At 35.3% G+C, this 57671-nt stretch carries 57 protein-coding genes, 1 tRNA gene and 3 pseudogenes (1 of these 61 running past the window's edge); 36 read left to right on the forward strand and 25 right to left on the reverse strand.

The features are described 5' to 3' along the window. Nucleotides 1-204: 204 nt before the first annotated feature. The 4 genes from pfkA to IPZ78_RS12605 form a co-directional block, all read right to left on the reverse strand. Complete coding sequence (gene pfkA / locus IPZ78_RS12590) at nt 205-1179, reverse strand: 6-phosphofructokinase (RefSeq protein ID WP_225554255.1); 975 nt, start codon at nt 1177-1179, stop codon at nt 205-207. 58 nt (nt 1180-1237) lie between these two features. Next, nucleotides 1238-2968 (reverse strand): protein-disulfide reductase DsbD family protein, encoded by a 1731-nt coding sequence (locus IPZ78_RS12595; RefSeq protein ID WP_225554258.1) that lies wholly within the window; start codon nt 2966-2968, stop codon nt 1238-1240. Nucleotides 2969-3050: 82 nt separating this feature from the next. After that, a complete protein-coding gene (locus tag IPZ78_RS12600) occupies nt 3051-3503 on the reverse strand; it encodes a protein-disulfide reductase DsbD domain-containing protein (protein ID WP_225554260.1) in 453 nt (150 codons plus the stop codon). Nucleotides 3504-3613: 110 nt separating this feature from the next. Then, nucleotides 3614-4384 carry a biotin--[acetyl-CoA-carboxylase] ligase gene (locus tag IPZ78_RS12605; protein ID WP_225554262.1) on the reverse strand — a complete coding sequence of 257 codons (771 nt, stop codon included), beginning with the start codon at nt 4382-4384 and terminating at the stop codon, nt 3614-3616. A 44-nt stretch (nt 4385-4428) separates the two neighbouring features. On the opposite strand from IPZ78_RS12605, the gene rsfS reads away from it, so the two are divergent. Genes rsfS through IPZ78_RS12625 form a run of 4 tightly spaced genes read left to right on the forward strand, consistent with a single transcriptional unit; the run spans nt 4429 to nt 8241 of the window. After that, the gene (rsfS, locus tag IPZ78_RS12610; protein WP_225554264.1) at nt 4429-4803 is read left to right on the forward strand and encodes a ribosome silencing factor; all 375 of its coding nucleotides are present in this window, start codon (nt 4429-4431) and stop codon (nt 4801-4803) included. A 34-nt stretch (nt 4804-4837) separates the two neighbouring features. Further along, on the forward strand, nt 4838-6916 hold the full coding sequence (gene ftsH, locus IPZ78_RS12615) for an ATP-dependent zinc metalloprotease FtsH (protein WP_225554266.1): 2079 nt from the start codon (nt 4838-4840) through the stop codon (nt 6914-6916). Nucleotides 6917-6958: 42 nt separating this feature from the next. Further along, entirely contained in the window at nt 6959-7606 is a 648-nt protein-coding gene (locus tag IPZ78_RS12620) for a LutC/YkgG family protein (RefSeq protein ID WP_225554270.1), read from the forward strand. 5 nt (nt 7607-7611) lie between these two features. After that, a complete protein-coding gene (locus IPZ78_RS12625; protein WP_225554271.1) occupies nt 7612-8241 on the forward strand; it encodes a rhomboid family intramembrane serine protease in 630 nt (209 codons plus the stop codon). A gap of 4 nt (nt 8242-8245) precedes the next feature. Here IPZ78_RS12625 and IPZ78_RS12630 read toward each other — a convergent pair. Then, nucleotides 8246-8731: pseudogene (locus IPZ78_RS12630) on the reverse strand (magnesium chelatase subunit ChlI family protein); the annotation flags it as partial. Here IPZ78_RS12630 and IPZ78_RS12635 point away from each other — a divergent pair. Continuing rightward, on the forward strand, nt 8725-9231 hold the full coding sequence (locus tag IPZ78_RS12635) for a helix-turn-helix domain-containing protein (RefSeq protein ID WP_225554345.1): 507 nt from the start codon (nt 8725-8727) through the stop codon (nt 9229-9231). The pseudogene IPZ78_RS12630 and the gene IPZ78_RS12635 sit on opposite strands and share 7 nt — an antisense overlap. Nucleotides 9232-9272: 41 nt before the next feature. Here the strand turns inward: IPZ78_RS12635 and IPZ78_RS17370 are convergent. The 5 genes and pseudogenes from IPZ78_RS17370 to IPZ78_RS12660 form a co-directional block, all read right to left on the reverse strand. After that, nucleotides 9273-9772 (reverse strand): annotated as a pseudogene (locus tag IPZ78_RS17370) (BT4734/BF3469 family protein); the annotation flags it as partial. 55 nt (nt 9773-9827) lie between these two features. Further along, nucleotides 9828-10640, reverse strand: a complete 813-nt coding sequence (locus IPZ78_RS12645) for a nucleotidyl transferase AbiEii/AbiGii toxin family protein (RefSeq protein ID WP_225554272.1) — start codon at nt 10638-10640, stop codon at nt 9828-9830. Next, nucleotides 10630-11172 (reverse strand): type IV toxin-antitoxin system AbiEi family antitoxin, encoded by a 543-nt coding sequence (locus IPZ78_RS12650; protein WP_225554273.1) that lies wholly within the window; start codon nt 11170-11172, stop codon nt 10630-10632. Before IPZ78_RS12650 ends, IPZ78_RS12645 begins: the two co-directional genes overlap by 11 nt. A gap of 734 nt (nt 11173-11906) precedes the next feature. Then, entirely contained in the window at nt 11907-13850 is a 1944-nt protein-coding gene (locus tag IPZ78_RS12655; RefSeq protein ID WP_225554274.1) for a phage tail protein, read from the reverse strand. 24 nt (nt 13851-13874) lie between these two features. Continuing rightward, on the reverse strand, nt 13875-14057 hold the full coding sequence (locus tag IPZ78_RS12660; RefSeq protein WP_225554275.1) for a hypothetical protein: 183 nt from the start codon (nt 14055-14057) through the stop codon (nt 13875-13877). Nucleotides 14058-14163: 106 nt separating this feature from the next. Here IPZ78_RS12660 and IPZ78_RS12665 point away from each other — a divergent pair, with 106 nt between their 5' ends. Both IPZ78_RS12665 and IPZ78_RS12670 read left to right on the forward strand, forming a co-directional pair. After that, on the forward strand, nt 14164-14907 hold the full coding sequence (locus IPZ78_RS12665; protein WP_225554276.1) for an SGNH/GDSL hydrolase family protein: 744 nt from the start codon (nt 14164-14166) through the stop codon (nt 14905-14907). 223 nt (nt 14908-15130) lie between these two features. Beyond that, on the forward strand, nt 15131-15361 hold the full coding sequence (locus IPZ78_RS12670) for a hypothetical protein (protein ID WP_225554277.1): 231 nt from the start codon (nt 15131-15133) through the stop codon (nt 15359-15361). Between the two features lie 21 nt (nt 15362-15382). Here the strand turns inward: IPZ78_RS12670 and IPZ78_RS12675 are convergent. Next, nucleotides 15383-16231, reverse strand: a pseudogene (locus tag IPZ78_RS12675) (YifB family Mg chelatase-like AAA ATPase); the annotation flags it as partial. A 212-nt stretch (nt 16232-16443) separates the two neighbouring features. Here IPZ78_RS12675 and IPZ78_RS12680 point away from each other — a divergent pair. The 4 genes from IPZ78_RS12680 to trmB all read left to right on the forward strand — a co-directional run bounded on the left by IPZ78_RS12680 (nt 16444) and on the right by trmB (nt 18546). Beyond that, nucleotides 16444-16713 (forward strand): YtxH domain-containing protein, encoded by a 270-nt coding sequence (locus IPZ78_RS12680; RefSeq protein ID WP_225554278.1) that lies wholly within the window; start codon nt 16444-16446, stop codon nt 16711-16713. Nucleotides 16714-16780: 67 nt separating this feature from the next. Continuing rightward, nucleotides 16781-17257: a hypothetical protein gene (locus IPZ78_RS12685; protein ID WP_225554279.1), complete on the forward strand. Its 477-nt coding sequence runs from the start codon at nt 16781-16783 to the stop codon at nt 17255-17257. Next, nucleotides 17241-17768 carry a hypothetical protein gene (locus tag IPZ78_RS12690; protein ID WP_225554280.1) on the forward strand — a complete coding sequence of 176 codons (528 nt, stop codon included), beginning with the start codon at nt 17241-17243 and terminating at the stop codon, nt 17766-17768. The genes IPZ78_RS12685 and IPZ78_RS12690 overlap by 17 nt, the downstream gene beginning before the upstream one ends. Before the next feature lie 124 nt (nt 17769-17892). After that, nucleotides 17893-18546 (forward strand): tRNA (guanosine(46)-N7)-methyltransferase TrmB, encoded by a 654-nt coding sequence (trmB, locus tag IPZ78_RS12695; RefSeq protein WP_225554281.1) that lies wholly within the window; start codon nt 17893-17895, stop codon nt 18544-18546. Nucleotides 18547-18583: 37 nt separating this feature from the next. Here trmB and IPZ78_RS12700 read toward each other — a convergent pair whose 3' ends face one another. The 3 genes from IPZ78_RS12700 to IPZ78_RS12710 all read right to left on the reverse strand — a co-directional run bounded on the left by IPZ78_RS12700 (nt 18584) and on the right by IPZ78_RS12710 (nt 21475). Continuing rightward, complete coding sequence (locus tag IPZ78_RS12700; protein WP_225554282.1) at nt 18584-19018, reverse strand: hypothetical protein; 435 nt, start codon at nt 19016-19018, stop codon at nt 18584-18586. A gap of 50 nt (nt 19019-19068) precedes the next feature. Continuing rightward, a complete protein-coding gene (locus tag IPZ78_RS12705) occupies nt 19069-20529 on the reverse strand; it encodes a WG repeat-containing protein (RefSeq protein ID WP_225554283.1) in 1461 nt (486 codons plus the stop codon). Between the two features lie 91 nt (nt 20530-20620). Beyond that, nucleotides 20621-21475 (reverse strand): M23 family metallopeptidase, encoded by an 855-nt coding sequence (locus tag IPZ78_RS12710; protein WP_225554284.1) that lies wholly within the window; start codon nt 21473-21475, stop codon nt 20621-20623. A 141-nt stretch (nt 21476-21616) separates the two neighbouring features. Here IPZ78_RS12710 and mutY point away from each other — a divergent pair, with 141 nt between their 5' ends. From mutY to IPZ78_RS12760, 10 genes are all read left to right on the forward strand, one after another. After that, nucleotides 21617-22666, forward strand: a complete 1050-nt coding sequence (mutY, locus tag IPZ78_RS12715) for an A/G-specific adenine glycosylase (protein ID WP_225554285.1) — start codon at nt 21617-21619, stop codon at nt 22664-22666. A 21-nt stretch (nt 22667-22687) separates the two neighbouring features. Continuing rightward, nucleotides 22688-23137: a single-stranded DNA-binding protein gene (locus tag IPZ78_RS12720; RefSeq protein WP_225554286.1), complete on the forward strand. Its 450-nt coding sequence runs from the start codon at nt 22688-22690 to the stop codon at nt 23135-23137. A gap of 65 nt (nt 23138-23202) precedes the next feature. After that, entirely contained in the window at nt 23203-24240 is a 1038-nt protein-coding gene (gene pheS, locus IPZ78_RS12725) for a phenylalanine--tRNA ligase subunit alpha (protein WP_225554287.1), read from the forward strand. A gap of 78 nt (nt 24241-24318) precedes the next feature. Next, the gene (locus tag IPZ78_RS12730) at nt 24319-24645 is read left to right on the forward strand and encodes a hypothetical protein (protein ID WP_225554288.1); all 327 of its coding nucleotides are present in this window, start codon (nt 24319-24321) and stop codon (nt 24643-24645) included. Between the two features lies 1 nt (nt 24646). Beyond that, a complete protein-coding gene (locus IPZ78_RS12735) occupies nt 24647-25222 on the forward strand; it encodes a TetR/AcrR family transcriptional regulator (protein ID WP_225554289.1) in 576 nt (191 codons plus the stop codon). A gap of 53 nt (nt 25223-25275) precedes the next feature. After that, on the forward strand, nt 25276-26682 hold the full coding sequence (gene rlmD / locus IPZ78_RS12740) for a 23S rRNA (uracil(1939)-C(5))-methyltransferase RlmD (protein WP_225554290.1): 1407 nt from the start codon (nt 25276-25278) through the stop codon (nt 26680-26682). Between the two features lies 1 nt (nt 26683). Then, nucleotides 26684-27088, forward strand: a complete 405-nt coding sequence (locus tag IPZ78_RS12745; RefSeq protein WP_225554291.1) for a hypothetical protein — start codon at nt 26684-26686, stop codon at nt 27086-27088. Between the two features lie 65 nt (nt 27089-27153). Next, nucleotides 27154-27909, forward strand: coding sequence for a hypothetical protein (locus IPZ78_RS12750; RefSeq protein ID WP_225554292.1), 756 nt, complete (start codon nt 27154-27156; stop codon nt 27907-27909). A 105-nt stretch (nt 27910-28014) separates the two neighbouring features. After that, nucleotides 28015-28704, forward strand: a complete 690-nt coding sequence (locus IPZ78_RS12755; protein ID WP_262903872.1) for an OmpA family protein — start codon at nt 28015-28017, stop codon at nt 28702-28704. Between the two features lie 168 nt (nt 28705-28872). Continuing rightward, nucleotides 28873-30480 carry a family 43 glycosylhydrolase gene (locus IPZ78_RS12760; protein ID WP_225554293.1) on the forward strand — a complete coding sequence of 536 codons (1608 nt, stop codon included), beginning with the start codon at nt 28873-28875 and terminating at the stop codon, nt 30478-30480. Nucleotides 30481-30512: 32 nt separating this feature from the next. Here the strand turns inward: IPZ78_RS12760 and IPZ78_RS12765 are convergent, their stop codons facing one another. After that, nucleotides 30513-31430, reverse strand: coding sequence for a Ppx/GppA phosphatase family protein (locus IPZ78_RS12765; protein WP_225554294.1), 918 nt, complete (start codon nt 31428-31430; stop codon nt 30513-30515). 140 nt (nt 31431-31570) lie between these two features. Here IPZ78_RS12765 and miaB point away from each other — a divergent pair, with 140 nt between their 5' ends. The 8 genes from miaB (at nt 31571) to IPZ78_RS12805 (ending at nt 39498) form a co-directional block, all read left to right on the forward strand. Then, the gene (gene miaB, locus IPZ78_RS12770) at nt 31571-33004 is read left to right on the forward strand and encodes a tRNA (N6-isopentenyl adenosine(37)-C2)-methylthiotransferase MiaB (RefSeq protein WP_225554295.1); all 1434 of its coding nucleotides are present in this window, start codon (nt 31571-31573) and stop codon (nt 33002-33004) included. A gap of 20 nt (nt 33005-33024) precedes the next feature. After that, the gene (locus IPZ78_RS12775) at nt 33025-34296 is read left to right on the forward strand and encodes a sigma 54-interacting transcriptional regulator (protein WP_225554296.1); all 1272 of its coding nucleotides are present in this window, start codon (nt 33025-33027) and stop codon (nt 34294-34296) included. A gap of 8 nt (nt 34297-34304) precedes the next feature. After that, nucleotides 34305-34832 (forward strand): LptE family protein, encoded by a 528-nt coding sequence (locus tag IPZ78_RS12780; RefSeq protein WP_225554297.1) that lies wholly within the window; start codon nt 34305-34307, stop codon nt 34830-34832. A 3-nt stretch (nt 34833-34835) separates the two neighbouring features. Continuing rightward, the gene (locus IPZ78_RS12785; protein WP_225554298.1) at nt 34836-36041 is read left to right on the forward strand and encodes a hypothetical protein; all 1206 of its coding nucleotides are present in this window, start codon (nt 34836-34838) and stop codon (nt 36039-36041) included. Between the two features lie 18 nt (nt 36042-36059). Beyond that, nucleotides 36060-36410: a preprotein translocase subunit SecG gene (gene secG / locus IPZ78_RS12790; RefSeq protein WP_225554299.1), complete on the forward strand. Its 351-nt coding sequence runs from the start codon at nt 36060-36062 to the stop codon at nt 36408-36410. Between the two features lie 214 nt (nt 36411-36624). Further along, nucleotides 36625-36900 (forward strand): co-chaperone GroES, encoded by a 276-nt coding sequence (locus IPZ78_RS12795; protein WP_225554300.1) that lies wholly within the window; start codon nt 36625-36627, stop codon nt 36898-36900. An 85-nt stretch (nt 36901-36985) separates the two neighbouring features. After that, on the forward strand, nt 36986-38620 hold the full coding sequence (gene groL, locus IPZ78_RS12800) for a chaperonin GroEL (RefSeq protein ID WP_225554301.1): 1635 nt from the start codon (nt 36986-36988) through the stop codon (nt 38618-38620). A gap of 167 nt (nt 38621-38787) precedes the next feature. After that, a complete protein-coding gene (locus IPZ78_RS12805) occupies nt 38788-39498 on the forward strand; it encodes a M90 family metallopeptidase (RefSeq protein WP_225554302.1) in 711 nt (236 codons plus the stop codon). Between the two features lie 329 nt (nt 39499-39827). Here the strand turns inward: IPZ78_RS12805 and IPZ78_RS12810 are convergent. Further along, nucleotides 39828-39899, reverse strand: a tRNA-Glu gene (locus IPZ78_RS12810). 103 nt (nt 39900-40002) lie between these two features. On the opposite strand from IPZ78_RS12810, the gene IPZ78_RS12815 reads away from it, so the two are divergent. Further along, nucleotides 40003-42492, forward strand: a complete 2490-nt coding sequence (locus tag IPZ78_RS12815) for a family 20 glycosylhydrolase (RefSeq protein ID WP_225554303.1) — start codon at nt 40003-40005, stop codon at nt 42490-42492. 50 nt (nt 42493-42542) lie between these two features. On the opposite strand, the gene ribH is transcribed toward IPZ78_RS12815, so the two are convergent. The 3 genes from ribH to IPZ78_RS12830 all read right to left on the reverse strand — a co-directional run bounded on the left by ribH (nt 42543) and on the right by IPZ78_RS12830 (nt 45770). Continuing rightward, nucleotides 42543-43031, reverse strand: coding sequence for a 6,7-dimethyl-8-ribityllumazine synthase (gene ribH, locus IPZ78_RS12820; RefSeq protein ID WP_225554304.1), 489 nt, complete (start codon nt 43029-43031; stop codon nt 42543-42545). Nucleotides 43032-43100: 69 nt separating this feature from the next. Next, a complete protein-coding gene (locus IPZ78_RS12825; RefSeq protein WP_225554305.1) occupies nt 43101-43757 on the reverse strand; it encodes a tetratricopeptide repeat protein in 657 nt (218 codons plus the stop codon). Nucleotides 43758-43850: 93 nt separating this feature from the next. Next, nucleotides 43851-45770 (reverse strand): polysaccharide biosynthesis protein, encoded by a 1920-nt coding sequence (locus tag IPZ78_RS12830; protein ID WP_225554306.1) that lies wholly within the window; start codon nt 45768-45770, stop codon nt 43851-43853. Nucleotides 45771-45860: 90 nt separating this feature from the next. On the opposite strand from IPZ78_RS12830, the gene IPZ78_RS12835 reads away from it, so the two are divergent. Further along, complete coding sequence (locus tag IPZ78_RS12835) at nt 45861-47063, forward strand: alanine dehydrogenase (RefSeq protein WP_225554308.1); 1203 nt, start codon at nt 45861-45863, stop codon at nt 47061-47063. Between the two features lie 4 nt (nt 47064-47067). Next, entirely contained in the window at nt 47068-47928 is an 861-nt protein-coding gene (locus IPZ78_RS12840; RefSeq protein ID WP_225554310.1) for an alpha/beta hydrolase, read from the forward strand. A 6-nt stretch (nt 47929-47934) separates the two neighbouring features. Here the strand turns inward: IPZ78_RS12840 and IPZ78_RS12845 are convergent, their stop codons facing one another. The 6 genes from IPZ78_RS12845 to porX form a co-directional block, all read right to left on the reverse strand. Next, nucleotides 47935-49014, reverse strand: a complete 1080-nt coding sequence (locus IPZ78_RS12845; protein ID WP_225554312.1) for an ABC transporter ATP-binding protein — start codon at nt 49012-49014, stop codon at nt 47935-47937. 31 nt (nt 49015-49045) lie between these two features. Beyond that, a complete protein-coding gene (locus tag IPZ78_RS12850) occupies nt 49046-49840 on the reverse strand; it encodes an outer membrane beta-barrel protein (protein ID WP_225554315.1) in 795 nt (264 codons plus the stop codon). Between the two features lie 22 nt (nt 49841-49862). Then, nucleotides 49863-50621 (reverse strand): hypothetical protein, encoded by a 759-nt coding sequence (locus IPZ78_RS12855; protein WP_225554317.1) that lies wholly within the window; start codon nt 50619-50621, stop codon nt 49863-49865. A gap of 1 nt (nt 50622) precedes the next feature. Continuing rightward, nucleotides 50623-51138, reverse strand: coding sequence for an RNA polymerase sigma factor (locus tag IPZ78_RS12860; RefSeq protein WP_225554319.1), 516 nt, complete (start codon nt 51136-51138; stop codon nt 50623-50625). Between the two features lie 88 nt (nt 51139-51226). After that, the gene (tsaE, locus tag IPZ78_RS12865; RefSeq protein WP_225554321.1) at nt 51227-51643 is read right to left on the reverse strand and encodes a tRNA (adenosine(37)-N6)-threonylcarbamoyltransferase complex ATPase subunit type 1 TsaE; all 417 of its coding nucleotides are present in this window, start codon (nt 51641-51643) and stop codon (nt 51227-51229) included. 12 nt (nt 51644-51655) lie between these two features. Then, nucleotides 51656-53209: a T9SS response regulator signal transducer PorX gene (gene porX, locus IPZ78_RS12870; RefSeq protein WP_225554322.1), complete on the reverse strand. Its 1554-nt coding sequence runs from the start codon at nt 53207-53209 to the stop codon at nt 51656-51658. Between the two features lie 242 nt (nt 53210-53451). On the opposite strand from porX, the gene IPZ78_RS12875 reads away from it, so the two are divergent. The 4 genes in view from IPZ78_RS12875 to lpxA are tightly spaced (at most 34 nt apart) and all read left to right on the forward strand, a layout consistent with a single transcriptional unit that may run on beyond the window. After that, entirely contained in the window at nt 53452-54708 is a 1257-nt protein-coding gene (locus IPZ78_RS12875; protein ID WP_225554324.1) for an HD domain-containing protein, read from the forward strand. 34 nt (nt 54709-54742) lie between these two features. Beyond that, on the forward strand, nt 54743-55771 hold the full coding sequence (gene lpxD, locus IPZ78_RS12880; RefSeq protein ID WP_225554326.1) for a UDP-3-O-(3-hydroxymyristoyl)glucosamine N-acyltransferase: 1029 nt from the start codon (nt 54743-54745) through the stop codon (nt 55769-55771). 25 nt (nt 55772-55796) lie between these two features. Beyond that, nucleotides 55797-57188, forward strand: coding sequence for a bifunctional UDP-3-O-[3-hydroxymyristoyl] N-acetylglucosamine deacetylase/3-hydroxyacyl-ACP dehydratase (locus IPZ78_RS12885; RefSeq protein ID WP_225554327.1), 1392 nt, complete (start codon nt 55797-55799; stop codon nt 57186-57188). 10 nt (nt 57189-57198) lie between these two features. After that, on the forward strand, nt 57199-57671 hold the 5' portion of the coding sequence (gene lpxA, locus IPZ78_RS12890; protein ID WP_225554329.1) for an acyl-ACP--UDP-N-acetylglucosamine O-acyltransferase. Its footprint extends 322 nt past the window's final position; the window shows 473 of its 795 coding nt (coding positions 1-473); it begins with the start codon at nt 57199-57201; the stop codon falls past the right edge of the window.

Consider the following 57671-nt stretch of genomic DNA (forward strand, 5'->3'; position numbering starts at 1 on the left):
CTTTTGGAACAATGATATCGTACAATCCTGAATAGGAACTGAAATGTATTTTTTGTTGGGTAGAAAGCATCCTGATGTCCGTTAAAACCTACTTTAAGATACGAAAAAAGGAGCAGAAAACTGTTGTTTTCCACTCCTTTTTTTAGCCCAATCTAAAAGGGGACTTTTTCAGTGCCCTCGAATATTCTAAAGGCATTTTTTATTTTACAGGGATAGTATCTCTACTATTCGAGTTAGGTTTGTGTTTATCTTATCTATATGTTTGATTGCTTTACTGAATGGGGTGAAAGAAACTTCTCCACAAATAAGACCTGCCATTTCGCCTCGACGACCTGCTATCAGACCCTCTACAGCAGCTACGCCTAATCTACTAGCCAATACGCGGTCCATACATGATGGTTTGCCTCCGCGTTGGATATGACCTAAGATAGAAACACGGACATCGTAATTAGGGAAATTTTCCTTAATTCTATCAGCCACGACCAATCCACCCTCTTCGTCACCTTCGGCTACGATTATAATACGTGATGATTTATTTTTACGCGTGCTATCTAGTCGTTTCATTATCGCATTGTAATCCACCTCCAATTCAGGGATTAAAACTGCTTCAGCTCCTGTGCTAATACCAGAGCGCAATGCAATAAGTCCTGAATCTCGACCCATTACTTCAATAACAAACAATCTATCGTGTGATTCTGCAGTATCACGAATTTTGTCAACAGCATCAACAACTGTATTGATTGCTGTATCATATCCGATTGTAAAATCTGTACCAGCAAGGTCGTTGTCTATTGTTCCAGGCATACCAATAATAGGAATATCAAATTCTTCTATGAATTTTGAAGCTCCTGTAAAAGTCCCATCACCTCCAATTGCGACTAAAGCATCAATGCCTAACTTTTTTATATTTTCATAAGCCTGTTTGCGGCCTTCGTATGTTCTAAATTCGTCACTTCTTGCTGTTTTCAATATTGTTCCACCACGTTGAATAATATTTGCAACAGACTTGGCGTCCATCGGGATAATTTCTCCTTTTACAAGGCCGTCATATCCTCTTTTTACACCATACATATTTAGTCCATGATATATACCTGCACGAACTACTGCACGTATTCCTGCATTCATGCCTGGTGCATCTCCACCTGATGTTAAAACTGCAATATTTTTAATTTCACCCATAGTTTTACAAATATATCAATATCAGACTTATTTTTTTGTTAAATTAATATTAATTGCTTTAATGTTTTGCTTTAAATTTTTCTAATCCAGACTTCAAGAAATCAGCATACTTATCTACATTGTAGACAGCACCACTTGTTGGAACTAATAATTCTCCATTCGTGTCTAGCAGTGCATATAATGGTTGAGAATTGCTCTCGAATCTTGTGATTTGAAAATCAGCATTGCGCTTACTTACTGTATTGATTTTTTTGCCCGTTTTTTCTGAAACATAATGCTCGCTCTCTGGCAATTCTAACACCTTATCATCTACATATAATTCTACCAAGATGAAGTCATTGTTGATCATGTCACGTACTTTTGGTATACTCCAAACCTCTGCTTCCATCTTACGACAGTTCACACAGTTCCAACCAGTAAAATCAACCAACAATGGTTTATTTTGTTCTTTGGCAGCAGCCAAAGCCTCCTCGTAATCATAATAAGGATCTAACCCTTTGATCGTCGCTTTGCTATGGAAATATGTGTAATGTTTGCGTTTAGCAGCATCTGTACCAGCTGCATTCGGAGCATGTGACACACCCGATGCCAAGTCAAAATCTTGCGTACCTACTGGTGGCAAAAATGCGGAAATAGCTTTCAATGGAGCGCCCCACATTCCTGGAATCATATAGACTACAAACGTGAATACCATAATAGCAAACATCGTACGTGGAACAGATAAAAACTCTAAACTACTGTCGTGTGAGAATTTTATTTTACCAATTAAGTACAGACCTAATAAGCCAAAAATTACAATCCATAACGCTAAGTATACCTCTCTATCCAATAAGTTCCAGTTGTATGCCAAATCTACATTTGATAAGAATTTCAAGGCTAAAGCTAATTCTAAGAAACCTAAAACAACTTTTATGCTATTCAACCAACCGCCAGATTTAGGTAAGGATTTTAACATGGAAGGGAACATGGCAAACAACACGAAAGGTACAGCTAATGCTAATGAAAAGCCTAACATACCGATCGCAGGACCTAAACGCTCACCACGTGTAGCAGCCTCTACCAGCAAAGTGCCAATAATTGGACCTGTACAAGAGAATGAAACTACAGCAAGACTTGCAGACATGAAGAACAGTCCAACAAGACCACTTTTATCAGAGTTTGAATCAATTTTATTTACAAAAGAACTAGGTAATGTAATTTCAAATGCACCTAAGAATGATGTCGCAAAGACAACCAATAATAGGAAGAAGAAGAAGTTAAAAATACCATTTGTCGACAGTTCATTTAATGCTTCTGGACCAAAAGCTATGGTAATAAGCATACCCAAGGCCACGTAGATAACAATAATAAACAACCCATACATAAAGGCCTGCGAAATAGCCTTGGAACGAGAACCTGCTTTTTTGGTAAAGAAACTCACTGTCAGCGGTACCATTGGGAAGATACAAGGCATGAAAAATGCTGCGAAACCACCCAACAAACCTGCTATAAAAATTCCCCACAACGAAGCATCTTCTTTTTGTGTTTCACTTGAAGTAGAGATACCAGCATTCTGCAAAGAATCAACCGGAGATGTAGCAGCTGATAGTTGACTAGAATCTTGTCCATCAGTAAACTCGACATCGCCAAAGTCGACAACAGCCGAGCTATCTACACTTGCCTCCTCCGATGATGTGCCATCAGAAAATTCAACGTCATCTAAATTAATTATGGTATCCTGAGCAAAAGATATACTATTGAAAAGGCCTAAATTCAATAGTAGTAAAATAGAAAACAAGTAGGCTTTCATTACGAATGAGTATTTTGATAATTTGTAAAAATAAAAAAAAGGCAGTTAACAACTGCCTTTTATATGTCTTATGAATTAAATTTTACTTTATTGCTACAGTGAAATTGTATTCATCTGGAGGTAAACATTGGTTTTTGTCACATGCCATGTATTCTACAGTCCCAGATACAGAAGCTTGTTTACCAGTTAATTTAACTTTTTGTTGGAAAACAACTTCGTTTGTGAAATAAGGAACATTCATTTTAAATACTTCTTCGTACTTCGATTTTGGTTTTACATTTTCTACAGGTTTGCCGTTTAATGTAAAGCCCTTGTTATTCTCAAATTTGAAAGTTGTTGAAACTGGTCCTCCATCTGCTACGTTTTGACCGTAAATATGCCAACCGCTTTGGATTGTAGCTTTAATTAATACTACAGCTTCTTTACTATTTAGTTTTTTAGAAGCTACCTGCCATTTTACAGGAGATTGGATCTGAGCAAAAGCTGCAGAAATTGTCATTAAAACAGCTGCAAATAATAAACTTAATTTTTTCATATAATTTATGTTCAAATTTCTTTAAAATATACCTTTAAGACTATTTGCTTTCCTAAAAGTTTAATGCGAATTTACATATTTATTAAATGATAAGACAAGTAATTTGTTTGTTATAATATATAAGTTATACCTTTTAAATCGACTTTATGCAGCTTATTTTTGATTTCAATTTGTAGTAATCCATCGCTTTCTACTTTGATTATTTTTCCTTTTACAATATTTCCTTCATAATTGTAAGAATGCAATTCGTGTTTTCTGAATAATTTTTGGTTATACAGATTTAGAAGTGCTGCGTTGTTTTCTTTAGAAAGTACGGTGTAATGCTTAATTTTTTCTTGAATTAAATGTGCTAGTTGTAGTATTTTAACGACCAGCAATTCGTTTTCAAGTATTAGAGATGTGGTTTTTTGATCAATTTCTGCAGGGAAATCATATTGATAAACATTGATACCTATACCTACTATACTATGCTTGATATAGCTTCCACTAATTTTGTTTTCAATGAGTATTCCAGCTATTTTTTTATTGTTAATTAGAATGTCATTAGGCCATTTAATAGCAACATCCTGTTTGACAAAGGTCTTTAAAGTGTCATAAACGGCTAAGCTAGCTATTAATGTAAGGGAAAATTGGTTTGAAATATCTAACTTTTCAGGAGAAATCAAGAAACTAGCAGTGAGATTTTGATTTGCTGCACTTTTCCATTGATTTCCTCGTTGACCTTTGCCTGCTGTCTGATTTTTTGTCATTATGACAGTGTGCGGATCAAGTGGCTTGACTTTTGACAATAGTTCTTTTAGATAATCATTTGTTGAGGGTAATTCTTCAAAAACAATTATGTTATTAGGGGTAGAATCTTCAAAAAATGTGTTATTTTGCAAGTGGTAATGATTTTAAATACATAGTAAAACTATAATATTTCTTAATGAGTAAAAAGAAAAATTCAGAATTGTCTAACAAATTGGCAGATATAGTGGTGTACGGGATGCAAGAAAAAAAGGCTAGTGAAATAGTGAAAATGGATATGCGCGATGTAAATGCTACTCTTTCTGATTATTTCGTTGTGTGTAATGCAGATAGTAATGTACAGGTAAATGCAATTGCTAAGAGCGTAGAAGATGAGGTTTCCAAAGCATTTGGTTATGACGTGTGGCATAAAGAAGGTCAGGGGAATGGAGAGTGGATATTGTTGGATTTTGTAGATGTTGTAGTGCATGTTTTTAAAACAGAGGCACGTGATCGTTATAGATTGGAAGATTTGTGGGGTGATGCGAAGGTAGAAAGTTTTAAGAGTGCATAATATTAAATTTTAGAATAGATACGTTAGATATATAATGAAAAAAATACCGAGTAAGAAGATAACACCTACTCCGCCAAAATTCAATATGATATGGCTTTATATTGCAATTATAGCGGGTTTCCTTGCGTTGAATTATTTGTACACTTCAAATACAACAAAGGATATTACCTATGAAAAATTCGAAAAGGAACTGTTGCTAACTGGCGATGTTCAAAAGATAGTAGCATTAAAAAACGGAAGCATTTATGAAGTTGAGGTTTATATTAAGCCAGAAAAACTTAAAGATGATCCCAAATATAAAGATTTTGCCCCAGCTGATAATAAGATTGCATTTGGTGCTCAATCACAAGGTCCTCAATATGTATTCACGGAGGGTTCTGCAGATATATTAAGTCAGAAATTGAGTGAGTCTCAGAAATTATTACCAGAAGGTACACCAAAAATTTCAATTCAGTGGGGTGAGAAAACGAATCCTTGGGGTAGTATAATTTCATTCATTTTGCCATTAGTGATTATTATCGCTATTTGGATGTTCTTGATGCGTCGCATGGGCGGTGGTGGAGCTGGTGGTGGAGGCCAAATATTTAATATTGGTAAATCTAAAGCTCAATTATTTGATAAAGAGTCTCAAATTAATATCACATTCAATGATGTAGCAGGACTTGAAGAAGCTAAGACTGAAGTGATGGAGATTGTGGATTTTCTTAAAAATCCTAAAAAATACACTGATTTAGGAGGTAAAATTCCGAAAGGTGCATTGCTAGTAGGCCCTCCGGGAACAGGTAAAACGTTGTTGGCTAAAGCAGTTGCTGGTGAAGCTCAGGTTCCATTCTTCTCTTTATCAGGGTCTGATTTCGTAGAGATGTTCGTTGGAGTAGGTGCATCTCGTGTACGTGATTTATTCAAGCAAGCAAAGGAAAAGGCACCATGTATTATTTTTATTGATGAGATTGACGCTATTGGACGTGCTCGTGGTAAAAACTCTATGATGGGTGGTAATGATGAGCGTGAAAATACATTAAATCAATTGTTGGTTGAGATGGATGGTTTCGGTACCAATTTAGGTGTAATTATCTTAGCCGCTACAAATCGTCTTGATGTATTGGATCAAGCTTTATTACGTCCTGGTCGTTTTGATAGACAAATATCAATTGACAAACCAGATTTGATTGGTCGTGAACATATTTTTAATGTGCATTTGAAGCCTCTTAAACTGGCTGAGGAGGTTGATGCTAAGAAGTTGTCTGCTCAAACTCCTGGCTTTGCGGGTGCTGAGATTGCTAATGTTTGTAACGAAGCAGCTTTGATAGCAGCTCGTAAGGGTAAGTCAGCAATAGAAATGCAAGATTTTCAAGATGCAATTGATAGAGTAATTGGTGGTCTTGAGAAGAAAAATAAAATTATCTCTCCGGAAGAGAAAAAAATCGTTGCTTATCACGAAGCAGGACATGCTATCGCAGGTTGGTACTTAGAGCATGCAGATCCATTGGTGAAAGTATCAATAGTTCCACGTGGTGTAGCGGCTTTGGGTTATGCTCAATATTTGCCAAAAGAACAATTTTTATACACTACTGAACAGCTTATAGACAGCATGTGTATGACGATGGGAGGGCGTGTAGCCGAAGATATTACGTTTGGACGTATCAGTACTGGTGCGCAAAATGATTTAGAGCGTATCACTAAGTTGGCTTATGCAATGACTGCTGTTTACGGTATGAACGATAAAGTAGGTAATGTTTCTTTCAATGATAGTACAGGTGAGTCACAATTCCAAAAGCCTTATTCTGATCAGACGGCTCAACTTATTGATGAAGAAGTTCGAGTGTTAATCACTGCTGTATATGACCGAACAAAGCAATTGTTGTTAGATAATCAAGATGGGTTAATCAAGATAGCTGAAAAATTATTGGAGAAAGAAATTTTATTCCAAGCTGATTTAGAAGAAATTCTTGGTAAACGACCTTTTTCAAACAGAACAACATACGATGAGTTCGTGAATGGTGGTGCTGACGGTGGAGGTGTTCCACAGACAGAATTGCCGCTACCTCCTTTACCAGAGCAAACAGCTCAACCAGAGGTAGGGTCATCTCAATTGAATGAAGAAGAAAAATAATAAATAAGGTGTACCTTTTTGTACACCTGTTTTGTTTTTACAATGAATACTCGAAATACAACACCTAAAGAAAGAATGCTGAAAAGCATAAGGCAAGCTTTATTACAGAAGCGAGATAATCCCAATCCAGATTTTGAAGATTCAAAATTGTACAAGGATGAAGAGGAGGGATTGGATGTTACTTTCGCTAGAGAATTTACTAATGTATCTGGTAAATTTATTTATTGTGATGGAGAAATCGCTGTAATAGAAAATCTCATAGCTCTTGTAGAAGAGTTGGGTGTGAAAAAAATACATGCTTGGGAGCCAGAGGTTCAAGAGATTTTAAAGACTTACGGTTTCCCATTTTATAGTACCGAAAAGGATTTTGAAGTAGCAGAAATTGGAATTACAGCTTGTGAAGTCTTAGTCGCTCGTAATGGAAGTATTATGATTTCAAATGCTAATCCTGGTGGTCGTCGCTTGAGTATTTATCCTCCTATACATATCGTGTTTGCAAAAGCATCACAGTTAGTCATGGATATTCGTCATGGTATGTCTATTATCAAAGAAAAATATGGTAATAACTTACCCTCTATGATTACGACTATTACAGGGCCTAGTCGCACTGCTGATATTGAGAAAATGTTGGTATTAGGAGCGCATGGACCTAAAGATTTGTTTGTATTCTTAATCGAAGACCGATTCTAATAATTATGATTCAAGATTATATTTTAAATACTCCTGTAGCGAGTTTTATATTTGCTATTACCGTAGCTTCTAGTATTTATGCATTCTCAAATCCCGATATATTGGGGAGAATGATGCTTCACCCTTACAGTATTCACCGTGATAAGAGTAAAATTACTACAATTTTCACTAGTGGACTAGTACATGCGGATTGGGGGCATTTACTGTTTAATATGATTACATTTTACTTTTTTGGTTTTTCATTAGAAAAGTATTTTGTGGCAGCAAATGGAGAGGTCGGCCATTTGTATTTTGCTTTATTATATGTTGCAAGTTTGGTTTTAAGTGATATTCCTACGATCGTACAGCAGAAAAATAACTCAGGCTATTTTAGTTTAGGCGCTTCGGGTGCCATATCAGCTGTTTTATTCGGGTTTATTTTGTTTGAACCAAAGGCTATGCTTGGTATATTCTTGATTATACCTATGCCAGCTTACTTATTTGCTGTTCTATATATTGGTTATTGTATTTGGGCTTCCAAAAACTCTAATGATAGAATAAATCATGACGCCCATTTATTTGGTGCATTGGCTGGTTTGCTAATTACAATATTGATTCATCCGTGGATAATTAGGCACTTTATAGATCAGTTTTAGTCAGTTAGCCAGCCCAACTTTCTCGGTCGAGACTTCTGAATTGTATAGCTTCTGCTAAATGTTGGTTTTCAATTTCTGAAGAATTCTCCATGTCTGCTATGGTACGCGCTACTTTTAAAATTCTGTCATAAGCTCGAGCTGAAAGATTTAATCTTTCCATCGCTACTTTTAGTAATTGTTTGCCTGTTTCCGAAATTAAACAAATATCACGAACTGATTTAGAGCTCATTTGCGCATTACAATGTACATTTTGATTTTTTTCAAAGCGTATTGCTTGCATATTTCGAGCTTTAATTACCCGTTGTCGTATATCTCTACTGTGTTCACTTTTGCGTGATGATGATAGCTCACTAAACTCAATAGGAGTCACTTCTACATGAAGATCTATTCTATCTAACAAAGGGCATGAAATTTTACTCAAATACCGCTGTACTAATGCAGTTCCGCAAATACACTCCTTATCTGGGTGATTGTAATATCCACATGGACATTCCTGCGTTGCCTTGTTTACGTTTTGAACAACAAATCAGTAAACCTCTACTAATAAATGTGCCAGTAAATCCACAGACTCTTGGTGAACATATCAGGAAGAGGAGAATCGAGCTAAGGCTGCTTCAAAAGGATTTAGCAGCAATATTTAATGTTAGTGAGGACAGCATTACATATTGGGAAAACAACAGAAGCGAACCCCAAATTCAATATTATCCACCTATTTTCGGGTTCTTAGGATATTGTCCGTTTGAACTGGATACATCTACGCCTGCTGGCAAGATCAAAACTTATAGATATTTGAATGGGCTTAGTCAAAAACATTTTGCAATGATAATAGGTGTTGATCCTGATACAGTTGGTCGTTGGGAGGCAGGAAAAGGCCCCTTTTCCAAAAAGAAATTGGAGCTACTATTAAATTTGACAACCGCTGCTTCTGCTTCGTCGTATTCTACGAGGAATGGGGTGCTCTCGTCTCTTATAAAAAGATGTGGATCATAGGAAAAGAAACATAGACGGGTGACATCGCTTCCGCTCTTGTCAAGCTCAATACCATATTTCTCTTTCATATAAGCGAAAACCTTTCTAAAGGCATAAGTATGTCTGAAGTTGATCTCATTAGTGGAAATTCCGAAGAGAAATCCAAATTGATTAGTCCTTTTAAGCCGGATCCAGAAGGCGATTCCCAGAACGACCAAATATAGGAATCCTTTCTAAAGTGAGACTTTAAGTCCTCCATCAATTCTTTCGATAGCTTATCGAAATCTAGTACGAGTAGCTGGTTATAGACCGATATTGATGATCTGTTTCTTTTTTGGTTGAAACTTGCCGAAAAAGTAACAGCTGGCAATCTTCTTTTTTCCCTGTCATAATATTCGGTATCACCTTCTGCGAGATACTTTCTGAGAGTTTCAATCTGTGCTTGGTATGTTCCAGTTTTTATTCGCAGAAGACACTCTTCTACCGTTAAAAGATCGGATAGATTGCTCCAAGAATTTTTCTGAAAAGAGGTTGTTATAGAAGAAAGCGTTTTAGAGATCATTTTATTGCTCTGTTTCCGTGTAAGTTAGCTAAAATTTAAGAATCTATAGTAAAAATTAGCTGAGTTTTTCCATGGATATAGCATATTGCGTCGACCAACCATCGCCCATCCCCATTAGCTTGGCATGCCACCTGTTTGTTTCTCTTTTTGCTAGTATTTTCCTGACTCTATCTGCAAGTTCTCCCGATTGCGAAAGCATGTGGCTTATCTTTCTTCCGATCAGTCTTGAGCAGACTAGTTGGATGTAGTCAGTGTCATCGGTGTCGTAAAGTTCCAGGATATCGTAGTGCAACATGTAGATATCATCATCGTTAAGGTCAAAGTAACTTTGAATAAGGTGGTCTATATCTGCTATATCCTTAGTCCTTTCGGGTCTGTCGTCATTGGCAATGAGTTTTAGAAGAATAATACCTTCTATAGTACAGACCTTTATGATTTGACCATTGCCGATATCGTGATCTTTGACAAATGGATAGACCTCGGTGAATCCGGGCATGTTCAGTACGAAAGTCGGATCTGTTAGTCTCACATTTCTATCAGGCTGTTCTATCTCGCCGAATGGCAGAAGGTCTACTTCTATTCCCTTTTTGTATATGAGTTTGATTGCCTCACTCTCATGACCTTCAAAAAGGCCGGTTGCTATAAGCGAAGCTTTGACATGGTTATATTGACCCTGATCACTGATGGTGATGGCCAAATCTACATCTTTTGTTCTCCTTTTTGATAACAGTTCTTCATTTGCGGATAGATGTATATCTCTTGCTATGGCGCCTACAAGATAGAAATCGATTCCAAACTTGGAGCATACCGTGCTCATCTCTGTTAACATTTCAGAGACCAATGGTAATAGTATGTGATTATCCGACATATTTTTCTTTTATTCGTGCTGCTATTTCTCTATTGCGACTATCTAGGCTACTAATTAATTCCGCGTAGGCCAGTATTGGAGGAACTGTGTTGTTGGTATCGGTGATTGTACTCTCATTCCAAAATGGTCGGAGAATTTCTACCTCTCCACTTGCGTCTGGAATCAGCCTTAGGTTTTTCATCAGTTCGAAACGATCTGTATTAGAATAGATCGTATATATCTCTGGAACGAGATGCCCTGTTAGGATAGCTCCTGCAGTTTCACCACCCCAGTAAATATCTTGATGGGGTGTTATCAGTTCTTGCCAGTTTGTGCGATCCTCTTTTTTACTGAAGCGGAATCTTCCGACCATTTGCTTCGGCCTCAGTACCGTTCTATACATGTCCGACCATTTGTTTATCAATGAAGTTCTATTGTCCAATAACAATACAGGCTTACTATTACGTGTACCCATGATAACGTAGTTATCTCTTTTCATCTCCGAAATGAAATTTCCGACATTCCCGAGCGCAACACTTGATGTGTATGCCATATTGCGATAAGATGTATTCAATATTGCTGGATCTATGAGCACGGCAAATAGAAACTTGATGCCGGCCGGTGCCCACAACTTATTGTCTTCATTATATTTAGGTTCCGTTGTTTTCTGGTCGCTGATCAGAATAAAAATCGAATGCGTTTCAATGTAACAGTTTCCAGAGGTTTCCAGATAGCATATATTGTGGTTGCGGAGTTCCTCTTTCATCGGAGTCGGAATATATTTGGCAATCATTATCCTTTTTCCGTTGGTCTGCTTTTGCTTGGAGATAATATTGTCCAGCGTTGCAGTTCTCACTTCGGTTTTTATTTCGGCTTCTAAAATACTATTCTGCTGTCCTTTTTCGAGTTCTAAAACTGCATCGTAGTATTCCCTTTTGCCAACAGGCTCTCTATCCAGTATGCGCACACTTATACTTGTCATTTCAGAGAATTTCGCTAGTGCTGATTTTAGTATATCTTGCTCTTTCATGTTCATTATATTTGAGTGTTCACGATACATGAACACTCAAATATAATGAACATTTTCCGTGTATTACTATATAATGACTTTTTTGTTCAGTTAATATCCATGTTCATGTATCATGAACATGGATATTAACTGAACAAAGTTGAATGAAATTACCTTTAAATATATTATTGCCAAAACCATACATGATTTATCGAGCGTATTATAAACGCAAAAACGAAATGTACACTTTTTTAAAAACCTTAATACTTATCTTTAAATCAAAAAACTATGAATGAAGATAAAATTGCGCCATTCCCTCCAAACAACATTTCTATCATAGCATGGTAGTTGAAAATTTCATCATATCCATTGTAGACAGCTTTGAATGCAACTCCATTTCTCAACAACTCCAAAACCTCATAATATGATCCTGCATGAACAAAAACTCCAGTTGGACTTGTTGTTACAAACGTACGTTCAGGAATAGAATCCGCTGATGTTATCTTATTACCATCTATAGAAAACCCAGCTATACTGCTATCACCAGTCACGTGCAAATTTTCAGCAATGATCTCTTGAGCAAACAACTTCTGAACATTAATTAATCTCGCTGTCACCACATCAGTAACTACATTTCCTCCCGAAATAAGCGTAAACATACGAGTAGGATTGAATGATCGTTGACCTTCAATCACAGACGACAGAACCCCAAGATTAAAATGATAATAACCTACTTCAGATTCCGTTGTCAATTGCATTTCACTTAGAACCCATGATCCAGTCAAGGCTGTCGTACCTACTTTAGCTGCTATATAATATGATTTCAAAGGGGCTAAATCATCCTGATCAAATGCAGATAAATTCCAAATATACCCCAAGCCTGTAATCTCGTATGATTTGTGAATAAGATTGCCAGCAGTCAAAGTCAATCTATTCGCATCACTTCCTGCATTCACAGCTATATCAATATCCTCCAAATCAAAGTACATCGATTCCGAACCAAATAAAGCTGCTATTCCTTGCACAAGTGCCGTCTGCAACTTTTCATCAGGATCGAAAACCTTTTCTTTAAACTCATTGATAGCACGGATATTTCTACGATCATATGCATATGATTGTTTACTGTACTGCGTAACTATTTCCTTTGATTGCTTGATATCCTCTTCGATCTTTTGAATACGGTTATAAGTTACCTCTTGACCGATTTCAATTTCAAATCGTGATCCTTGATGAAGATTTGGATAAGTCGCCGTATAACTTACTTTGGTGATGCGCAAATTATCATCAAGACCTATTTTTACATCTTTGAATGGCAGAATATCACCTGATTTTAATTCTTTGTTTTTACGCTTCAATTCTAGCGGATCTACGGCTGCTTCATAAACTACACGAGGCACTTTATTCGAATTCAGATATTCCAGTCTTTTGGCTTCTAATTGAGCCAATGCAGCAGTGATATAACTTTGAGGCATTCTTATACCTATTAGGGTATAAGAATCACCCTCTTCAGCAATAATAGACCCGAAAGGGATCAATTGACCATTATCATCTTTGTTCGCTTCATAGCGAATTGTTTTTGTCGAATGGTTGTAGGACAGAATTTTGAATTGCCGAGCGTTCAACACCCCAGTTTTGAATACAATATATGCTTCTTGACCATCAATTAGTTGGGCATTCAAATCAAAATCAATTGTGCTATCAGTAATAGTAAACTGCGATTCGTTAATTTGTCCTACAGCAGTAGCAGTACTAGTGCGTTTTAGATAGATTTCTTCATCCTCAAATACACCTTCACGAATGCCAAATAAAGCCACAGCAAGTTCATCCTCATAATAACCATCCAAAATCAATTGCTTGTGTGGATATGATGCAGGAAGATTTTGCGAACCACCTACAGCATAGGCACGAGTAACGATGTTTGCATTAGATATCGCAAGTCTTTTGATATTGTACAAACCATTATCCTTACCATATTCCAATGGATAATCATGCAGGATGCCAACGGACTTTTTAATGGTAATTTGTTTACCTACCAACTGCCATTCACAACCGCAAGCTTCACAAATCATATTCAAAGCTGTAAAATGGTCAACTTTGTCAAATTCCAAAGCAAACGGCTCTACAACCTCCAAATCTCCGACTGTCCAATCAGAATCTACACCATTAACAGACTCCAAAAACATAAACATATAGTCTGTTAGATTACCAAAGTAATCGAACATCAAAGCACCTTCATCCTTGATCTTCTAGCGAGTAAGAGAATGACGTACACCTTCGAATACTATGGTATAATCAAGCTTATGGCTGCGAGTTACTTCAGGCTGTTGATTGATCGTCATTAGCTCACCTTTGTAAGTAAGATAATCCCCAACTTCAATATCCAATACTTCAGCACTGGATTGATTGAAGACAAGGTTATGTTCAGCCATTAGTCCATCGGTGTAGACAGCTGCTTCAAGCTGAAGCGTAACGGTCGGGATTAATTTTCTATATAGTTGGATTTGCATTATAATATTTTTGTTATATAATTGTAATATGAAAAAAACTTACTTTCTTCCAGTTTTATTCTCAATTCTAATCAGTTGCAATTTTTCAAACAATAACTTAGAAAAATTCAATATTGAAGCGCTTCCTGACTTTATTGACATTGGCAATAAAAATGATAGTAATAAATTGTTGATTTTGGGCAATAGCATTGCTGTACACCCTATTTCCAAATCAATTGGTTGGCATTCTATATCTGGTATGGCAGCTTCGAATGTTGATCTTGATTACGTTCATTTATTACACAATAAGTTGAATAACTTAATTCCTACTAACACAAGAGTTTCAAATGTAGCATTGTGGGAAAGATCACTATCAATAGACTCTTTAAAAAGCTTTGATTCTTTACTTAATTACCGCCCAAACATTGTTATTTTTCAAGTAGGAGATAATTTTCCGGCTGACACTACGAAAATTAAACAGGCATATATTAGCTTGATTAAAAAATTCGAAAACACTGAAATTATAATTTGCTCACCCTTCATAACTAATGAATATAACAGAGGAATAGCTGAAACTATCTCGAAAGAAAACAACTTAAAATATGTTAACCTATCAGATTTGTCGTCAAACAAGGAGAATTTGGCAGAATTTGACCAAAGCCTTGATTCCTTAAAAAAAAACTGGAAGGTTGACGGTATTGGAGTACATCCTGGTAATAAAGGCATGTCCATGATTGCAAGTCGAATTTTTAATGTAATTGAACCATATTTAATAACCAATAAGACTCATTAGTCTATTTGCTTTTAACTCAAACCATTCATCATTGGGGTGCTGAGCTACGCCACTATTAGGTATTGCGTGCCATTGATTGTCATCACCATAAACCAAATCACCTATATTATTCTTATATCAACTAAAGAACACTAAGGAATATAAAGATAATATAGTTGAATGGAATTTAGGCATTGCTTACGATGTATTTCAAACTGTCACATTTATACGTTTCGACAATGGTATGACTAAGACTAAAGATGCTTATTATAATATTGATTATGTAGCGAACGAAGTTATTATGTATATTAAATCAATGTTCAATACTGGAAATTTAAAAAATGCCTTTTGGACAATTGAGCAACACGAAGACCTTTCATGGCATAGTCACATTACATTAAAGTTTTGGAATGATAGTAAATTGGATACGTTCTTTCTTGAATATCCTTTAAAGGTACATAACTGTAATCGATAATGATTTATCCACCATATATCATACTGTAACATCCGATATTGTGTGGTGGGGTGATCTAAATGGTCGAGTTGTCATTAGAGATTCTGCCGTAGGCAATGTGCCTGCTACCGAATGTATTTTGGTAGTTTCTAGCGATTCGTCAATTGTTAATGGAGGCAAAATGGTGGGTAATCTTTTTGCAAGCATAGTTTTTCCTGCTCCAGGTGGACCTATTATAATTACATTATGACCACCTGCTGCTGCAATTTCTAATGCTCTTTTAATATTTTCTTGTCCCCTGACATCGGCGAAATCTACTTCATAACTATTGATATTGTGCTCAAATTCTTCATTAATATTTACAATTGTAGGTGTGAGGGATATTTTATTTTCAAAAAAATCAACCACATCTCTTAGACTATCTATACCATAAATTTACAAATCTGAGACTATAGCTGCTTCTTTTGCATTTACAGATGGTAATATTATTCCTTTAAAAGCATCTCTTTTTGCTTGCAACGCTATTGGCAGAGCTCCCTTGATTGGTTGGATCGCACCGTCAAGTGATAATTCTCCAAGAATTATATATTTCTCTAACTGTTCTGAATCAATTTGATTTGAGGCAGTAAGTATTCCAATGGCGATTGATAGATCATAAGAAGAGCCCTCTTTTCTAATATCTGCAGGTGCTAAATTAACCACTATTTTCTGCCTAGGCATACGGTAGCCAATGGACATAATTGCGCTTTCGATACGTTGTAAACTTTCTTTTACGGCATTATCAGGCAGTCCAACTATATAATATTTGGTGCCTGTAGATACGTTGACTTCAACAGTTATAGTGGTAGCTTCAATACCGTAGACAGCGCTTCCGAAAGTTTTAACTAACATATCGTGATTAAAATGGTTATTTAAATTTAAAGAAAAATATTTTACACAAAAATAATACTTAACAATAGAATTGGTCTTGTTTTTGATGAATTGTAATAAAAACCTTATTTTGACAATAGAGCAGAAAAAATATATTTAATTTTAAACGTTTTGTCACTTTTAGTGTTTATATATGTAAGTGACACATTTTAAAAAATTAATTGAACGAAATAATGAAAGATAGCGGAAAAGTAGTTACAGCGTTATTAGCTGGTTTAGCAGCAGGTGCAGTATTGGGTTTATTGTTTGCACCAGAAAAAGGATCGGATACTCGTGACAAATTAAATGATTCTTTGTCAGATTTAGCAGATGCGCTTAAAGAGCGTGCAGAACAACAAATAGATCAATTGAATGATTTGAAGGAAAAAGTTTTAGCTTCTGTAAAGTCTAAAGCTGCTCAGGCAGAGGAAATCATTGATGATGAAATCACAGAGCACGCATAATTAGCTGCTATTTATATAACATAAATCGAGAACCCTTGTAAGGTGGATCGATAAAATTTCTTTATGGATGGAAGAACAAAAATTTTCCTTTACGGGTAGTTTTCAAAAGACAAAAGAATACCTAGATACGCAGGTAGAGATTGTTAAATTAAAGGCAATTTCTAAATCTTCTCGTATCGTAGGAGCTATAGTGCTTGATATATCAAAATTGATGATAGCCTTGGCTATTATCTTCTTTTGGTCCTTGGCCTTGGGATTTTGGTTAGGCGAATTGTTGGATAGTTATTCTTTGGGATTTTTGGCTACTGGAGGAATATTTTTAATCTTTCTTTTGATTGTTCGTGCGATGGAACCTAAGCTCGAGGCGAAATTTATGGATTTGACTATTAAAAAAATCCTAGGTAAGTGGAATGAAGAGGAGGATTATATCGCTAATATGGAGCGTGAAGAGTATGAGAAAAAACAAGAATATAAAGCTCCAGAGGGTAATGCTACGGTGAAAGAAATGTTCGAAAAAGAAATAGATCATGAAGGTAAATATTAATAATTCAGCAGAGCTCAAAACCGAACTTGTTCGTTTGAGTAGATTGAGAAAAGAGCAAGAGATTTACTTGGGGGATCAATATACATTTTTGAGAAATAAGATTCAGACTCCATCAAGAGTAATTGGGGCTGTAGCCTCAAATATTCCAGGATTTGGGTTGGTGAAAGATGTGTTTTCATTTTTGGGTAAGGCTAATAGTGAAACAACAGCATCAAGTCCATCCAATACGAAATCAGATTGGTTTACCAAAGTAGCAAAGCTTGCTCTACCATTAGTGCTCAATCGTACTGTATTAAAGAATAGTGGATGGCTTAAAAAATCTCTTGTTCTTTTAGCATCAGAAGGTGCTATGGGGCAGGTTAGTAAAGATAAAGTATCTTCATTTGTTGGTAAAATAGCAAACTTTGTAAGACCTGAGAAATCTAAAAAGAAGCATAAAAAAGTGAAACCATTAGAGGAAGAGGAAGATTTGCCAAACTTCGGAATCCCACCTAATAGTGAAACCTATTAAAAGATAAATCCCTTTCATTCGAAAGGGATTTATTTGTTAGGAATATTTGTGTTCAAAATAAATCTGCTATAAATAGTTGAAATCCTGCGTTGATAAGATTATTTTTGCGACTTAATTCATGTTTATGGGTAAGGATAAATTAAGAAAATTTGCAGAGGTTGCTACTTTCGAAAATGTGGTGCAATTGGATGCAGGTAAAGAATATAAAGGACAATGGGCTTCAAATTTTTTTGGTAATGATAAACCAATTATTTTAGAACTCGCTTGTGGTAAAGGTGAATATACTGTCAATCTTGCAAAATTATTTCCGGAGCAAAATTTCTTAGGTATTGATTATAAAGGGAACCGTATATGGCGTGGAGCTAAAACGGCTTTGGAAGAAGGTATTAAAAATGTAGGTTTCTTAAGAATACAAATAGAAACTATTTTGGAACATTTTGCTGAAAACGAAGTTTCTGAGATTTGGATAACATTTCCAGATCCACAACCTCAGGATAGTCGTGAGAAAAAGCGATTAACAAATCCTAAGTTTTTGGAACGTTATAAATTTATTCTAAAAGAAGATGGTATTATGCATTTGAAAACAGATAGTGATAGTTTTTACGCGTATACTATAGAACAAATTGAAGCTTTAAGTCTGACTAAATTCAAAGAAACAACTGATCTGTACAAATCAGATTTGGTAGACGAAGTTCTTTCAATTAAAACATATTACGAACGTAAATATTTATCTATTGATAAGGAGATAAATTATGTTCAATGGACATTTAAGAAATAACAAAAAGCTCTGATTTTATAAATCAGAGCTTTTTAGTTTACATTTTGTAATATTCTACTGCATGTGCTGTCAGTGCATGATGTAAATCCAAATTGTCATCGTCACTAGAAAATAATTTATTGCGCCAATACCGTTTAGGAGACTTTTTATTGAAATGAATCACAAATAAGTTTCCTCCTGATCGAGTCAAGCTTTTGATATGGTCAATTTCGTTGATTTTAAAAATATCTGTTTTATTGTCGAATTTAACAATTAGTTCTTCATCAGTTAATGTCCAATTGGATGTCCTTTTACTCCATCTTACGGACAAATAGAGGATAATTGGAATCGTAAATAGAATAAAAATAATTTTTGAGATTTCAGAAACTGGAACTTGCGATGAAATTATACCAGCTAGGATCAAAAGTGAAAAAAAACTTAACATATAGCGCCCTCGGTGCAATGTATTGATTTGGAAGACTTGCTCAATCATATTTCAAAGCTACTAATAAAGAAAGAGCATTTTTAAATGCTCTTTCTTTATTATTTAATTTCTTCGCCTTTAGAATTTAGATAAAAGGAATCTTCACGTCCCTCCAACATTACCTCTGTCTTCCCTCCTACAAATGTCGTTGCATAATCATATTTTATCGGTATTATCACTATGCCTACACCGTTAATGAAGCCATATTTGTTGTTTTTAGTTACCAAAAATAAGTCGTCAGCATTCCCAGTAGATATATAATCGTATGTTGCTTTGAGATTTTCTCCTTTTATTGTGTACAAGGAGTATGTAGATTTCTCATCATCATATACTATAAAATTATTATCTGTATGATCAGTAATATATTTATATGTTGGGTAAACTACTATTTTGTTATCATTATTAATGATGCCGTACTTCTCATTAATGGCAACTATAGCATAGCCATGCTTTAAAAAGGATACATTGTCATATTGATTTGGAATAATAACATTTCCCTTATGATCCAGTATCCCATATTTCTCATTTTTAGAGAACGTAAAACAATTTTCAACTTCACTAAAATATAGTGATTGAAATTCTATTGGAATAATTACTTGACCGTTGAGATCAATTGTGCCTGATAGATAATTTTCATCAGATACAATAGAAAAGTCATTAACGTATGGCTGTATAGATAAGTATTTGGGTTGTGTAATAATATTCTCCTCACTATCCTTTATTCCATATAGTCCTTTTTCTTCATCATAAAAAGCATGACGATTCATACCCAGTTCATAATTTGTCACGACCAAAGAATCTTGTTCGTCTTCATCAGAAGGGAAATCTTCCATTTTTGGGGTGTCAATCAATGTGAAATCGTTTGGAATATCAAAAAGATGGATGTCATTTTCTGGATGTATGTCGGAAACTTGAATGCCTAGTCCACTTGTAGAAATTTCTAATGCCGCCCCGGGTATGTTTTTTAAATATCCATATTCACCCCAATAGGCTTGAGGTAATGTTTCAGTGTACCAAATATTCAAATCAGCAGAATTCTCATCCGAATCAGATAATGTTATTTTAGCAAGCTTACATTTATATCCTGCTATTTCTTTTTCTTGGTTAGGAATAAATTCGATTGGTAATTCTGAAATGAAGGTAGCATTGGTTTCTGTGCCAATAAATTTATCACGTTGCGTGGTATTTAAATAATAGCTTTTATCATTTGGATAGATGGTGTAATATTCGTCCTTTTCTTTGTCGATTAATTCATAGTAATCAGAGAATAAACTCGCTTTTGCCTTGACCCAATTTTTATTTACCCAGACTTGCGCAATAGGTGTGTCGTCATCTTGAAATGCCATTGCCAATGCTGCAGTAGCAGCAATTGTTCTTTGGGTTTCGTCCATATCCTTTTCATCCATTTTTAACAATGCTTCATCTACAATGAATTTGTAATTTAATTTAAAAGTAGGGCTTTGGGCGAATAAGTTGGAGGTTAGAACCCCGAATACAATTGAGAGTAAAAATATTTTCATAATAATCTGTGTGTGGTGCAAATATGGCGAAAATAAATTACAAATATGGGTGGGCTAAATCAATAAAAAAGGCAGCTATTAGCTGCCTTTTTTATAATTCAAAATAATTTTCAGGATTCAATTTTTTATTGTCTTTAAGTACTTCATAATGAAGATGTGGGCCAGTGCTTCTGCCCGTATTGCCTAATAGACCTATGACAGTGCCTGCTTGAACTTTTTGACCTCCTTTTACTTGAGTTCGTACGAGGTGCGCATACCGAGTTTCATATCCGTATTGGTGTTTCACCTTTACGACATAACCATATTCTCCTTCATATCCAGCGAAAGAGACTACACCGTCAGCTGTAGCACGTATCGGTTCGCCCATGCGTCCTTTAAAATCAATACCCGAATGCATTTCTCTCCCTCTTCGTGTGAAAGGATTAACTCTATAACCAAATCGTGATGTTACATGACCATTATGCGGTTTACCAATGGGGATACTCGAAATTTTCTTTTCTACATTTAATAATACTGCTTTGTAGTACTCACTTAGTAAGACAATGTTTTCTTCGTCTCGCTCTATAGGACCTCCTGCATTATCGTAAGCTAATTTGGTGTTAATTCCACGTTTTTTCAATTTACCATTGATAATTTGAATAGTAGAATCAATTTGCATGATAGACTTTTTTGCTTCTAGGATATCTTGCTCTGACTCTTGTTTAGATGAACTCAATTTTTGATTCTTCTGTTGTATTTTGTCCAAAGCAACTTCATATTTAGCACTAACATCTTCTGCTTTTTTAATAGCAGCGAAGTAAGCAATTGTTCCAATAAGTGTTACTATCAATGCTAATGTTGAAATGGATATTTGTTTCCAATACTTTACCAATATGGTTGGTATTTCTAAGTTTTTGTCAGAATTACCTTCAATACTAATTTGTACTGCTGATTTCTTTTTAAACATACGCCTCCTTCTATACTTCTGTTATGTTTTCCTTTGAGTGAATGCAAAAATACGAATTTAAATATTTATAAGTCAATTTGTTGTTGTTGTGAATCAGGAAGTTAATGTTAAATACTGTTAAAGTTTTAAGATATTTGTAGAATGAACGTCGCAAAAGAGCTTATAACTTGGTACAATGAGAATGGAAGAGACTTACCTTGGAGACAAACAAATGATCCCTATATTATATGGTTGTCTGAAATAATATTACAACAAACAAGGGTAGAGCAGGGATTGCCTTATTTCTATAGGTTTGTAGAGAAATATCCTGATGTTAAATCATTTGCAAATGCTGATGAAGATGATTTGTTGCTTCTGTGGCAAGGGTTAGGGTATTATTCTCGTGTACGAAATATGCATAAAGCGGCAAAAATGGTGATAGCAAAATTTGATGGTAATTTTCCTTCAAAATATGATGAGGTCATTCAATTGACGGGTGTTGGTGAATATACAGCTGCTGCTATTTCTTCATTCTCGATTAATGAAACTAGAGCGGTGTTGGATGGTAATGTGTTTAGAGTATTAGCTCGATTTTTTGGTGTTGATATAGCAATTAATTCTACCGTTGGTAAGAAGAAATTTCAACAACTAGCGAATGAATTAATCTGTGATTCGCAGTCTGGGATATATAATCAAGCTATAATGGATTTTGGTGCCACAGTTTGTAAGCCAAAGGCGCCGAAGTGTGAAATTTGTGTTTTGAATTTGGAATGTGTCGCATTGCAAGAGGGACTTATAGATCAGCTTCCTGTGAAGAATAAATCAAAACCTAGTAGAAATAGATATTTTAACTATTTTATTGTAGAGAGAGATGAGCAGATTTTATTTTCAAAAAGAGGAGATGATGATGTCTGGGCAAATATGTACGAATTTCCCTTAATTGAATCTGATAGAGAATTAAGTATGATGGAGTTACAAAATGACCCTTTGTATCAATCTCATTTTAAAGGTGTTGAGATTGCGCCTTGTGGTGAGACAATAAAGCATATTTTGAGTCATCAGAATATATATGCTCGTTTTTATAAGGTTGTTGACAAGCTGAACAATATCAAAAAAAATCCTTCATGGAATTATTATAATTCGGATAATTTAGATAAATTAGCTAAGCATAAACTTATTTTTTCTTTCATTAATAAGTATTTTATGAACTAATCAATTAAACTTTAAATTATTATGTCGAGCGTTAACAAAGTTATCTTAGTGGGTCATTTGGGTAAAGATCCAGAATTACGTTATCTAGAAGGAAATGTAAGTGTTGCTAGTTTTCCATTAGCTACTTCTGAAACATTCAATAAAGATGGAAAAAAGGTCGAGCAAACAGAATGGCACAACATTGTAATGTGGCGCGGTTTGGCGGATGTGGCAGCCAAATACTTAACTAAGGGGAGATTGGTGTACATCGAGGGCAAATTACGTACACGTTCCTATGAAGATAAAGAAGGGGTAAGACGTTATACGACAGAGATTGTTGCGGAGAGCTTTAATATTTTGGGACGCAAATCAGATTTCGAAAGTACAAATAGCAATGCAAGTACGACATCTAATACAAATACAACCAATCAAACACAAGAACAGACTGTAGACTTTACGGAGAATGATTCAGATGATGGTTTACCATTCTAATAAATAGAATATTTTTTAAATAACGGTTCACTAAAAGTTTAATTTTTGCTGTATCTTTGGTGATTATGTTGCAAGATAAAATAGCGCAGTATACCAAAGAAATTGAGCAATTTACGCCTGCATCTGCTGCGGATGTAGAGAATTTCAGATTAAAATTTTTAGTTTCTAAGGGAATTGTAAAAGAATTGTTTGAAGAATTTAAGACGGTTTCATCAGAAGAGAAACGTGTTTTGGGTAAAGTATTGAACGAATTTAAGCAATTAGCTGAGACTAAATTTCAGGAATCACAGACTCAATTTGCCAGTGCTGCTAAAGTTCATAAACGCGAAGAAGAAGATCTTACTCTACCTGGTGATGGTTTTCAGTTGGGATCAAGACATCCTTTGTCATTAGTGCGCAAAGAGATAGTTGAGATTTTCAAGAAATTAGGGTTTATTGTTGCAGAAGGTCCAGAAATCGAAGATGATTGGCATAATTTCTCAGCCCTAAATTTTCCTCCTGAGCACCCTGCGCGTGATATGCAAGATACTTTCTTTATTAAAAAGCAAGAAGGTAATGATATAGCTTTACGTACACATACCTCCTCAGTGCAAGTTCGTTTGATGGAAGCTGGGCAGCCACCTTTTAGAGCGATAATGCCGGGACGTGTATACCGTAACGAAGCCATTTCAGCAAGAGCGCATTGTTTCTTTCATCAGGTAGAAGGTTTGTATGTTGATGAAAATGTTTCATTTGCGGATTTGAAACAGACTTTATTCCACTTTGTACAAGAATTATATGGAGAGGGTACGAAAGTTCGTTTCCGTCCTTCCTATTTTCCATTTACAGAGCCTTCAGCTGAGATGGATATTTCGTGTTCTATTTGTAAGGGAGCAGGATGTAATCTATGTAAGCACTCTGGATGGGTAGAAATCTTGGGTTGTGGTATGGTAGATCCAAATGTGTTGGAAAATTGTGGTATTGATAGCAAAAAATATTCAGGCTTTGCATTTGGTATGGGGATTGAGCGTATCACGAATTTGAAATATGAGATTAAAGATTTAAGATTATTTTCAGAGAACGATACACGCTTCTTATCTCAATTTGAGACTGAAATCATTTAGATGATTAAATATAAAAACTGTATTGCATTTTCACTCTTTATACTACTCATGGGTAGTTGCAAAGATGGGGGATGCAACATGGTTTTAAATAGTGTAGTTAATGAGACATTGTCGCTTGATCAAAGTCTTGAACTTACATTAGCTAATACATGGACTTATGCAAATGGTGGAGGCTGCGGATTGATTGTTCATAATAATGGTAATAATGTTGTTGCCTATGATCGATGTAGCCCAATTAAAAATTCAGGAGCAAGTAAGGTTGTTGTTGATGGAATGCAGGTAGTAGATTCTAATACAGGCGCAAAATGGTTATTAATGGATGGCTCACCAATCCATATCGCTGAATGCTCTTTACAACGTTACCAAGTTAGAAAGTCAGGGAATTTGTATGTCATAACGAATTGATATGAGTCAGGAAGAAGTAGTATTAACGATAAAAAAAGCTGCTCGTGATTTATTTCGCAAGTATGGATACAACAAGACTAGTGTTAATGAATTAGCTAAACAATCAAAAATATCCAAGGCAACCTTTTATAAAATCTTTCCTTCCAAAGAGCTCATCTTGCATGAGGTACTGATGGATTACATTCGTGAAAATGTAGAAGATATCCTAAATATTGGCACCAAAGATTTAGATTTATCCACCTTTTTGGGGAAAACTATATTGCGTGTGAGTCGTGTTACATATACAGTGTGTAATGAATTTGTGGGATGGGAATTCATTCGTGAATCTACCAATGCGCAAGAATATTTAAAGACTCTTTCTGATGACTTAGAATTTTTATTGCTAAGTTCATTTATTAAAAATGAAGTTATTGGTTCGACTATCCCTGAAGAAAAACTAACTTTCCTAATTAAATCAAGTAAAAATATAGTTTTTTCATTCGCTTTTACCGCTGTGACAGAGGCTGATGTTCGTAAAAACTTTATTTCATTTCAAAAAGAAATTCTTCCTTATCTCGTGCAAGCGACAATCGCTTAGACTCTGTTTTCTCCCATTCTAAATTGAAATTAAAAAGTGTATTTTTGTAGCCTATGGGCAGAAGAATACCACAAGACAAAAAACAGCTGCAAAATATTGAAATTTTTGATATTGCTGAAGAAGGAAAAGGTGTAGGAAGACACGAGGAAATGGTGCTTTTTATAGAAAAGGCAATTCCAGGTGATATTGTTGATGTAGAGTTGCAGCGCAAAAAGAAAAATTTTGCAGAAGGTAAAGTAACACACATTATTCAGCAATCACCTTACCGCATTGAGCCTTTTTGTCCTCATTTTGGTGTATGTGGTGGTTGTAAATGGCAACATATGAACTATGACGCGCAATTAAAATTTAAACAACAATCTGTTGATAATGCATTGACGCGAATCGGTAAAGTAGATACATCTTCAATGGAAGATATTTTAGGTTCTGCTGATACTACATATTATCGCAATAAGTTAGAATATACGTTTTCGAATAAAAGATGGTTGACAAACCGTGACGAAGAGGTCGCTCCAGAAAACATGAACGCATTAGGATTTCACGTTCCTGGACGTTTTGACAAAATTTTGGATATTGATCATTGTTTCTTACAACAAGATCCATCAAATGATTTACGTAATTCGGTTCGTGATTTTGCAATCCAGCAGGGGATTACATTTTATGATTTGCGTTCTCATGAAGGAGCATTGCGAAATTTAATAATTCGTACTTCTTCAACTGGTGAAGTGATGCTTGTTGTTGTATTTGCATATCCAGAGGAAGAACAGGTCGATCTTGTAATGAATTTTATTTCAGAGAAATTTCCAAATATAGTGTCACTGCTTTATATAATTAATCAGAAGCGCAATGATACAATCTTTGATCAGGATATACATGTATTCAGCGGCAGAGATTTTATATACGAGGAGATGGAGGGATTGAAATTCAAAGTAGGGGCAAAGTCTTTTTATCAGACTAATTCAGCTCAGGCTTATGAGTTGTATAAAATCACTAGAGATTTTGCTGGATTAAAAGGCGATGAACTAGTGTATGACTTATACACAGGTGCGGGTACTATTGCAAATTTTGTAGCTCGATATGCTAAAGAAGTGGTAGGGGTTGAATATGTCCCTACAGCAATTGAAGATGCAAAAATCAATTCAGAGATAAATGGTATTCAAAACACGAAGTTTTACGCAGGTGATATGAAAGATGTTTTGACAGCCACATTTGTTGAAGAACATGGTAAGCCTGATGTTGTCATAACAGATCCTCCTCGTGCAGGTATGCATGCTGATGTGGTAAACCGTATACTAGAAATGGAGGCTCCAAAGGTAGTTTATGTTAGTTGTAATGCAGCAACTCAAGCTAGAGATTTAGAGATGTTGGCTGCTAAGTATGATGTAGTACGTATTAAACCTGTTGACATGTTTCCACAAACACAACATGTGGAGAATGTAGTTTTATTAAAATTAAGATAATATGGATTTTTCAGATTTATTATCAGGCAGTACAGAAAGTTCTGATGGTCAGGGTGAAGCAAAAAGACCTAGTCCATTACAAAGCTTAAAAGTGGATTTGGACTTTTACAGCGAATCCATTAAGGAGATTTCAAGTGAAATGCTGGCTGAGGGATATACATTGTTTCCAATATTTATTGCTACGCAACACGAAGTGTCTTTGGGTGAGGTGATATTAGATAAGGCTGAATTGGGAACAAATTGGTCTATCAATGCGTCCTCATTGGAGGAATTTGTAGAGAGAGGTGTGATTCAAGATGCTAAAAAGACTAATTTTGAGAAAAGCTATAAAAAAGCCGCTGATTACATGTGTCTTTTTGTTGTAGTACCAGAGGGAGCCAACTTTGTTTTTTATCCCTACAAATAAAAATAATTTGCGCTTTAATACTTTTTAACATAACATAGTCCAATATTTGATTACTTTAGTTTTAGATGACTATATATATTAAAAAAATAGCTTTATTAATTCCATTACTGTTGTTGTTACAATTTGTAAATGCACAGGTGTCTGACATGCCTAAAGTGTCGGGTATTATACTAGAAAAGGGTACAGGTAAAAGGCTTGTTGATGTCAATGTGATGAATGTTCGTACGAAACGTACTGTCACGAGTAATAATTTTGGTGTCTTCTATCTTGAAGCCGGTATTGGAGATAGTTTAGCTTTCACAAAGGTTGGTTACGGACCACTTAAGACCGTATTATATTCCTTAGAAGATATTGTATTGGAAATGCAGCCAGGGTTGACTATTGAAGAGGTGGTTGTCGCAAGACGTACGCGCCAGCAAGATATGGAAGATATTCTAAAGGATTATTCCAAAAAAGGGATTTATAATGGCGGTAAAAATTCCGTTGGGACGTACTTAGGTAGTCCCGCTACAGCTTTATACAACCTATTCGGTCGTGAAGCTAAAAACATGAAACGTTTTGAAAAATTTATGGATAGGGAACTAGATGCTATTGCTGTAGACCGAATATTCAATAAAACTATTGTTTCTACGACAACTGGACTAGAAGGACAAGAGCTAGAAAATTTTATGGAAATTTATAGACCTTCACATGATCAAGCGACGAAATGGGGGCAGTATGACCTATTAAATTATATTACAAAATCGTTTAAATCATGGGATGATAGCGGTCGTCCAGTGCCTGAAAAGTTGCCAAAGTTGGATATTTCTCCACAAAATTAGTATAGATTACAATTTTTCATTGCATGATTATAATATTGGCATTAGCTTTGTTTATTGTTATGCTGATAGAGGTAAGAATAGGAAAATAGAATATATTATATAATTATGAAAGTGAATAAAAAATTAGCAGTATATGGTCTATCATTGGCTACATCTGCAATGTTGTTAGCTAGTTGTGAGACTATCCAAAATACAAATAGTACAACTAAAGGCGCTGTAATTGGTACTACTGCTGGAGCAGGTATAGGTGCATTAATTGGTAATAAGGCGGGTAATACTGCTATTGGTGCAATCGCTGGAGCAGTAATCGGTGGTGCAGCTGGTACATTGATCGGTAAGAAAATGGACAAGCAAGCTAAAGAGATTGAAAATGCTGTAGCTGGTGCAGAAGTAGAGCAAGTTGGTGAAGGTATTTTGGTAAAATTCGATTCAGGTATTTTGTTTGATTTCAATAGTTCAGCATTAAAATCTAATGCAAAAACGAACATTGCTAAATTAGTTGAGACATTAAACAAAGAGCCTGATACAGAAATCTTAGTTTTAGGTCATACAGATAACGTAGGTAGTCTTTCTGCAAACCAAAAAGTTTCTGAAGCTAGAGCGAAGTCGGTAAGAGACTATGCAGTTTCACAAGGCTTGGCTGGAGCACGTGTTAAGACTGAAGGTAAGAATTTTGCAGAGCCAATTGCATCTAATGATACTGATGCTGGTCGTGCTGACAACCGTCGTGTAGAGGTTGTTATCGTTGCGAGCAAAAAAATGCAAGAAGCAGCTAAACAACAAGCTGGTCAATAATAAGTATACTTAGTATAAAAAAAATAGAGGCTAACATGAAAATGTTAGCCTCTGTTTTTTATGATGTTCACTTTGAATTTGTTACAGGGGAGTACATGATGCGTAGTTGGTTAGAATCTAGTATTTTACGTTTTGATTACATTCTACAAACTGTTAATGAATACTCTTATGAATCGTATAGTTTTTCTATTTTTATTATTTCTAGTCACAAACTCTGCTCTAAGTCAGACGGTTTCGAGTTCAGGTTTTTTGAATATTAAAAATGACGTTTTTTGGGATACCCAAGATGGGCAGCCTATTTATAGTCAAGGGGGAGGGATATTTAGGTTTGTAGATCCAGTAGATGGTGTAGAGAAATATTTTTGGTATGGGGCAAAATATGAAGAATCTGCAATATATAGGAATAACCCTACGATCACTCCTGCTAAAGATAACTTTCTAGCGGTGACTTGCTATGTGTCTTCTGATCTTGTGAATTGGTCAGCAAGAGGAGATGTTTTAACCAAAGATCATATTGATGCACATTCGAATACTTCTCCAACGCGTTGGGCTGGTCGTTTAGGTGTTGCACATGTAAAGGAGATTAACAAGTATGCATTAATCATACAGCATAATGATCAGGTGTTGATTACTGTAGCGGAAAAACCTGACGGTCCTTTTGTTTGGCATCAGCGAATCAACATGCAGAGCACAATAGGAACGAGTAATACAGGCGATCAAACGGTCTTTACTGATGAAGACACAGGTAAATCCTATTTAGTTTATTCGTATGGCAGAGGCAGGAATAGAATTTATGTTTCTGAAATAGGTATGAAAGATGGAAAAGTAGGATTATTAGATTGTGTTGAAATATTTAAAGGTGCTGGACGAGAGGGGAATTGTATGTTTAAATACAAGGGTAAATATTATCTATTTGCATCCAATCTATACGGATGGGATTCATCATTCGCGTATTATCTAGTGGCAGATGATGTTCGAGGTCCATTTAGACCGACGAATGAAATGTTAGTTCTTCCAGGATCTGAGGAAGATTATGCACATGTGACCCAAACAGGTTTTTTTATAAATGTAAAGGGTACGAATCAAGAAACAGTAATTTATTGTGGTGATAGATGGGCAAATTTTGCGGGTAATGGTTTGGGGTACAATCAGTGGTGTCCATTATCTTTTGATGGTGATAAGCCCTATTTTAATTCTTTAAGTTCATGGGGCTTAAATCCTACAACTGGCGAATGGATTGTTGCTAAGGACAATGATTTTGTTAAAAATGGAAGCTTTGAGGCGGATAGAAGATATATTCCAAGTCCTGTAAAACCAGTACAAGAGCAATTATTGGGATGGAATACGGAGATTATTGAGGGGAATAAATTATCTGTAGGAGATTCTTTGTCTCCAGTTTTAAATTATTTCAATAAGCAAGAAGATAGAAAAATAGTAGTAGGTGAAAAAAGTTTACATATCAACGATGCGGTAGATTTCAAACGCAAAATCTCTCAGAATATAACCTCAACTACATATGTTAAACTTGAAGATGGATTATATACCCTTAAAGCTATGTATAGAAACAACGGTAAGTTTCGAAATTTGGAAATGTTCGCCAGTAGTAGTGGTAAAATTTTAAAATATCCTTTTAAGAAGACTGATAGTATTTGGAAAACAGCTACGCTAGATAATATTCGTGTTAAAAATGGTCAAGTTGAAATAGGGTTTTTAGCCGATGGAAAATCGGGGGCGCAATGTTTAATTGACGATATATCCCTTGTGAGAAAAAAATGATCTTAGGTTTCGCTATCTAATTAATTGTGTTACTATTTGGTAGCAAAGTTGTAGGATTGATTTACAATGCCATATTTTAGATCGTAAGTGCTCATATTGATTTGTTGAATATTCAGATTATTTATGATGAAATCGGTTAGCACAAAAGCCATAACAATCATGTCTACACGTAAGGGAATTAGGTTTGGCATTACCAACCTTTCCCTGTGCGTAGAACTTTTGAGATTAGAACTCAAATCTTTGTATTTGAATATATCTATTGAAGAGGTGCTAATAAGCTGAAGGTCTGTTTCAGGTTGAATCATTTCGAGATATGTTTCAAACGCTCCAGCAGAGCCAATTAAATTTATTGCTTTAAATTCCTTGTTGAATTCTAATAGATCAGATAGAGTAGCTCGAAGATGGCTATTTATAGTGTCCATATTTTCAACTGAGATAGGGTCAGACTTGAAGAAATTTTGCATTAGTCTAGCTGCACCAATATCATAGCTTTTGCGCCAATAGGATTTGTCTTCATCACAAAATATAAATTCTGTACTACCTCCACCAATATCCATAATTAAGGACTTCTCTTTGATAGCGCCACTAGCTTTGACAGCACTATAAATTAAGTCTGCTTCTTTATCTCCAGATATGATTTCAATCTTTATTGAAGTTAGCTCTTGTGCTTTTTTTACAAAATCTTCTCCGTTTTTGGCACTTCGAATAGCAGATGTAGCGACAGCTTTTGTCTGATCCACACCATACTTGTTCACTATTGATTTGAACTCTTGCAAACATGTAATCCCTCTTTCAAAAGCTTTAGGGATGATGCAGTTGTTCAGTGTAATATTTTCACTTAGTTTTACTGGTCTATGTGTTTTGAAAATTATATCTACTTGATTGTTTTTGTATTCAGCTATTAGTAGATGAAATGTATTTGAACCAAGGTCAATTGCTGCGATTTTCATGGATTTCTCTTGTAGTTATGCTAAGGTAAGTAGTTTTTGGAACACCTACATTTTTTTTACAGATTAGTGTTAAAGGTTCTGACAAAGTGTCATTCATTCTGAAATATTATTTATAACTTTGTATTCTTTTATATTACGTTATGTTGGACTTATTACATACTACTAAAACGCATGATGAGACTCGCCAAGGTGAGGCAGTGGAGTTGGCTCCTACAGGGAAAGCTGATGGTAGAAAATTATATATTGAGAGTTACGGATGTCAGATGAATTTCTCTGATAGTGAGATTGTAGCGTCTATTTTGATCGATGAGGGTTTTGAAACAACCAAAGATTATAAAGAAGCTGATGTAGTCTTTATCAACACTTGTTCTATCCGTGAAAATGCAGAACAACGTGTGCGTAAGCGCTTGAAGGAATTTGAATTTGTAAAGTCTAAAAAACCAGGGTTGATCGTTGGTGTGTTAGGCTGTATGGCCGAACGTCTAAAAGCTAAATTTTTAGAAGAAGAAAAATTAGTAGATGTAGTGGTGGGCCCTGACGCTTACCGTGATCTTCCTAACCTAATAAACAAAGTAGAAGATGGTAATAAAGCTGTCAATGTTTTGTTATCTAGAGAGGAAACCTATGCAGACATTAGTCCTGTTCGTTTAAATTCGAATGGTGTTTCTGCATTTATTTCAATCATGCGTGGTTGTGACAATATGTGTTCATTCTGTGTGGTTCCTTTTACACGAGGACGAGAGCGCAGCCGTGATGCGGTATCAATCGTAAAAGAGGCGCAAGATTTATTTAATGCAGGTTATAGAGAAGTAACTTTATTGGGTCAAAATGTTGATTCCTATAAATACACAGCAAACGTAGCAGAAGGTCAAGAGCCTCTGCCTACGGTTAATTTTGCTAACTTATTGGAGTTGGTGGCACAAGTAAGTCCAGAATTACGTATTCGATTTTCTACTTCACATCCTAAAGATATTACGGATGAAGTTTTGCATATTATGGCAAAATATGAAAACATCTGTAATTATATTCATTTGCCAGTACAATCGGGTAACTCACGTGTTTTAGATATCATGAATCGTACATACGACAGAGAGTGGTATATGGAGCGTGTAGATGCAATTCGCCGAATTATTCCAGGCTGTGCGATTTCGACAGATGTCATCACTGGTTTTTGTACAGAGACAGAAGAAGAACATGCGGAAACATTATCTATGATGGATTATGTGAAATATGATTTCGCTTATATGTTTGCATATTCGGAGCGTCCTGGAACTTTAGCCGCGAAACGCTTTGAGGATGATATTCCTGAAGAGGTTAAAAAGCGACGTCTAACTGAGGTGGTGGACAAACAACAGATTCATAGCCTAGAGCGTATGTCACAACATGTTGGTAAAGTGCACAAAGTATTGATCGAAGGTTTTTCTAAGCGTTCGGATCAAGACTATTGTGGACGTAATGACCAGAATGCGATGGTCGTATTCCCTGTAGATGCACGTTACAAAGTAGGAGATTACGTTAATGTATTAGGCGAAAACTGTACTTCTGCGACTTTAATTGGTAAAATCGTTGACTAACTATAAATTGAAAGGTAACTGTGGATATTCAAGACATCAAAAATAGATTTGGTATTATTGGTAACTCGCCGTTACTCAATCGTGCTATTGATATTGCAAGACAAGTCGCGCCAACAGATATTTCTGTTTTGATTCAAGGTGAAAGTGGGTCGGGAAAAGAAGTTTTCTCACATATTATTCATCAATTAAGTACACGCAAGCACGGACCTTTTATTGCCGTAAATTGTGGTGCTATCCCTGAGGGAACAATTGATTCAGAACTATTTGGTCATGAAAAAGGGTCTTTTACAGGTGCGCATGAAGCACGTAAAGGTTACTTCGAAGTCGTAGATGGTGGTACTATCTTTTTGGATGAAGTTGGCGAAATGCCATTGAATACACAAGCACGTTTGTTGCGTATATTGGAGTCGGGTGAATACATTCGCGTAGGGTCATCTAAAGTACAAAAAACGAACGTACGTGTAGTAGCAGCTACGAATGTAGATGTATATAACGCGGTGCAAAAGGGAAAATTTCGAGAAGATTTATATTATCGTCTGAATACTGTTCCATTGCGTATTCCTTCGCTTCGTGAACGTAAAGAAGATGTTTTTCTTTTGTTCCGTAAATTTATTGTAGATTTCGCTGATAAATATAGAACACCTGGGGTGCAATTAACACCTGAAGCACAAGAATTGTTAGCCGACTTTTCATGGCCTGGTAACATTCGTCAATTAAAAAATGTTGCCGAACAAATCGCTATATTAGAAAAGGAAAGAACGATAGATGCAACTATTTTAAGACGCTATATTCCTTCGGAGTGGTCGAAATCATCGTTGCCTGTTTTTGTAAAAGATCAGTCAAAGGAGGACTTTTCAGAAAGAGATATTTTGTATAAAGTTCTTTTTGATATGAAAAAGGATATGGTTGATTTGAAAAAGCTTGTGGTCGAATTGATCCAAAATGGAGTAACACCTTCATCTTTTGACGAGAATTCGCAATATATAAATCAACTGTACAACGAAGTAAATCCTGTCACTACTCAATTGTATCCTCGTGAAGAGATTGGAGTAACGCCAACAATTATACATCATCCGTCCGCAAATACACCTTCTTCTTCATCAAATTATGTTACTTTGGATACACAAGACGCTGAAGAAGTGGAAGAGTCTCTTTCGTTAGTTGATAAAGAATCGGACTTGATAAAAAAGGCATTGAAAAAGCATAAAGGTAAACGTAAGGCGGCAGCTCAAGAGTTGGGGATTTCTGAACGAACATTGTATAGGAAAATTAAGGACTTAAATTTAGAATAGATTAGCAGATGAAAAGTGTGCGTTTAAAATTACATATTACCATTTGTATACTAGTATCGTTCATAGTAGTAAGTTGTGGTGTAAAATATAGTTTTACAGGAGGATCTATTCCTAAGGATATGAAAACATATTCGGTTTTGTATTTTGAAAATTTAGCACCAATGGTGTATACCACGCTGAGTCAAAACTTTACCGAAGGTTTGAAAGAGCGTATACGTACGCAATCGACCCTGAGTCAAGTGAATGCCGATGGTGACGCTATATTCGAGGGCACAATAACTGGGTATACCATTTCACCGGCTTCCGTAGGAGCTGGAAATAATGATAGAGCACAGAATAGTAGATTAACTATTACTGTTAAAGTCAAATACACAAATAAATTAGATCAAACTGGTGAAAGCGATTTTGAAGAGAGTTTTTCGCAGTTTAAAGAGTTTCCTGGTTCAGATGTTACTGCTTATGAAGCAAATCTAAATACAGAAATAATTAAAATGTTAACAGAAGATATTTACAATAAAGCTTTTGCAAATTGGTAATAAATGAATATGACAGCTACCTTGGATAATTCTTATCATTTATTGTACAAACAGGCGTTAATTGATCCTACGCAATTGACAGAGGATAAACTTTTAGGTTTGCTATTGAAGTATCCTTATTCTCAACCATTGGTGTTTGCTTATGAACGTCGTAAAAAGCTATTAAATCAAGAAACGCCTAATAAAGAATTAGCCCTACTTTATGCACATAGCGAAAGTTGGTTAATGAACTATGTAAATAAACCAGTTGGAAGTTTTATAGAAGAATCAGCATCATCATTTGTTCCAAGTGAGGAAAAGACGAATTTTACAGTTGAAGATTCTGACTTATCACAAGAATTCTTGCAAGATGAGGAGGTGGAGTTTGTTGTAGGAGAGGGGGGTAGTGAGGTTGTTGCAGAAAATGATGAAGAGAATCTTGATGAAACTGAGACTCCTCTTTATGATAACGTTGCAGAAACTGATGAGGGCAATGTTGGGTTTGATGATGATACGGTAGAGGAGGAGCAAGAGGAGTTTGTACAAGAGGAGGAGGAAAATAGTGAAGAACTTGAAGATAGTCTAGCGTTAGATAGATTGGTTCAAGAAGGTAGTGTCGGAGCAAATTATTTCGTTTTTGATTCTTTTGAGAAAGTTGAAGAGTCTTCAAATGAGGAAATTCAAGTTACTCAAGAAAAAGATGATGTAAGTTTGTATAACGATGAATTGATGCCATACAGTTTTCGTTGGTGGTTGCATAAGACTCGTTTAGAGCACGCAGACACTTATCAACCTTATGTTTCGACTAATGCATTAATTCAATCAAAACCTAAGCTTGACGTCGGAGTAATAGAAAATTCTATTTTGGATCAGCAGATAAAGGAGAATATTATTCATTTTCAGAATCCAGAAGAAAAATTAAGTGACGAGGTAAAAAGGAAACCTGTTGTACCTGTTCCTCCAAAAAAGGGAGCTGAGATCATAGAGAGGTTTATTCAAAAGGATCCAATTATTCATCCTCTTTCGGCAGAAAACATTAATAATGAAAATATGGCTAGGCAAAGTGCTGAGGATAATTATATCTTTGTGACTGAAACTTTAGCTAACATTTATATAGATCAAGGTTTGTATTTAAAGGCCAAAGAGGTTTTCAATAAATTAATTTTGAAATATCCAGAAAAAAAATCGTATTTTGCGACCCGTATTCAAGAATTAGAAAAGAACTCATAAATAAAAGCATACAAAGAAATGACTACATTATTCATCGTCTTAATTATTATCGTTAGTATATTACTTGCACTTATCGTTTTAATCCAAAATCCAAAAGGTGGTGGTTTACAATCAGGCTTTGCTGGTGGAAGTAATTTAATGGGCGTACAGCGTACAGGCGATTTCTTAGAAAAAGGTACTTGGACATTAGTAATTCTATTAATGGTATTTAGTTTAGGAATTAATATTTTAGGTCCGTCAGGTTCAGTGTCAAAGGGTGGTTTATCGGATCAGATAGAAGCACCGGCTACAACGCCTAAATTGAATCTTAATTCAATGCCTACTCAAGGGGCTGCACCGACTACTACTGCTCCGGATTCTAGCAAATAAAATTATTGCAAAATAATATATAAAGCCTTACAAAATTTTGTAAGGCTTTTTTGTTGATTTGCTGTCATGGTGTCACTGTGTCAGTTCGTAATCGTGTCATTATTGTGCGTAAAATGAAAAAATGACAAGGAACTAATCTAAAAGTTATTTGGCATAGTTGATGATGTACTAAGGACACATAACAAATAACAAAAAATTAAAACTATATAAGATTATGGCGTTAAATATTAAACCTATTGGAGACAGAGTAGTAGTTGAAGCTGCTCCTGCAGAAGAAAAAACGGCTTCTGGATTATATATTCCAGATACAGCAAAAGAAAAACCTTCACAAGGTACTGTAGTAGCTGTAGGTTCAGGTAAACCAGAAGAACCTTTGACTGTAAATGTAGGCGATAAAGTGTTGTACGGTAAATATGCAGGTACGGAGATCACTTATGAAGGAAAAGAATATTTAATCATGCGTGAATCAGATATTTACGCGGTTCTTTAATCAACATTATCTTAATTAACTTAACTTTTAAAGGGATTAGATTTTAACTTTATTATTATCAAATTCTTAAAAAACAAAATTAACAATGGCAAAGCAAGTAAAATATAATGTAGAAGCTCGTGAATCACTTAAAAAAGGTGTTGACACATTAGCTAATGCGGTAAAAGTAACTTTAGGTCCTAAAGGTCGTAACGTAATCATCGAGAAAAAATTCGGTTCTCCAGCAATCACTAAAGATGGTGTTACTGTAGCTAAGGAAATTGAATTGAAAGATGCAATTGAGAACATGGGTGCTCAAATGGTAAAAGAAGTTGCTTCTAAAACTGCTGATCAAGCAGGTGACGGTACGACTACGGCTACTGTATTGGCGCAAGCTATTGTTGCTCCAGGTATCAAATCTGTAGCTGCAGGAGCAAATCCAATGGACTTAAAACGTGGTATTGACAAGGCTGTTTCTGCGGTTGTAGCGAACTTAAAAGCTCAATCACAAACTGTTGGTCAAGATAATAATAAAATCAAACAAGTGGCTTCAATTTCAGCTAACAATGACGAAGTAATCGGTTCATTGATTGCAGAAGCTATGGAAAAAGTAGGTAATGACGGTGTAATCACTGTTGAAGAAGCAAAAGGTACAGAAACAGAAGTAAAAACTGTAGAAGGTATGCAATTCGATCGCGGTTACTTATCTCCTTACTTCGTTACGAACTCTGACAAAATGGAGGCGGAATTAGAAAACCCTTACATTTTGATCTACGATAAAAAAATCAGCAACATGAAAGAATTGTTGCCGATCTTAGAAAAACAAGTTCAAACGGGTAAACCATTATTAATTATTGCTGAAGATTTGGACGGAGAAGCATTAGCTACATTAGTAGTGAACAAAATCCGCGGTTCATTGAAAGTGGCTGCTGTTAAAGCTCCAGGTTTCGGTGACCGTCGTAAAGCAATGTTAGAAGATATCGCTATCTTAACAGGTGGTACGGTTATCTCTGAAGAAAGAGGTTATAAATTAGAAAATGCTACATTAGAAGATTTAGGTCAAGCTGAGAAAGTAGTAGTTGATAAAGATAATACAACTGTAATCAACGGTGCTGGTAATGCTGACGATATTAAAGCTCGTGTAGCTCAAATCCGTTCTCAAATTGAAACTACTACATCTGATTACGACCGTGAGAAATTACAAGAGCGTTTAGCTAAATTATCTGGTGGTGTTGCAGTGCTTTATGTTGGAGCAACTACTGAAGTTGAGATGAAAGAGAAGAAAGACCGTGTTGATGATGCTCTACATGCTACGCGTGCTGCTGTAGAAGAAGGTATCGTAGCTGGTGGTGGTGTTGCTTTCATTCGCGCTACAGAAGCTTTAAAAGATCTTAAAGGTGCTAACGAAGATGAAAATATCGGTATAGATATTATCAAACGTGCTATCGAAGAGCCTTTACGTCAAATCTGTTTCAATGCAGGTATTGAGGGTGCTGTAATCGTTCAAAAAGTAAAAGAAGGTACTGCTGACTTTGGTTACAATGCGCGTACTGATGTATTCGAAAATTTGATTGGTGCAGGTGTTATCGACCCAACTAAAGTTTCACGTGTAGCGTTAGAAAATGCTGCTTCTGTAGCGTCAATGTTATTGACTACTGAATGTGTGTTAGCTGACGAACCAGAAGAAAATGCTGGTGCTGGTGCTCCTCCAATGGGTGGTGGCATGGGCGGAATGATGTAATAATTATTCAAATCCTATATATTAAGAAGGCGTTGTACATTGTACAGCGCCTTCTTGTTTTTTTATTAACTTAATGGTATATAATTTTTATAAAAATGGATCCATATGTTATAGTATTAATAATTGTTGTAATAGCTGCTTTGCTTATTTTTTATGTTTTTAGAAATGTGGGAAAGAAAAATACTGTCAAAGATAATTTCATCAAACCAATAATTATAGAAGATGTTTTGGAAAATAAAGTTAGTTTTTATACACGTTTGGACTTGGCAGATAAAGAAATATTCCGAGAGCGTGTGATTTATTTTTTGCAAACAACCAAAATTTCTCCAGAGAAGGGAGCTGTAGTTACAGATGAAGATAAAGTCTTAATAGCGGCTAGTGCGACTATTCCTTTGTTTCATTTTCATCATTGGGCCTATGAAAATTTGGATGAAGTATTAATTTATCCAGATTTTTTTGATGAAAAATTTGGAACCGTTTCAGAGAATAGAAACGTGGCAGGAATGGTTGGTACAGGTTTTTTGAATCATAAAATGATATTGTCTTTACCAGCGCTAAGAACTGGCTTTATGCGATACCTCGAAGGAAATACGGCAATACATGAATTTGTGCATCTTATTGATAAGGCTGACGGAGAAATTGATGGTGTACCTGAGTATTTAATTCCAAAGGAATTAATCAATCCATGGTTACATGAGATGGACAGAACAATAAAACAAATCCGGGAAGGAAAATCTGATATACGAGAGTATGCAGCTACTAATGATGCTGAGTTTTTAGCTGTTGTATCGGAGTATTTTTTCAAAAAACCAAAGCAATTGCAAGAGGACCACCCCAAACTATATTCAATGTTGAATGAGATATACACCCGAAAATAATATTAGTAATTTACTGGTAGAAAATATATTCGGAAAATAGGGAAGTTAGCATGATAGCAATAGTAGCTGTAGTGTCTCCATAAAGTTGATTGTAAAGTTTTTGTCCCTTTTTGGTAATATTTTTTATTGTTTTTAATGGGACAATCTAAGTTTGTGATAAGCTTAATTGGCAGACAATCAGTTTAGATATGAAGTCTATACATCATCAAGATAAATGCTTTGATAAAATAAGTCAATATTTAAATATAAAGGGACGTGATGATGGTAGAATTTTTGCCTTGTGATAGGTGTTAAAAATACAAAAGCGACTTTTATCAAGTCGCTTTTAGTAGCCCGTAGGGGAATCGAACCCCTGTTTCCAGAATGAAAATCTGGCGTCCTAACCCCTAGACGAACGGGCCGTTATTTGTTTCGGTGTGCAAATATAGACTTAATTTTTTGTTAGGCAAAAAAAAGTGAATAAAAATTAGTAATTTGAATATTTACACTAATAAACATAAGATTATGAGTAAGTATTCGGCCATGATTCATAAATTTCTATTTTTATTAATTATTATGTTTTCCATCAATCCAATTTTTGCACAGGGTACTATAGTTGAAGATATTTCAATTAAGTGGAAACCCTCAGTTACTTATAATGGGAAAGACGATTTGAGTTTACAGATTGTCATCAAGAATGATGGGAAAAGTAATTTTTCGTTGAAGGATTGGGATTTGTTTTTTAACACGATGTATCCTATAGTAGAGGCAAATACAGAAGTGTACAAGCTTATCGATTTGAGCGGTAATTTGTTTAAAATTGAGTTTAAACCAAAGTTTATAACACCTCAGGATTCAGTTGTGGTTGAATATAAAACGCAATTTGCAATAGTTGGAATATCGACTCGACCAAATGGCTTTTATTTTCTAAACAAATTGGATAAGACTAAATTTGAAGGCGTAGGAAGGGTTGAGTATGAGGATATTGAGCCGATAGAAATTAGTAACAGATTGTACTTAGAGCAATTATATGCTAAAAATCAATCTTTTCAAAAGGAATATTCGCCAATAAAAATATTTCCAACGCCAAAATCTTTAAAGGAAATGAAGGGTAATTTTGATTTAGATAAAGGATTCTTAGTCGAAGCACCATCAGATTGGCAACAACCTATAAATAAAGTATTAGAGGGGGTAGCACAAATTCAATTCAATGCGAAAAAAAATAATTTCATAGTTCGATTGAATTCTAATTTGGAAGCAGAAGCGTATAGACTATCTATAAAGCCAAATCAAATTGAAATTCAGGTAAGTGAAAAAGTTGGATTATTCTATGCATTACAATCAATAAGGTCATTGTATGATGATGGAGCTAGCAAGTATCAAAAGAAAGTAGATTATTTGCCATGTATTGAGGTAGAAGATGAACCTCGTTACAGTTATCGTGGATTTATGCTCGATATTGCACGCAATTTCCGATCGAAGTCTGTTGTTATGAAATATTTGGATATGATGGCAAGGTATAAGTTGAATGTTTTCCATTTGCATTTTATAGAAGATGAAGCTTGGCGAATAGAAATCCCTGGTTTACCTGAACTGACAGAAGTTGGCGCATGGCGCTCTCCTGCATATTTAGATGGAAATTCTCTTATGCCCGCTTATGGTTCTGGAATTAATAACGAAAGGAAATACCTGACTCGGGAGGATTTTATTGAAATTTTGAAATATGCTCAAGAGAGAAATATAACTGTCATACCGGAGATAGAGACACCTGGGCATGCAAGAGCTTCTATAAAAGCTATGGAGGCACGGTATAATAAATATATGAGTCAGGGAAACAGTGCGGCAGCAGAAGAGTTTTTATTACATGATTTTGAAGACATTTCAATTTATAATACTGCACAGAATTTTGGAGATAATGTGTTAAATCCAGCATTGCCTTCGGTTTACAGATTTTTAGATAAGGTTTTGGAAGAATTTCGTCTGATGTATCAAGAAGCTGGAGTTCCTTTTAAGACTGTTTCTTTAGGTGGGGATGAAGTGCCGCCCGGTGTTTGGGAGAAGTCTCCTAAAATAAAAGCTCTTATGCGTGAGCAAGGGCTAAAGAGTGTTTATGATGTCTGGACATATTATATTGATAAAATCAATCAACTATGTCTTGCTAAGGGGTTGCAAATGGCTGGCTGGGAAGAAATAGGTATGGTCAATAAAGGTAAGGGTATGATCGAAAATCCAGAGATGCCGAATAAACAAAATATGCTATTGGATGTCTGGAATAACATTATCGGTGGTGGCAACGATGATCTTGTGTATCGACTAGCAAATGCAGGATATCCAACGGTATTGATTAGCTCTTCAAATCTTTATTTTGATATGATGTGGGATTCTACATATCGTGAACCAGGGTTCAAATGGGCTACTTTCGCAGATTTACAACATTCTTATTCCCTTTTCCCAGAAGATTATTTTGCAAATATCCATACCTATTATAGTGGCAAGAAATTGGATAAAAGCTACTTAGATAAGTTGACTCGAATCAATGATAAAGGAAGAGCAAATTTTAAAGGGATAAAGGGTGGTTTATTTGCAGAAACAATTTTAGATGATGACGCATTAGATTATATGGTTTTTCCTCGATTTTTTGTCTTGGCAGAAAGAGCTTGGTCGCAACGTCGTTCGTATGAAAGCGAAGAAACTTATGATCAAACGCAATTTGACATGGAATATATCGCTTTTCTTAACCGAGTTGTGAAAGTAGAATTACCATCTATTTCGGCTCGAATAAAGTATCGATTGCCAAGGGTCGGACTTAAAGTAGAAAATTTTGTATTAAGAGCAAATGTTGAATACCCAGGATTTCCTATTTACTATACTGTAGATGGGACTTTTCCCTCATTAAGTAGTCCAAAATTTGATATAAGAAAAGGTGTCAAAGTGAAATCCGGAGATAAAGTAAAAGCGGTTACAATAGACAATGATGGTCGATTTGGACTGTTGTCTCAGCTTAGTATTGATTAAATTAACAGGGCAAGATATAATCTATATCTTGCCCTGTTGATTTATCTTTATTAGTATTTGGAGCTGATGTGAGCCATCTGAATAGCTGTGATAGCAGCTTCTTCACCTTTGTTTCCGTGTTTTCCACCTGCACGATCTAAAGCTTGCTCTAAATTGTCTGTTGTCAATACTCCGAAAATAACTGGCTTATTGTATTTCAAAGCGACATTACTAATACCATTCGCGACAGCATTACAGATAAAATCAAAATGTCTTGTTTCTCCCTGTATTACACAGCCTAAACAGATTATAGCGTTAAAATCACCATTACGTAATGCAATATCTGCACCTGAAATCAATTCATAGCTACCTGGTACCTCGATGATGTCAATATTTTCTTCTTGACCGCCATGATTTAAGATACCATCAATAGCTCCATTCAATAATGGACCTGTTACTTGGGCATTCCATTGTGATACAACAATTGCAAATCGAAGACCCGAAGCGCTTTGAACTTTTATATGTGAGAAATCTGATAAATTTTTTAATGAGCTTGCCATAATGTATTTTTTAACTAAAAAGGCCGCTTGATAGCAGCCTTTAATATATGAAAACTTTTAATTCAATTTTTATTGTTTTGCTTGTACACGAGCTAATGGACCATCAATAGTAGAAGCTTCGTTACTTTGCGGGTAATCTGTTTTGATTTGTTGGTAAGCTTCTTCAGCTTTTTTGTACTCATTCAATTGCTCGTAAACTAAACCTAATTTTTTAAGGAAAAGAGGAGTTGTATACGAGTTTTTTGATTTTCCTACAGCTTTTTGGTAATAATCAGCTGCATTTTTATAATCGTGACTATCTGAATATGCATCACCAATTAATCCAATCACAAGTGGATCAACGATTTCACTGCCCGTGTCAGAATATTTTTTCAAATAATTTATAGCCTCTTGAAAGTTGCCTTGACGTAAGTATAGCCCACCTAAATACGCATAAGCAATATTAGCTGAAGGAGTATTTGAATATTCGTCAGCGATTTCTTTTAGACCTGCAAAACTACCATCACCATCAATAGCTTTCTTTTGTAGTGAATCAATTAATACAAATTCTTCTGCTTTGAACATAGCATTAGCAGCAGTCTCTGTTCTTGGAGCTAAATATAATTTTTGATAACCGATATATAGAAGAATTAATACGACAATAGCACCTAAAATAAAAATTAGGCTTTTTTGATTGTCTTGAAAAAAAGATCCTTTTTGATCTGTTGAATTAAGATTTGTTGACATTAGTTTATATTATATAATACTATGGAACGCAAAAATACACTTTTATTGAAAAAATACAATACCCCAATCTATAAATTGCAAAAATGATACAACTTAATTTATCGGAATTGAAGGGGGGTCTAATGTTTCATACTCTGAATTTTGGCTTTTAAATTCAGGAACGATGACTTTCATCTGCCTAACAATATTTAAATTATGTTGTGATTTAACGATTTCGAATAATAAATCAATTTGCGATTTCACGTCTTCGAAACAGTTTTCCCTTACTTTAGCGATCATGATTTTTTCATGGTGCGTAGGTAATGTGTTTTCTAGGTCATTTAATAGCTCTTCGTAGAGTTTTTCTCCAGGTCGTAGTCCTGTGAATCTTATTTCTATATCTTTATTTGGTTCGTAGCCTGATAGTTTAATCATTTTTTTCGCTAGATCAACTATCTTAACAGATTTACCCATGTCAAAGACGAATATTTCACCACCATTTCCCATACTACCAGCCTCAATTACGAGTTGACAAGCTTCTGGAATAGTCATAAAATAACGTGTGATATCTGGATGAGTTACAGTAACTGGCCCCCCCTTTTCAATTTGTTCTCTAAATCGAGGTATGACCGAGCCATTTGAGCCTAATACATTGCCAAATCGTGTGGTTATAAATTTTGTATGCTCCTCTCGATTTTCTTTTTCAATTTTGTTATTAAGTGCCTGCACGTATATTTCAGCTATTCTTTTAGTGGCCCCCATTACATTTGTAGGGTTTACAGCTTTGTCAGTAGAGACAAAAACAAATTTTCTAGCTTTAAATTCTACGGCAAGGTTAGCAAGATTAATTGTTCCCAATACATTGGTTCTTACCCCTTCTATTGGATGATTTTCGACCATCGGCACATGTTTATAAGCAGCGGCGTGATAAACAATTTGAGGTTTAAACTCTTCAAACAGATGACGCATCCTATCATAATTCTTTACATCAGCAATAAAAGAATAATATATTTGATCTTTAAATTTTTCTTGTAAATCAAGCTGTAAATTGTGAAGCGGTGTTTCAGCCTGGTCACATAAAATGATTACCTGCGGCGAATATTTGCTTATTTGAGCCGCAATTTCACTACCTATAGATCCAGCAGCCCCTGTTACAAGCACTCTTTTTCCTTTCAGTTGCTCTAGGATTGAATCATTACTGATTTTAATAGGAGCGCGTTCAAGTAAATCCTCAATCTTCACATTCTTTATTTGGTTTAGGGATATGTCCCCATTCATGATTTGCTTAGCAGGAGGTAGGGTAAGTACAGTGATATTATGCTCAAGACAAATATCTATAATTTGACTCTTCTTTTCAGGCATTAAAGATGGCGTAGCAATTATTAATTCGTCTACTGCTATTTTATTCAATATTTGATCAAAATTATCTGATTTGTATATGCGAACACCGTCAATAGATTTTCCATGTTTAGTTGGATTATCATCTAAAAAACCGACAATAATTTTGTTACTTGTCAAGTCATGGTCGAATGTTCTTTTTACCGCAATACCTAATTCACCGGCTCCAAATATTAATACATTCTTCTTTATTTTTTTTGCTGTCTTTGAATACTGGAAAAAAACTTTTATTGAAGTTCTATATACAACTAAGCCTACAAAGAGTAATAATGAATAGATTATTATAAATGAGGTGTCAATATTGAATGGTAGGCGTGCTGCTAAAGCGAATAGTTTGATGCCGAATAATATGATTACAGTAAGCAAATTACATGATAGTATACGAATGGAGTCTGTTGAACTCGTATATCTAACAATCCCAGAATAAAGCTTAAAAATGATGAATGATACAGCAGTCACTCCTATGCAAAATAAGAAATCAGTTGCGAAAACATTTGCATCGAAAGGCAAGTTTTTAGTATCTTGATAAAGATAATAAGCAATTAAAAAAGCAATAATTGCTGAACTTAAGTCTAAGAAAAATATAACCCAACGAGGTAATATTTGAACATGGTTAATAACTTTAAAGAATTTCATTAAATATACTGCAGTTTATACACAAAGCTATTAAAATTAAAGTTATGTATATAATTTATATTGACTAAAAGATGGTAATAATGAATAATAATGACGAAAATTAAGGAGAATGTATTAGGTCAAACAAAGGAATTACTTAAGTCATTGAGTAATAGCAAACGTCAGCTTGTAATTGGAATTCCTAAAGAAACTGTGTTTCAGGAGAAGCGGATAGCATTGACCCCTTTGTCTGTGTCATTACTTGTTGAGTATGGTCATCAAGTAATAATAGAATCAGGTGCAGGTGATAATTCTAATTTTTTAGACCATCACTATAGTGAACAGGGCGCGCTAATAGTGCAAGAAAAGGAACGTGTATATAACGCTGATGTTTTAATAAAAATTGCAGGACCAACCTTAGAAGAGGTTCGGTTGATGAAAAACAAGCAAATATTAATGTCATCTCAACAGCCAAGTTTACTCGATGGTGAGGTGCTCAACTCCTTGATGAAGAAGCAAATCACCGCGTTGTCTTATGAGTACTTGAAGGATGAGGGAGGGCATTTGACGGTAGTCAGAGCAATGAGTGAAATTGTCGGCGCTACTTCTATTTTAATTGCAGCAGAATATTTGTCAAATGTTTTTGACGGGAAAGGGCTAATGCTAGGTGGTATAACAGGGGTGCCTCCAACTGAAATTGTGATAATCGGAGCAGGTACGGTAGGTGAGTATGCTGCACGTACGGCCATAGCATTGGGGGCACAAGTGAAAGTTTTTGATAGTTCGGTGTATAGGCTTAGAAGGTTGCAAAACAACATAGGTTCGCGTGTGTATACTTCTATAATACAGCCGATTATTCTGAATAAAGCTATTAAGTCATGCGATGTGGCAATAGGGGCTTTGCGCGCAAAAAATGGACGTTCTGCTTGTTTAATCTCTGAAGAAACGGTATCTGAGATGAAACCTAATTCGGTGGTAATAGATGTGTCAATTGATCAAGGAGGATGTTTTGAAACATCTGAAATAACTTCACATGACAAGCCTGTATTTCGGAAATATGATGTTATTCATTATTGTGTGCCTAATATTGCCTCTAGAGTAGCTCGTACAGCAACTTATGCACTGACTAACGTTTTTACACCGATTCTACTACAAATTGGTGAGTGTGGTAATCTAAGTAACCTAATATGGAGTCATCCAGGGATTCGTAACGCAGTTTATCTTTATCAAGGAAGCTTAACGAATAAAGATATTGCTGATAGATTCAATATTCCTTATAAAGATTTATCTTTGATGATTGTTGCTAATCAATAAACCTATGAAATTATATTTATCAATATTTATGAGTCTGCTTTTTGGATTTCTACAAGCACAGGAACAACTAGCGTTATATAGTGTAATACCCAACAAAAAGGATACTGCAGATATTTCGAAAAATTCACCGGCATTATATGCATACATTCCTTCAGAAATAAAACATGCAAAAGTTTTTCTAATATTTCCAGGTGGCGGATATCATCATTTGGCAATGGATCATGAAGGTCATCAAGTTGCTAAGAGACTTTCTGATTTGGGTTATTGTGCGTTTGTATTGAAATATAGGCTACCGAGTGCAAAGCAACAAATTGATAAGCGTATTGCTCCGATTCAAGATGCTCAACAAGCAATGGTTGTTGTGAAGGATAAAGTAACAACGCTTAAAATGAAAAAACCAAGTATTGGTGTTGTTGGGTTCTCAGCAGGAGGGCATCTAGCTTCTACCTTATCAACGCATTTTGAGACAGACTATCAGGCAAAAAAAATATCATCAAAATTACTTAGACCAGATTTTTCTATTCTAGTCTACCCAGTTATTTCTATGGTAGATGGAGTTACGCATAATGGGTCGAAGACAAATCTGATAGGTCCTGATTTTTCTGATACTGATTTAACTCGTTTTTCAAATGAAAAACAAATAACTGAAAATACTCCACCAGCTTTTTTAATCCATGCTAAAGATGATAAGGCTGTCCCAATAGAGAATAGCTTATTATATCAAAGGGCATTAGATAATTATAAAATCCCCAATTACCTGTTTTCTTATGAATTGGGCGGACATGGATTTGGAATGAATAATAAAAAAGAACCAAAGGATTGGTTTGTACCTATGTTAGAGTGGGTAGAAAAAGTAAAAATGTAATAAAAATTATTGTGAGAATGATATCGAATCTTGGATAAGAATATTTACTCCTGTTCCTATTGGAATAGGGGTTTTTGTTTTGACAATAGCATGTAGATTAATTTTATCATTACCTACGACATATTCACTATAGAACCCTCTAAATTTAATTTCTTTTATGATAAATGGTGCGTTAGGCTGCTCTTCAACATCAATCCACTCTTGATGAATGGCTACCTGCTTTGTGCTCTCAATTTGTAGTATTGAAGCTTGTGTTGCATTGATTATATTACTTTTTGCTAGAAGTAATGCAGTATATGGATGTTTAGGATTGTAATATAAATCTTTTGGATTTCCTGCATCGACAATTTTACCATTGCGCATTACAATAAGAGCATCAGCCATCGCCAATACTTCCGCTGGGTCATGAGAAACAAGTATTACAGTTAATCCAGTTTCCAATACAATTTGCTTAATATCATGCTGAAGACCATCTCTAAATGCGGCGTCTACTTGATTAAAAGGTTCGTCCATCAACAATACCTCAGGGTCATTAATCAAAGCGCGTGCTATTGCAACACGTTGACGCTCTCCACCACTCAAATCTGCAACGCGTTGTTGCGCAAGGTGGTCTATGCGAAGTTTTTTTAACGTTTCTTCTGTACGTGTTTTTTTATACTCTAGGTTAGTATTAGGTAGTTGTGAGGCTACGTTATCCCAGACTTTAGCATACAGATTTAAATCATCAAAACCCTGTGAAACCATTTTCATGGCATCATGACCAGGAATCAACTTGTCTTTACGTGTAGGAACCAACCATCCTTTGTATCTTACCTCGCCAGAATGTGGCTCTAATAGGCCGTATATTAATTTTAATAATGTGCTTTTTCCACTGCCAGACTCACCAATTATAGCTGTTATCTTTTTCTGATCAATGTCAAACGATACATTTTCAACGGCGATTACATCCTTTTTACCTTTAAAAATAGAAGTGATGTTTTCACCATGAATTGCTGCTACACCCAACTTTTGGGTGTCCGTAGGAATATATTGACAAGAAGAGGTTTTAGCCATAAATGAAAAAATGCCGAAAGTTACTTTCGGCATAAAAATAAGTTTAATAAATGAATTATTGCGATTAAAATCCTAAAGTAATACCAAAAGCTAAGTTGTTAAGGTTTTTCTGAGCAGGACTTTTCTCAAAGAAATCATTCACATAATATTTAGCGAAAATTCCGAAGTCATCATACCCTAATCTTACGAATGGGCCGTATTGAAACGAGGCTAAACTATAGTTGTCTTTAAATTTTTGTTTGCCATCCTGTTTACTTTTTAGACGTTGGGTACCTTTTAATAAGATTCCTGTCATCGCGCCAAAAGCAACTTTTACACGTTCACCTTTTCTGTTTTTATCACTTCTCCATTCAAATGTCAATGGCAAACGTAGGTATGTGGTTGTAAATACATTCTTTTTATATTCGACATTGCTTGGTTCAAATGATATTGGTGATGTGTTTTCATTGAAGATGATATTATTCTCTAGACGAAGGTAATTCCATTCGAATCCTGCTGAAATGTATGTCTTAAAATTATCACTCGCACGAATCCCAAATTGAGCTATATCGAAACCAAAGTTTGATGCTTTTTTGTATTTCATGAATTGATTTTCATCAGAAAGGGAGAAAGCTCCATCATCCATGATACGGGAAAATCCCCAGTCAATTCGTGTAAACGTTACTCCGCCAAATGCACGAGGGTATTTGTTGTTGTTTGACTCTTTTTCTCCTAATATCGTAATATTTCTATTTTGAGATTTTGTGGTGTCTGTCTTTTCGATTACTACTGTAGTTGTCGAAACAGTTTGAGCGTTTGTATTATTTATCATAAATAGACACAAACCTAGAATTGACGCTATGTTGTAAAGTGCTTTCATATCTTTTATAATTTAATTGGGTTTATTTTTTTGCTAATGAGTTGAATATATTCAGAGTGATGGATCCTTCGTCGTCGTTTTTAAACTCTATTTCTTTATTTTCTTGTATATCAATACCTTTTGTCAAAATGTTTTTGGTGATACCATTTAATACTCGGGTGACAATAGAAGTTTTTACTTCTTCTTTTGGTGCTGTGAATGCAAACGAATTTTGTAAATCATTACTTATAGGTTCTATTGTTCTAATGTTTTCGTATTGAGGTTGTGTGATTTTAATATCAACGTCTACAGCAGTCAATATTTGATCTTGCTCGATGATTTCTTGTTTTTCTTCGATTTCAAAGCTGTCATCATCTTGCTGATTTTTACTTACTGAATTGTCTTGAGATTTAGGTTGTACATCTGAGTTAGTCACCAATATTTCTTCGCTATTATTAGTAATCAATTTTTCCGATTCAATTGTCGGTAACTCTTTTTCAAAAACTGGATTTTCAGTCTTTTTATCAGAAGACTCAGTTGGTTGCTCAATAGAAGTCAGTACTTCTTCAATTTTTTCTTTGCCAGAAGGTGTTGAGTTCTTGTAAAAGGTCAATCCAATCCCAAAGAATACTAAAAAAGTAGCTGCTATAGATAGTTGCGTTCTATATTTGCTATAGAAAGGAATTATCTTTTTTTCTTGTGCTAATTCCTGTTCGATACCCTGCCAAACACAGGCACTTGGCGTCTCTTCCGCTTGCTCAAAAGCATCTCGGAATAATTTATCTAAATCTTGTGACTCCATCTTATAGTGTGTTTTCTTTAATCAATTTATGCTGTAGTACTTGTCTTGCTCTCGAAAGTTGCGACTTTGAACTTCCTTCTGATATATTTAGCATTTCTGCTATTTCTTTATGGCTGTAACCTTCGATAGCATACAAGTTAAAAACCGTTCTATATCCTAAAGGCAATTCTTTAATCAGTTTCAACAAGTCTTGGTAAGAAGTGGTGTCACTCGGAAAGTGACTGTGAATCGTATTCTCATGATACTCATCGATACTATCCGTAATTTTTTCTTTACTTTTTCGATAGCTTTCAATAGCTGTATTGACCATGATTCGTTTGATCCAACCTTCTAACGAACCTTTGCCATCAAATAAATGATGCTTCGTAAAAACTTTGATAAAACCGTTTTGAAGAATGTCTTCAGCCTCAAGGGTTGTTTGCGCATAACGCAGACAAACCACAAACATCTTTTTGGAGAAAAAATTATAGAGTTGCGCTTGCGATTTTTTATCCTGCGCTTGGCATCCCTGCCACATTCTATTTAAGTTAAAATTCTCCAATTGATGTTAGTTTAATAGGAAGACGCAAGATTTTGGAGAATGGTTGCATGGGGTTCGAAAAAAATTATTTTTTTTCGATGGTAATCAATCGATGTTGATTCTCTGACACCTCAATAGCTATTTTTACGTAATTTAGGGGTATTAGATTTGGGATTTTTTCTGACCATTCTACAAAACAGTAATCTCCTGAATAAAAATATTCTTCATATCCCATATCCAAGGCTTCCATTTCGTCCTTTAATCTATAAAAATCAAAATGATAAATACAGCCTTGCGGAATGCTATATTCATTGACTATCGAAAATGTTGGACTAGAGGTGTGTTCTGTTACGCCTAAAGCAAGGCATAATTCATTGATAAAAGTTGTTTTGCCAGCTCCCATATTTCCATAAAATAGAAAAATTCGATCTTTGGAATACGTGTCAACAACTAATTTTGCAGCTTCTTTTAATTCGCTTAAATTTTTTACCTCAATAGTCATACTGCAAAATTATCATTTTGGAATATATGTGGCATAGGGAATTATCATTTCTTCTAGCGAAATACCTCCATGTTGAAATGTGCCTACGAAATAATTGACAAATTGATTGTAATTGTTTGGGTATACAAAATAGATGTCGTCTTTCGCAAAAACATAGATTGAACTCATGCTGGATGTCGGTAGTTGCGCATCATGGGGGTTTTTGATTAAAAACACATCCTTACTATTATAGTTCAAATTTTTACCCTGCTTATATCGTAAGTTTGTATTTGTGTTCTTATAACCAATAATTTTACTTGGCTTTTTAACACGTATAGTGCCATGGTCGGTGGTTATTACAATACGTACATTTTTTTGTGACAACCATTTTAGTGCATCCAAAAGTGGGGAATGCTCAAACCATGATAATGTTAATGAACGGTAAGCCGCTTCGTCGTTTGCTAGTTCGCGAATCATAGCCATGTCAGTTCGTGCATGAGAAAGCATATCTACAAAATTATACACCAAAACATTAAGATTATTGCCCATTAGGTTACTAAGGTTATCAACGACATCACGACCTTGTTCGTGTGTAAGAACCTTTGTGTAGCTGTGTTTGATTTCTTTGCGGTACAATCTTTTGATTTGATCGGCTAAAAATTTATCTTCATTTAAGTTTTTGCCACCTTCTGATTCATCATTTAGCCATAAATCTGGAAACCTTTTCTCCATTTCTAGTGGTGTTAGTCCGCTAAAAATAGCATTTCTTGCATATTGGGTTGCGGTTGGAAGAATTGAGTAATAGTTGTCTTCTTCTTCTAGTCTGAAATAATCAGTAATCACATCATTGATTTGCTTCCATTGATCGTAACGTAGGTTATCAATTAAGAAAAAGAATGTGGGACGGTCTTGTGATAGAGTAGGAAGGACTTTCTTTTTAAATAATTGATGTGAAAGTACGGGCGATTCTTCCGGGTTTTTCATCCAATTGGTATAGTTTTTTTCAATGTATTTAAAAAAAACATTATTGGCTTCAGATTTCTGTGTTCGCAATATATTATGCATGCTTTCATTTTCTAGTTTTTCAAGTGAAAGCTCCCAATAAATAAGTTTCTTGTATGCTTCGACCCAACCTTTGAAATCCAACCCTTCATTAATCAGTGAACCCAGGTTTTGGAATTCTTGTTGATAAGCCATAGAGGTTTTTTCATTCACAATACGTTTGTTCTCTGTGAACTTCTTGATTGTCAATAGAATTTGTCTTGGGTTAACGGGTTTAATGAGGTAGTCATCGATTTTTGCTCCGATAGCCTCTTCCATAAGCTGTTCTTCCTCGTTTTTTGTCACTAAGACATTAGGAATTGTGGGGTTGATTGATTTTAATATGCTTAAGGTTTCTAATCCAGTAAGACCGGGCATATTCTCATCTAAGAATACTAAATCAAAAGGTTCATTTCGAAATGCTTCTACAGCATCTGTGCCATTGTTTACTGTTTTAACTCTATATCCTTTATCTTCTAGAAGTAATATGTGGGGTTTCAAAAATTCGATTTCATCATCAGCCCATAGTATGTGTGTTTTTGTCATTTCAATACGTCAATTTAGATAAGATCAAATTTGTTAAATCAATACAATGTAAAATTGATTAATTACTTCCTACAATTAATAGGTATAACATTCAAAATAGCACTTAAATTCTAAATAACTACCATTTTTTAACACTAATTAACGGTAATCTCTTTATCTTTGCATTTATCTTAGATTTGGTGTTTTTTGGATAAAACCGTAGCATACTTGTAAAGATAGTAAACTTCATAAAGGAAAGTCTGTTGAATAAGAAAAAAATCATTAATGATCCAGTATACGGTTTTGTGTCAATTCCGTCTGGTTTTATATTTGACCTTATTCAACATCCGTATTTCCAGCGTCTTCGGTATATAAAGCAAGTGAGTATGACACATATGGTTTACCCAGGTGCTTTACATACCAGATTTCAGCATGTTATTGGAGCAATGCATCTGATGCAATTAGCTATAGATACACTACGAAGCAAAGAAGTAGCTATTTCAGGCGAGGAAGAGGAGGCAGCGCTAGTAGCGATATTGCTTCATGATATTGGCCATGGCCCTTTTAGTCATTCTTTAGAGCACACATTGATTGAAGGAGTTTCGCATGAAGTGATTTCCTCGATGCTAATGGATAGATTAAACACTGAATTTTCAGGAAGACTATCATTGGCTATTACTATTTTCAATGATAATTACCCTCGCCGTTTCTTGCATCAGCTTGTTTCAGGACAGCTCGATACCGATCGAATGGACTATTTGAATAGAGATAGTTTTTTTACAGGAGTTTCAGAAGGAGTCATATCATTTGATCGCATCATTAAAATGTTGACTGTCGCAAACGATGAATTAGTTGTAGAAGCAAAGGGTATTTATTCTGTTGAGAAATTCTTGATAGCACGTCGATTGATGTATTGGCAAGTTTATCTTCATAAGACAGTAATCGCAGCAGAACAAATGCTCATTAAGGCGCTAAAAAGAGCGAAGGAGTTAAGTAATCAAGGAGAAGTATTGTTTGCAACACCAGCTTTACAGCATTTTCTGAAAAACAGAGTAAATGCAGAAAATTTTATAGCAGAAGAATCCCATCTTAATTGGTTTACAAAATTAGATGATACGGATATACTTTCGGCATTGAAATGTTGGGTAGATCATGATGATTTTATACTGAGTACGTTATGTGAAAGAATTCTCAAAAGAGATTTATTTCGTACAGAGCTTCGTTCAACTGATTTTGAAGAATCTGAAATTGCTTGGTATAAAGAACAAGCAAAAGAGCAACTGAATTTGACTCCAGAGCAAATCGATTATTTTATATATTATCAAGTTATTTATAATTCAGCATATAGTGCTGAAAAAGAGCCTATTCGTATTGTTAATAATAAAGGACAACTGTTAGAGATTGCAGAGGCTTCCGATCTGTCAAATTTGGAGGCATTGTCCAAAAAAGTAATTAAATACGCGTTGACATATCCCAAAGAATTGGCGACTAAAGATATGGGTGTAAGCTCAAAATATTAAACTATTTTCAGAAAAAAAGATACATTTGTAGTACATGCAATTTACAGCGGAGCAAATAGCGACATTATTAAATGGGACAGTAGAGGGAAATCCTGAAGTTTTGGTAGCACAATTAGCCAAAATTGAAGAGGGGTTTGAGGGCGCTTTGTCATTTTTGTCTAATCGTAAATATGAACAATTTTTATACGAAACAAACTCAAGTATTGTTATCGTAAATCAAGATTTAGTCTTGCAAAAGCCTGTGAAGGCAACATTAATACGTGTAGAAGATGCATATACTTCTTTTTCGGAGTTATTAAAAGTTTATAACGCATTGCGTCTCGATCGATCAGGTCGTGAAGAGCCAACTTTTGTTCACGAATCTACGCAAATAGGTGAGGGTGGATACATTGGAGCATTTGCTTATATCAGTAAAGACGTAAAAATAGGTAAAAATGTAAAAATATATCCACGCGTATATATTGGGGATAATGTTACAATCGGGGACAATACAACTCTTTTTCCTGGAGTTACTGTATATTATGATTGTATCATTGGCTCGAATGTAATTATTCACTCTGGATCTGTAATTGGCAGTGATGGTTTTGGATTTGCACCTCAAGCTAATGGCACTTATGATAAGATTCCACAGATTGGTAATGTGATCTTAGAAGACAATATCGAAATAGGTGCCAATACAGTAATAGATAGGGCTACATTAGGCTCAACTATAGTTCGTACAGGTGTGAAATTGGATAATCTGATTCAAATAGCGCACAATGTGGAGATTGGTGAAAATACAGTTATTGCTGCTCAAACAGGGGTCTCTGGAAGTACTAAAGTAGGAAAGCAAGTGATCTTAGGTGGGCAGGTTGGTGTTGTTGGTCACATCAGTATAGCTGATGGGACTCAAATACAAGCCCAATCGGGGATAAACAGGACTATTAAAGATGCATACAAGAAATGGGGAGGAACTCCATTTGCTCCATACACCAGTCAATTACGTTCACAAGTAATTTATACCAAATTACCTGATCTGGAAAGACGTATAATTGAGTTGGAGAAATTATTGAAAGACAAATAAAACTATTTACCATAAAATGGATGAAATGAACACAAAGCAAAGGACTATAAAATCTGAGGTTACAATTTCAGGAATTGGTTTACACACAGGTAAATCTGTTACTTTAACCTTGAGACCAGCTCCTGAGAATCATTGGTTCAAATTTAGACGTATTGATATTGAAGATCAACCTATAGTATCAGTTGATGCTGATAATGTATCTGATACTTCAAGAGGAACTACAATTACAGAAAATGGTGCTTCAGTAAGTACAATTGAACATTTAATGGCAGCATTGATCGGTCTACAAGTAGATAATGTTCTTATTGATTTAGATGGCCCAGAAGTTCCGATTTTAGATGGAAGTTCAAGTGTTTTTATTGAGAAATTAACAGAGGTTGGTTTTGTTGATCAAGATGCTGATCGTGATTTTTACGAAATCAAAGAAAATATTCATTATTCTGAATCAGATCGTAAAGTCGAAATCGTCGGTATGCCATTGGATGGTTATAGATTGACTTGTATGATTGATTTTAATTCTCCAGTATTGGGTAGTCAACATGCATCGATTAGCTCGATTTATGATTTTGAAAAAGAAATTTCATCATCGCGCACTTTTTGTTTTCTGCATGAGTTAGAGGCCTTGGTTAATAATGATTTAATTAAAGGTGGCGATTTGTCTAATGCTATCGTTATCGTTGATAAGGAAGTATCAACAGATGAATTGGACAAATTACAAAGCTTATTTAATAAGAAAGTAACTGTAGCAGATGAAGGCATATTGGATAATATACAATTAAGACACCAAAATGAGCCAGCTCGTCATAAGCTATTAGATATGATTGGTGATTTAGCCTTAATCGGAAAACCTATTAAGGGGCATATTATGGCAGCTCGTCCTGGACATGCTGCGAATGTTGCTTTCGCAAAGCGTATTAAGAATCAAATTAAAAGAGACAAAGTAAAGAAGAAAATCAATACGTATGATATTCATGCAACACCAGTGTATGATACGGTACAAATCATGAAAATTCTTCCACATCGTCAACCATTTTTGATGATTGATAAAATTTTGGAATTATCACAAACGCATGTTGTGGGTTTGAAAAATGTTACGATGAACGAAGATTTGTTTATGGGACATTTTCCAGGAGCGCCAGTATTCCCAGGAGTATTGCAAATAGAAGCAATGGCTCAGACTGGAGGTATTTTGGTGTTGAATACAGTGCCGGATCCTGAGAATTGGTTGACGTTATTTTTGAAGATAGAAAATGCTAGATTCAAGAATCAGGTTCACCCAGGAGATACCATTATATTTAGTTGCGAGTTGTTAGAACCAATTCGTAGAGGTATAGCTCGTATGAAAGGCGTTGGGATGGTCGGCGAGAAGATCGTGAGTGAAGCCGAATTAATGGCTCAAATAGTAAAAGTGAAATAATTAATATATAATGATACAACCTTTATCGTACATACATCCTGAAGCAAAGATTGCTGCAAATGTTGTAATTGATCCTTTCAGTACAATACATCAGGATGTGATAATTGGCGAGGGTACGTGGATCGGGTCGAATGTGACCATAATGAACGGCGCTCGCATAGGAAAGAACTGCCGTATCTTTCCAGGGGCTGTAATCTCAGGAGAACCTCAAGATTTAAAGTTTGAGGGTGAGATAACTACAGCCGAGATAGGCGATAATACAACAATACGTGAGTGTGTCACAATCAATAGAGGTACTAAAGACAGGTATAAAACTGTAATTGGAAAGAATTGTTTAATTCAGGCATATAGTCATATAGCACATGACTGTATTATCGGGGATCATTGTATTTTTTCAAACTCAAGTACTTTGGCTGGGCATATTACGGTTGGTGACCATGTGGTATTAGCAGGTTTGGTTGCTGTGCACCAGTTTTGCAAAAT

Origin of the sequence: Sphingobacterium bovistauri (assembly GCF_020295405.1) — a bacterium.
GTDB lineage: Bacteria > Bacteroidota > Bacteroidia > Sphingobacteriales > Sphingobacteriaceae > Sphingobacterium > Sphingobacterium bovistauri.

What these genes read in the sequence shown, in the direction of transcription:
- pfkA (WP_225554255.1), bottom strand. Translation starts at nt 1,179, where the DNA reads ATGGGTGAAATTAAAAATATTGCAGTTTTAACATCAGGTGGAGATGCA.
- IPZ78_RS12595 (WP_225554258.1), bottom strand. Translation starts at nt 2,968, where the DNA reads ATGAAAGCCTACTTGTTTTCTATTTTACTACTATTGAATTTAGGCCTT.
- IPZ78_RS12600 (WP_225554260.1), bottom strand. Translation starts at nt 3,503, where the DNA reads ATGAAAAAATTAAGTTTATTATTTGCAGCTGTTTTAATGACAATTTCT.
- rsfS (WP_225554264.1), top strand. Translation starts at nt 4,429, where the DNA reads ATGAGTAAAAAGAAAAATTCAGAATTGTCTAACAAATTGGCAGATATA.
- ftsH (WP_225554266.1), top strand. Translation starts at nt 4,838, where the DNA reads ATGAAAAAAATACCGAGTAAGAAGATAACACCTACTCCGCCAAAATTC.
- IPZ78_RS12620 (WP_225554270.1), top strand. Translation starts at nt 6,959, where the DNA reads ATGAATACTCGAAATACAACACCTAAAGAAAGAATGCTGAAAAGCATA.
- IPZ78_RS12625 (WP_225554271.1), top strand. Translation starts at nt 7,612, where the DNA reads ATGATTCAAGATTATATTTTAAATACTCCTGTAGCGAGTTTTATATTT.
- IPZ78_RS12635 (WP_225554345.1), top strand. Translation starts at nt 8,725, where the DNA reads ATGGACATTCCTGCGTTGCCTTGTTTACGTTTTGAACAACAAATCAGT.
- IPZ78_RS12645 (WP_225554272.1), bottom strand. Translation starts at nt 10,640, where the DNA reads ATGTCGGATAATCACATACTATTACCATTGGTCTCTGAAATGTTAACA.
- IPZ78_RS12650 (WP_225554273.1), bottom strand. Translation starts at nt 11,172, where the DNA reads ATGGCATACACATCAAGTGTTGCGCTCGGGAATGTCGGAAATTTCATT.
- IPZ78_RS12655 (WP_225554274.1), bottom strand. Translation starts at nt 13,850, where the DNA reads ATGTTCGATTACTTTGGTAATCTAACAGACTATATGTTTATGTTTTTG.
- IPZ78_RS12660 (WP_225554275.1), bottom strand. Translation starts at nt 14,057, where the DNA reads ATGGCTGAACATAACCTTGTCTTCAATCAATCCAGTGCTGAAGTATTG.
- IPZ78_RS12665 (WP_225554276.1), top strand. Translation starts at nt 14,164, where the DNA reads ATGAAAAAAACTTACTTTCTTCCAGTTTTATTCTCAATTCTAATCAGT.
- IPZ78_RS12670 (WP_225554277.1), top strand. Translation starts at nt 15,131, where the DNA reads ATGACTAAGACTAAAGATGCTTATTATAATATTGATTATGTAGCGAAC.
- IPZ78_RS12680 (WP_225554278.1), top strand. Translation starts at nt 16,444, where the DNA reads ATGAAAGATAGCGGAAAAGTAGTTACAGCGTTATTAGCTGGTTTAGCA.
- IPZ78_RS12685 (WP_225554279.1), top strand. Translation starts at nt 16,781, where the DNA reads ATGGAAGAACAAAAATTTTCCTTTACGGGTAGTTTTCAAAAGACAAAA.
- IPZ78_RS12690 (WP_225554280.1), top strand. Translation starts at nt 17,241, where the DNA reads ATGAAGGTAAATATTAATAATTCAGCAGAGCTCAAAACCGAACTTGTT.
- trmB (WP_225554281.1), top strand. Translation starts at nt 17,893, where the DNA reads ATGGGTAAGGATAAATTAAGAAAATTTGCAGAGGTTGCTACTTTCGAA.
- IPZ78_RS12700 (WP_225554282.1), bottom strand. Translation starts at nt 19,018, where the DNA reads ATGATTGAGCAAGTCTTCCAAATCAATACATTGCACCGAGGGCGCTAT.
- IPZ78_RS12705 (WP_225554283.1), bottom strand. Translation starts at nt 20,529, where the DNA reads ATGAAAATATTTTTACTCTCAATTGTATTCGGGGTTCTAACCTCCAAC.
- IPZ78_RS12710 (WP_225554284.1), bottom strand. Translation starts at nt 21,475, where the DNA reads ATGTTTAAAAAGAAATCAGCAGTACAAATTAGTATTGAAGGTAATTCT.
- mutY (WP_225554285.1), top strand. Translation starts at nt 21,617, where the DNA reads ATGAACGTCGCAAAAGAGCTTATAACTTGGTACAATGAGAATGGAAGA.
- IPZ78_RS12720 (WP_225554286.1), top strand. Translation starts at nt 22,688, where the DNA reads ATGTCGAGCGTTAACAAAGTTATCTTAGTGGGTCATTTGGGTAAAGAT.
- pheS (WP_225554287.1), top strand. Translation starts at nt 23,203, where the DNA reads ATGTTGCAAGATAAAATAGCGCAGTATACCAAAGAAATTGAGCAATTT.
- IPZ78_RS12730 (WP_225554288.1), top strand. Translation starts at nt 24,319, where the DNA reads ATGGTTTTAAATAGTGTAGTTAATGAGACATTGTCGCTTGATCAAAGT.
- IPZ78_RS12735 (WP_225554289.1), top strand. Translation starts at nt 24,647, where the DNA reads ATGAGTCAGGAAGAAGTAGTATTAACGATAAAAAAAGCTGCTCGTGAT.
- rlmD (WP_225554290.1), top strand. Translation starts at nt 25,276, where the DNA reads ATGGGCAGAAGAATACCACAAGACAAAAAACAGCTGCAAAATATTGAA.
- IPZ78_RS12745 (WP_225554291.1), top strand. Translation starts at nt 26,684, where the DNA reads ATGGATTTTTCAGATTTATTATCAGGCAGTACAGAAAGTTCTGATGGT.
- IPZ78_RS12750 (WP_225554292.1), top strand. Translation starts at nt 27,154, where the DNA reads ATGACTATATATATTAAAAAAATAGCTTTATTAATTCCATTACTGTTG.
- IPZ78_RS12755 (WP_262903872.1), top strand. Translation starts at nt 28,015, where the DNA reads ATGAAAGTGAATAAAAAATTAGCAGTATATGGTCTATCATTGGCTACA.
- IPZ78_RS12760 (WP_225554293.1), top strand. Translation starts at nt 28,873, where the DNA reads ATGAATCGTATAGTTTTTCTATTTTTATTATTTCTAGTCACAAACTCT.
- IPZ78_RS12765 (WP_225554294.1), bottom strand. Translation starts at nt 31,430, where the DNA reads ATGAAAATCGCAGCAATTGACCTTGGTTCAAATACATTTCATCTACTA.
- miaB (WP_225554295.1), top strand. Translation starts at nt 31,571, where the DNA reads ATGTTGGACTTATTACATACTACTAAAACGCATGATGAGACTCGCCAA.
- IPZ78_RS12780 (WP_225554297.1), top strand. Translation starts at nt 34,305, where the DNA reads ATGAAAAGTGTGCGTTTAAAATTACATATTACCATTTGTATACTAGTA.
- IPZ78_RS12785 (WP_225554298.1), top strand. Translation starts at nt 34,836, where the DNA reads ATGAATATGACAGCTACCTTGGATAATTCTTATCATTTATTGTACAAA.
- secG (WP_225554299.1), top strand. Translation starts at nt 36,060, where the DNA reads ATGACTACATTATTCATCGTCTTAATTATTATCGTTAGTATATTACTT.
- IPZ78_RS12795 (WP_225554300.1), top strand. Translation starts at nt 36,625, where the DNA reads ATGGCGTTAAATATTAAACCTATTGGAGACAGAGTAGTAGTTGAAGCT.
- groL (WP_225554301.1), top strand. Translation starts at nt 36,986, where the DNA reads ATGGCAAAGCAAGTAAAATATAATGTAGAAGCTCGTGAATCACTTAAA.
- IPZ78_RS12815 (WP_225554303.1), top strand. Translation starts at nt 40,003, where the DNA reads ATGAGTAAGTATTCGGCCATGATTCATAAATTTCTATTTTTATTAATT.
- ribH (WP_225554304.1), bottom strand. Translation starts at nt 43,031, where the DNA reads ATGGCAAGCTCATTAAAAAATTTATCAGATTTCTCACATATAAAAGTT.
- IPZ78_RS12825 (WP_225554305.1), bottom strand. Translation starts at nt 43,757, where the DNA reads ATGTCAACAAATCTTAATTCAACAGATCAAAAAGGATCTTTTTTTCAA.
- IPZ78_RS12830 (WP_225554306.1), bottom strand. Translation starts at nt 45,770, where the DNA reads ATGAAATTCTTTAAAGTTATTAACCATGTTCAAATATTACCTCGTTGG.
- IPZ78_RS12835 (WP_225554308.1), top strand. Translation starts at nt 45,861, where the DNA reads ATGACGAAAATTAAGGAGAATGTATTAGGTCAAACAAAGGAATTACTT.
- IPZ78_RS12840 (WP_225554310.1), top strand. Translation starts at nt 47,068, where the DNA reads ATGAAATTATATTTATCAATATTTATGAGTCTGCTTTTTGGATTTCTA.
- IPZ78_RS12845 (WP_225554312.1), bottom strand. Translation starts at nt 49,014, where the DNA reads ATGCCGAAAGTAACTTTCGGCATTTTTTCATTTATGGCTAAAACCTCT.
- IPZ78_RS12850 (WP_225554315.1), bottom strand. Translation starts at nt 49,840, where the DNA reads ATGAAAGCACTTTACAACATAGCGTCAATTCTAGGTTTGTGTCTATTT.
- IPZ78_RS12855 (WP_225554317.1), bottom strand. Translation starts at nt 50,621, where the DNA reads ATGGAGTCACAAGATTTAGATAAATTATTCCGAGATGCTTTTGAGCAA.
- IPZ78_RS12860 (WP_225554319.1), bottom strand. Translation starts at nt 51,138, where the DNA reads ATGTGGCAGGGATGCCAAGCGCAGGATAAAAAATCGCAAGCGCAACTC.
- tsaE (WP_225554321.1), bottom strand. Translation starts at nt 51,643, where the DNA reads ATGACTATTGAGGTAAAAAATTTAAGCGAATTAAAAGAAGCTGCAAAA.
- porX (WP_225554322.1), bottom strand. Translation starts at nt 53,209, where the DNA reads ATGACAAAAACACACATACTATGGGCTGATGATGAAATCGAATTTTTG.
- lpxD (WP_225554326.1), top strand. Translation starts at nt 54,743, where the DNA reads ATGCAATTTACAGCGGAGCAAATAGCGACATTATTAAATGGGACAGTA.
- IPZ78_RS12885 (WP_225554327.1), top strand. Translation starts at nt 55,797, where the DNA reads ATGAACACAAAGCAAAGGACTATAAAATCTGAGGTTACAATTTCAGGA.